We start from the raw sequence: 57671 nt of genomic DNA, 5'->3' as shown, positions 1-57671 counted from the left end.
AGGCGACAGCCGTCGTCGGCCGCACACCACCCGTTCCACGGCAGCAGGCGCGCAGCGCCCCGCACGACTGCTGGCCTCCCCCCGTCGTGTCACCGTCACGGGCCGCCCGCCACCCGAGGGGCGCACCGCACGGACGGCACCGGCCTGGCCCGCGCTCGCCGAGGTCCGCGTCATCGCCGCGTCCCCGGAGGCCGCGCGCGAGGTCGTTGACGCCCTTCGGCAACACTTCGCGGGTACGGAACAGCGCAGCTGCCCGGCAAGCCCGCAGGGCGGCACCACCCGCCTGCACCTCACGGTCGACACCACGCGGGCCCCTCGGGCCGTGCAGTCGCTCCCGTCCGGGGAGGACACGGGCCATGCGAACCCTGCCAGCGATGCGCACGCTGCGGAGATTCCGCCTCGGGTCGCGGCGAGCAGCCGTGATGCCGGCGACGCGGCGGCGGAGGCCCTCAAGCGAGCGGACACCGCCCGGGCCCGCCGGGCGGACTGGCCGCCGGCAATCGCCTGGGGGTGACGCACCGGCCCGTGGCCGATCGGGCCGGCAGGCGGAGGGGGCGGGCGAATCCAGCCTGCCCGGCGTAGCCCGGCCACGGCACCGTGCCGGGGCGGAGCGGGCGTCTGGGCGCACTGCAGGTGCGGGATACGGCTCACCCGCTCTTCGCGTCTCCGCGTCTCCGCGTCTCCGCGTCGAGAGTGCGGCAGCATTACGATAGGTACTGAACTGGTGCACTCTCACGTGCAGCAGTTCGGAAGGGCGGCCCTGGCGTGTGAATGCGCCGGGGTCGTTGCGTTCCGGTTGACGCGGACGCTCCCGCACAGGATGCGGGACCAAGGGGTACCGCCTTCGCCGCCGCGGGGAGTGGTGCGTGTCAAGGGGACGCCGACCGGTTCGCCGGGACCGGCGTCACGACCCGCTGGGAGGCATGGCCCCCAGCCACTGCTGGGCGACCGTGGCCGGCGGCCCTACCCATCGCCATCCTCGCTCTGCGAGGCCTGGCGCCCCGGTCGAGCCGGTACCGGTCGTCGATCAGTACTGGGAGCCCGTTCGGAGATACGTGCCCGTGACCTGCAGCCAAGCGCCGGGTCCGAAGAATCCCTCAATGACGTGCGGCGCGTTCTCGGAGACGCGCAAAACCCGCAAGGCCCCGCTCGGGTGCACGTCGTACTCGTACGTCGCCAGCCCTGGCTTGTCTTCGTATTGCATGTCCAGGGGCCCCTGGGAAGACTCCGCGGGCGACCGCGCTTCAAGCACAAGCTTGACATAAACCGACATATGCCCACGATATCGCTGCTAACCCGGCCGGCGCACAAGCCGACCGGTGACCACCCTCGGCCGCACCATCACGTCAGATCATCGGGTTGCCGGCCCCCGCCGGCGTCGTCCACGCGCCTCGGACGATCCGGGTTGGTGCCTGTGTCGATGAGGATTTGTTCGGCCCCGGCGACGTTGCCGGCCTGTACCGCCTTGGCCATCGCGGCGCGCGCCGCATCAGGGGTGGCCCGCGGTGGCACCACCAGCAGGGAGAAGTGGTCCCGGTCACCGCGGGTGATCAGGACCGTGTCGTCACCGACGGGGAAGGAATCGATGTGCACGACCCGGTCGTCAACGGTCAGGCGCGTGGGGAGTCCGTCCCAGGCGGTCGCGTCCAGACCGACGCGCGTGATGGGGCCCAGATAGCGGACCAACTCGGTGACCAGGCGGGGAAGCTCCGCGGCGATGTCGCGGGAACGCGGCCACCACGCACCGTCGAGGATTCCCTGTCGGTCCCGAGTCGTCTCCAGCCTCAGCAGCGCCGTCCCGGGTTTCACCGCTCGCTGGATCTCGTCCGGGAAGTGTTCGGGGAGATGGGGGTTGTCCACGTCGGCCATGGCTGTTCTCGCTTGTCAGCACGGAGCCCGGTCGGCCCTCCGGACTCCCGAAGCCGCATCGCCTCGGCACCGCTGCCGGCAGGCCAAGTTGCCTGGCCCCTTCACCGTACTCCCCACGGTGGCACGCACACCGGATGTGTCAGGCTCCTACGTATTCGGATTCGGATTCGGATTCGGAGCCGGGCCCGGCCGCACGCCTCCTCGGCGGACGCGAGCTCACCGTACAGCGTCCGGCACGCTCGCCACCGATCCCGGGGCGCTGTACCGGCAGGTGCGCCGATACCGGACGGGGCGGCGGTCGCCCTCCGGGAACGCCGCCTTCGCCTGCACTGACCGACGATCGTCCTGTTTCCGGGATCTTGTGCCAGACACGGCCCTGGTGGCACTGGCCGCCGACACGGACATCAGCGCATGGCGGCGTCTGACCGGCTCTGCCATCTTCGCCCTCACCAGCGACCACATCGACAGCGAGGATGACGCCTACCAGCCAGCACAGCGAGCACCGACCGGCGAGTCACCAACACCCCGGCAACGTTCGCGGCCAACGCATCAGGAGGCGGGTCACCAGCCGGGGTAGCGGCCCCACCAGTGCGCGTCCCTGTCCGTGCGGGCGAGCCGCGTGACGAGGTCGCGGGCCAAGGTGTCCAGGACCCAGGCCAGTTCGTGGCGGCTGACCAGGGCGACCGGCAGGGCCTCCGCGCCGTGGGACGCGCCGAGCAGCGCGCCCGCCACGCAGGCGACGGAGTCGCCGTCCGGTGCCCCGGCGGCGAAGCGCAGTGCGTCACCCGCCTGCTCCCGTGCCGGGAAGGACGCGGCGACGTACACGCCGCCCAGCAGGGCCGCCGGCGCCGTGGCGTCCGGAGCGAGCCGCGCGAGCCGCCCGGCGTCCGCGGGATGGTCGACGGCCTCGTGAAATGCCGCGTCGAGCCGGTCCAGGTCGTTGGCAGCAGGGCCGCGCTCCGCGGCACGCAGCGCCTTGAGGCCGTCCCGCAGGGCCGGTTGCAGCGGCGAGCCGGTCAGGCAGTGCCCGGCCAGCACCGCCGCATGGGCTGCCGCGGAGTGCGCGGCCGGGTCGCCGTGCGTGAGGGCGGCGACGTCGCGCGCCCACGCGGCAGCGAGCTCGGGGCCTTGCACGGCGCAGAGCACCGCGAGGGGGAGGGTACGGGTCAGCGCGTGGCAGCCGCGGCTGGTCGTCGTCGGCCGCTCCGCCGTGCCCTGCTCGATCCTGGCCAGCGCGGCCACGGTCGCCGGTGCCGAGCCGCGCCGTTCGGCCAGCACCGGCACCTGCGCGAGCCAGCCGTCGGGCCAGGCCCCTTCGCCCGCATCCCAGCGCTTCGCCTCCAGGCCCTGCAGCGCGGCCCACCGGCAGTACGCGTGCCACACCACCGACGGCGGGTGGCAGATGCCCTTCTCGGCGCCGCGTACGAGGGCGCGGACCGTGCCCTCGGCGGTGAAGCACGCCAGTTGGGTGCTGACCCCCGCCCGCAGCGGGCCCTCGGCCGGCGGCGTGCCCCCGGCGCGGCCCAGCGTCTCGCCCACCGCCAGGCCGAGCATCAGCCCGCGGGCCCGGGACGGCGCGACCTTCGCCTTCAGGGACTCCTGGACCTCGTCCGGGACCGTCCGCGCGGTCAGTTCGTGCACCGCGTCCTGGAGTTCGGGGTGTGCGTACAGGTGCCACCCGCCGGTGAGCGTGCGGCGCAGGTCCCGCAGCGCGCTCTCCGCGTCGATGCCCTTCGCCAGGTGGCTGTAGACGGCCGCGACGGCCGGGGTGCGGCTCTGCCCGGCGAAGCAGTGGAGCAGGACCCGCTTGCCCTCCTGGCGCAGGCGCAGCACCTGGCGGGCGGCCTGGTCCACGACGTAGTGGAGGTTGGCGTTCCGCCCCGGGCGGTCGACCAGCCAGACGCGGACGTGCTCGATGTCGGTGCCGGGCAGCAGCGGCGCCGTGCCGACGCGGCACAGCGAGACCACGGCGTCGACACCGACCGGCTCGGTGCCCTGGGCCAGGGCCAGGTTGCCCAGGATCACACCGGGGTCGTGGGGGTGGGGTAGCGCGAAGCCGAGGTGGCCGCCGGACGGCAGGTGCGGCGACGAGGGCCAGCCGAGCTTGTCGTCGCTCCCGCCCCTGGCGGTGAGCACCGCCAGCCGGACCAGGTCGGGCGCGGCGAGGTCCGGCCAGCCGTTGACGGCCAGTTGCCATTCCAGCGGGATGCCGGAGCAGCCCCAGCGGGCGCCGAGGAGGGCGCCCGCGATCGCCGCGACGGTGTCGGTGTCCGTCCCGGCGCGGACCGCCGCCTCCAGGGCCAGTTGCAGGTGCTGGGCGGGGAAGCGGCCTTCGGCCAGGTTCAGTTCGGGCACGGGGGTGCGGGTGACGGCCGACCAGGCGGCCTGGAGGGCGTGGACGACCCAGCCGTTGTTCTGGAAGTGGCGCGGCGGGTGGGCCTCCGCCTCGTCCAGCCGCTTCGCCCAGGTCTCCCGGCGCTCGGCGGGCAGCAGGTCCAGGCCCTCGCGCACGCCGTCGAGGGTCCCGTGCAGCACCGCGGTGCGGATGCCCGAGCACCACAGGACGCAGGCGTCGGCGCAGTCGGGGTCCGGGTGGGTGAGCGCGCTGACGGCGATCGCGGCCTCGGCCATCGCGGCGGCGTCGTCGAGGTGGGCCAGGGCGACGATCCCGGTCCGCATCAACGAGCCGTTCCCGGCGCTGCGGACGGTGCCGGCGGTGTACTCCCGGGCGGCCTCCCGCATCGCCGTGCCCGCCGAACCGGGCGCGTGGGCGGAGGCGGTCAGGATCGTGCGGGTCTGGTTGCCGACGTCGCTGGCCCCGCCGCTCAGCCAGTTCTGGACGTTGCGCGCGATCGCGTCGAGGGCCCCGGGGCTGCGCAGATCCGCGCCGGTCGCCGCCACCTGGGCGATGCACACCTGCATCTGCGTGTCGTCGGAGTACTCGCCGGGCTCGTACGGGCCCAGGCCACCGCCGATCATCCGGGGCCGCTGGTCCTCGCTCAGCGTCGCCTTGAACTCGTACGGCACACCCAGCGCGTCGCCCACCGCCGCGCCGAGCAGCACCCCGGCAGCCCGGTCGGAGGCCCGCGCGTCCAGATGGGGGTTGCGTACGGGGGCGTGCGCCATGAGGTCCTCCAGGTCATCGGGCGATCCGCGCACGGCGGGCCGCGGCCCTGATGTGGCGTCAGCCTCGCATGCGGAGCACTTATCGTCAAGAGGACGTTATGTGGCGCCTGCCGGGCCCAACGCGCTGGTGGACAAGCCGCCTTGGGCCGCCGTCCCCGCCCGCCCCGAACGGACCATTCCGCTGGTCGTTTACCTCTGCTTTAACTGCGTTCATTTACGCCACCCAGGATCCACCATGGGCATGTCGTGGTCCTTTCCCGACGTGCCCTTGACCTTGTACCGATCGGGAGGGGCAGTACGTGAAGCGGCCAACACAGTGGCGCAGACGGCCAGACGAGGGATCGGGCGGGCGGCGGCTGCTCGGTGCGGCGCTGGCCTCCCTGCTGCTCGTGAGCGGGAACCTGACCGCGGCGTACGCCGCCGAGGCCGGGCCGTCGCAGCGGAGCACGCCGGCCGGCGCCACGAGCCTGCCGACCCTCACGCCCGGCGACGGCGCGTACCTGGAGGGCACCGAGGAGGTCGTCGCCACGCCGACCGCCGCAGGCGACTCCATCCGGCGGATCACCGTCGACGGCAAGGCGATCGACGCCGAGCCGACGATCGGGGTGTCCCGGCTCAGCTTCGACGTCGGGACGAACTCGACGGAGGCCCGCTACCACAACTACGTGCTGGTCAACGGCGACTACCGGATCGACATCGGCGACCTCGTCAACGAGCGCGGCACCCTCGAGATCCCGAACCAGCACCTGCGCAAGGGCGAGAACACGATCGAGTTCTTCGCCGGCACGGTCGACAGCTCCTGCGGCACCAACTACGACGACTTCGTGCTCTCCGACATCGGCCTCGACCTGCTCGGCGAGGTCGCGGACGGCGAGGAGAACGAGTACACCTACTCCTTCGGCGACGGCAGTTGCGGCAGCAACACCACGCTGCTGACGAAGGCCGCGCTGAGCTTCTTCGTCCTGGGCGACCCGCAGGGCACCACCGGCATGCGCGCCGACCTGGACACCACCAAGCTGTCCAACGGCGAGCACGTCCTCGGCGCGCGCACGGTCTCCGGCGAGTCCGTCAAGACCACGGTGACGGTCAACAACGCCCCCGCGGGCGCCCCCAAGCTGCTGCCCGAGGACGGCACGCTGGTCAAGGGCCGCCAGCCGGTGTTCGCGAACTTCCCCGCGGGCACCGAGGGCGACACCACCACGCTGACCGTGGACGGCAAGGAGCCCGCCACCGACGCGAACCTCGGCAACGGCGCGGCCACCTTCTCCTTCGACGTCGGGTCGAACTCGATCGACGACAAGTACGACAACTACCTGCTCGTCAACGGCAAGCGCATCGACCTCGGCGGCACCTGGGTGAGCCAGCGGGTCGACATCGCGGTCCCGGCGCGCTTCCTGGTGCCCGGTGACAACACGATCACGGTCGTCACCAGCCCGTACAAGGAGACCTGCGGCAACAACCGCGACGACTTCGACATCTCGCGGCTCGCGCTCGCCCTAGACGGCGGCACCGTCACCGGCCACGGCATCGCCGACTCCTACGCCATGGGCGACGGCAGCTGCGGCAACACCACCACCCGCCTGCGCGAGGCCGAGCTGCACTGGACGATCGACGCCCCGGCCGTGCACGCCACGCCGACCCTCGGCTCCGGCAACGCCGTCCTCGGCTTCACTGTGGGCACCAACTCCATCGAGGCCCGCTACCAGAACCAGGTCCTGGTCAACGGTCAGCAGCACGTGCTCGACGGCGACTTCGTCAGCCAGCGCGTGAACCTGGCGCTGCCCAACGAGTGGCTGGTCCCGGGCTGGAACACGGTCGACTTCGTCACCGGCACCTTCCCTACCTCCTGCGGCGACAACCACGACGACTTCGCGATCTCCGACATCACCCTCACCCCGGCGATCGGCACCGCCGCCGGCCGCATGCTCAAGGGCTCGTACAGCCTCGGCGACGGCAACTGCGGCGACAACGTCAACCCGCTGACCGAGATCGACCTCGAGTTCTTCGTCGACGGCCCCGCCCAGGGCCTGCGCGCCGACCTCGACACCGCGCGGATCGCCGACGGCAGGCACACCCTGGCCGCGACGTCGAAGACCGGCAAGGCCGCGACCCGCGTCCTGGCCACCGACAACTCCGCCCCCAAGGTGGCCTCCAGCGTCCCCGCCGCCGGGCAGAAGCTGACCGCCTCGGTCGTGCTCGACGTCCGCATGGAGGACCTGTCCGCCGTCGTGACCGGACCGGTCGTCACGCTGGACGGCAAGCCGGTCCAGGTCGGCGACCTCGTGGGCCCCGGCCTGTCCGCCGGTCAGCACACGCTGGCGGTGTCCGCCACCGACGGCCTCGGCAACAGCGCGAGCCGCGAGGTGACGTTCAGCTCCGCCGGCATCCCCGACGTCCCGACCGGGCTCTCCCCGGTGTCCGGCACGACCGACGCGGGCAGCAGCGTCCAGCTCTCGGCCAAGGTCGGCGAGCCCGACGGCGGGGAGGTGAACGCGACGTTCTCCGAGACCGAGATCGTCACGCCCGACCACGTCTACCAGGGCACCGCAGCGACCGTGCCCACCACCCTCAAGGTCGAGGGCGAGCAGAAGCTGAAGGCCACCGGCATCGAGCCCGCCGACGGCCGCACGATCGACGCGCCGGCGGCGGACGCCGTCAGCTACCAGCGGTTCGACGTCAAGGTGAAGAACCTCGTCGACGCGCCGGTGCTGCGCTGGGAGGGGACCATCGACCCCGAGCGGCTCGCCGCGCTGCGCGTGTGGAACTCCGCGACGGACAAGTGGGACGTCCTGACCAGCGCCCGCGGCGCCGTCAAGGGCGACACCGTCCTGACCGCCACGGTCGACCGCCGCTACGTCGACGGCACCAAGGTCCACGCCATGGTGACCGGCGAGGACCCCTTCGCCGACGACATCGACGCCGGAGACCCGAACACGTTCGCCGACCCCGACGCGTACGACTTCTCGATCGTCCACTACACCGACACGCAGTACCTCTCCGAGGGCGCGGTGGAGCAGGAGACGCCCGAGGAGCGGGCGGTGTGGGAGAAGGCGTACGGCGACGTCTCCCGCTGGATCGTCGACAACAAGGACAAACGCAAGATCGCCTACGTCGCCCACACCGGCGACCTCATCGAGAACAACATCCGCAAGCCCGCCGACGAGGCCACCCGGCGCCAGGTCACCGGCGAGCTGGAGGTGTCCTCGAAGCAGCAGAGGATCCTGGACGACGCCGGCGTGCCCAACGGCGTCATCGCGGGCAACCACGACAACCAGTCGGGCACCGAGAACGGCCCGGACGCGATCTACAACAAGTACTACGGCCCCGACCGCTACCAGGCCCTGTCCAAGGGCTGGGAGCACGCCGAGTACGGCGGCCCGTGGCGCGCGGGCGACAACCAGAACCACTACGACCTGTTCTCCGCCGGCGGCCTCGACTTCGTCGTGGTCGGCCTGTCCTACGGAGTGACGCGCGAGGAGGCCGAATGGGCCGACTCGGTCTTCAAGCGCTTCCCCGACCGCAACGGCATCCTGCTCTCGCACGACTACCTCGCGCCGAGCGGCAACCCGAACGGACGCGGCGCCCCGTTCTCCGCGCCCGACGGATCGATGCTGTACAAGACCGTGGTCCAGGACAACCCGAACGTGTTCCTGATCCTCGCCGGTCACGAGCACGGCGTCGGCACCAACCTCAAGCCCCGGGTCGGCAAGGTCGCGCACGACGTCGTCGAGCTGCTGGCGGACTACCAGTTCTACACGGTGTCGGCGGACCGGCTCGGGCTCACCGAGATCGGCGGCTACAAGCCCGACGACCAGCTGCAGTTCGGTGCGAGCTTCTTCCGGATGCTCCAGTTCGACGTCAAGCGCTCCCAGCTGACCGTCGACACCTACTCGCCGCTGCTCGACGAGTTCGGAGCCACCGAGTACGACACCGACCACCGGTACGACGGCACTGAGGACAACATGGTGCTGCCGATCGACCTCAGCAGCCGCAAGACGACCTTCAGGACCGACTCGCTGGCGCTCTACACGCCCGTGAGCGTCATCGGCGAGACCACGGTCGCCTCCGGCCGGGTCGCCTCGGTGACCTGGCGGGACCTGGAGCCGGACACGACCCACGCGTGGCTCGTGACGGCGCGTTCCACCGGCGGCGGGGTCACCTCCTCCGAGCCGAGTGTCCTCGTGACCAAGGACGCGCGGGGCCGGGCGGGTTCCTGGGGACCCGAGGAGTCCGCGTACCCCTGGTTCGCCTCGTCCGCCGTCCGCAGGTGACCGTCTGACCTCCTGACCTCCTGACCGCGTGACGGGTCGCCTGTCGCCCGTACCCGCGCCCGCCGTCCCGGACCCCACCGGTCCGGGGCGGCGGGCACACCGCCGTCCATCCCGCTCGACCACGAGAACCGAGATCCGCATGCGTTCCGCCGCCCCGCGCCCGCCCGCCGCACTGCTCACCCTCCTCGCGGCGCTCCTGACCGTGCTCGCCGCCGGCCTGGCCAGCGCTTCCCCGGCCGCCGCGCACGACGCGACCACGACGGCGTACGTCGACGTCACCGGCACCGGAACCCGCGTCCAGGCGGAACTCGACCTCGAGTACGACCTGCTCATGAAGTCGGCCTGGCTCTATGCCGAGGCCTATGGCGCCAAGGACCGCGCCGAGCAGCTGCGCCAGCTGAAGATCAACGCCAAGGCCGTGAACGAGTACGTCACCGGGCGCTTCGCGCTCGCCCACGACGGCACCGCCTGCACCCCCCGCCCGGCCGGGGACGCCGCCGTCCACACCCGCGGCACCCGCCCGTTCGCCGTCCTCACCCTCGCCTACGACTGCCCGGCCGGAGCGGACGGCGCCCGGACGATCTCCAGCGCCCTGTTCCCGGACGCCGAGAGCTTCGTGCACAGCACGGAGACGATCGTCCACTACGACATCGACGGGCAGCGCGGCTCCCAGGTGCTGACGGCCGCCGAGCCCACTCTGAAGACCGGCGGACCCCACGAATCCCGCCACCAGATCACCGAGTTCTTCCTGCTCGGCACGGAACACCTGCTGTTCGGCCTGGACCACGTCCTCTTCCTGCTCTCGCTGCTCATCGGCGCCAGCGGCCTGCGCGACGTGCTCCTCGCGGCGACCGCCTTCACCGCCGCCCACAGCGTCACCTTCCTGCTGGCGGCCATGGGCGTGGTCAGCGTGCCCGCGGCCGTGGTCGAACCGGTCATCGCGGCCTCCATCGCCGTCATGGCCTGCGCCGGCATCCTCCTGCGCGACCGGGAGGGCACCGGGCGCTGGCGGCTGCCGGTCGTCTTCCTCTTCGGCCTGGTCCACGGCCTGGGCTTCGCGGGGGCGCTCGGCATCGACGAGAGCTGGTCGTGGGAACTGCTGCTGTCGCTGCTGAGCTTCAACGTCGGTATCGAAGCCGTGCAGTTGGGCATCATCGTGGTCGTGTTCCCGCTGCTGGTGCTGCTCCGCAGGGCCCCCGCGCACCGCTGGGTGCTGCCCGCCATGACCGCGCCCATCGTGATCGTCAGCCTCTACTGGTTCTGGGACCGGGTGACCGCCGTCCCGTCGTGAGCGCCCGACCCGCCGCCGGGCCCGCCGCGACCGTATCGACGCCTGCGCTTCATGTGGATCACGGACGGCGCATACGTGTTGATCATCCGCCGGCCGGAAGTTATTGGCATGTCCATCACTTCACTGGGCCGTCGCACGCCCATCGCGTCCGTGATCGCCCTCGCCGCGTCCCTCACCGCGTCCTTCGCCGTCCTCGCCCCCGCGACACCGGCGTTCGCCGCGTCCAACGCCGTACCGACGTACGAAGTGAAGATCAACCTCACCACCGCCGCGCTCGACGCCTCGCACAGCCCGACGGCGGCCGTGAAGGCGGCCTTCGGCATCTCCGGCTCCGCCAAGGCGCGTTCGTACGAGTACTTCGACACCGACGTGCAGGCCCTCGACGCCCAGGGTTGGAGCGTCCGGCTCCGCCACAAGTCCGGGTCCTCGTTCGAGGAGAGCTACAAGAAGCGCTACGCGGTCGCCAACGGCGACATCACCGGCGCCCTGAACCAGGCGAACGCGCAGGGCTTCGACAGCAGCGACACCAACTACGACGCCGAGGTGGACTGGGGCTACGCCAAGCAGACCCTCAGCTTCACCAACGAGAAGTCCCACAGTGCGAGCGGCTACTCCGGCACCTCCATGCCGTCGAGCACCACCGGGCGCGGGTGGCTGGTCGCCGAGATCCCCGGCAAGCTCGACGACTGGTCCGGCGACAACTGGGGCGGCGACACCCTCTCCGCCTCTCGCGCCCACGGCCCGGTGACCGCCCAGGTGTGGTCGGGCGCCTGGGAGGCGTCCGACGACGCGAGCATCGAGGTGCTGCCCGTCAAGAACGCCGCCGGGACCGGCACCGAGTACGTGATCGAGCTGTCGTTCAAGGCCGACACCTACGCCGACGCCTCCCGGCTGCACACCGACGCCATCGCGGCCGCCGACCGGAACGGCTGGCTCTACCACGGCGACATCCTCAAGACGGACCTGATCCTCGACCGCTACTGAGAGATCCGTCCGCGCGAGTGCGTTCACGGATCAGCGGCGCCCGAAGACGCCCTCACCGCTGCCGAGGCGGACGCCGCCACGGTGAGGCCTTCGAGCCTTTCCTGTCCCCAGCCGTTGGCCGCGCGCAGGTCGGGTGTCCGGTGCTTCGCCAATCCGGTTTTCCTGCGGGCCTGTTCGCGGCGCGGGGCGTCCGGTGCCCGGCGAGGCGGTGGCGCTGCCCTAGGCTCGGACGCGTGGATGAGCGCACTGCCCTGGAGAGGTGGCTCGGCGGGCTCCCCGGCGAGCGTCTGACCGCCTTGCTGGAGGAGCGTGAGTTGCCCCATGCCGCGGGCTACACGCGGATCGACACGTTCCGGCATCTGGCGGAACACCTGCTGACCGACGCCTCCGTGGAGCGCGCCGTAGCCGCCGGGACCGCGGGGGACGTGGAGTTGCTCGCATGGGTGGCGGCCAGAGCGCTGGAAACGTACGGCCCGGTCGCCGCCCCGGAGCGGGCCGCGTACTCCTGGCGGCCGGAGCCGCCCCTGGTGGACTCCTACCAGCGGCTGGTACCCGAGGCGGACGTGCGGGACCGGCTCGAACGGGGCGGGACGCCCAGCGAGCACCTGACCTCCGCGCTGGACCGGTTGCGGTACCGCGCACTGCTGCTGCCCGCTCCTCCCGGCCAGTTGGCGCTGCCCTCCCTGCTGCACACCTGGGCGGCCCGGATGGACGGCTACGGCAGGCCGCTGGACACCCTCCTGACCCGTGCCTACAACGCGCCCGAGATCAAGCGGATCGCCGCCGCGCTCGGCATCGAGCCGCGCACCCGCGCCGACGCCCAGGCGGCGATCGGCGCCCTGCTCGCGGACGCCGGCCGGGTAAGGGAGCTGGTGGCCAAGGCGCCGGCGGCGGCCCACGAGCTGCTGGACCACATGGTGCCGGGGCCTCCACTGATGCGGACGCGCCGCTTCGTCTCCCGGTACGGGGGCCACGCGGGCGGCCCGGACGACAAGTACACCTTCCGGGACGGCGGCAGCGGCGACGAGGGCACCGACTGGCTCGCGGAACGCGGCATGGTGGTGCCGGTCGGGCCGGATCTGGTGGAACTGCCCTACGAGGTGGGCCGCGCCCTGCGGCTGGACGGTCCCACTCGGGCCCTGAGCCTGGACGCGGAACCGCTCACCTGCGTCGCCGAGTTGCCCCACGACTGGGACGGGCAGGGCGCGATGGCGGCCGGGGCCGCCGCGTGGCGGGCCGAACTGGTGCTGCGGGAACTGGCCGCGCACCCCCTGGCGGTGCGCAAGGCCGGCGGGGTCGCGGTGCGCGACACCCGGCGGCTGGCGAAGGCGGCCGGAACGAGCGAGGAGCACACCCGGCTCTGGCTCGACCTGGCGGTGAACGCCGGCCTCGCCGCCCCCAAGGCCGACGAGCCGGAACCCGCGGTGCGCGGCCGGGGGAGGGGGCGTACCCGTCCCGGCGCGCCGAAGCCCTCGGCGCGGCTGCTCGCCACCGACCGGTACGACGCGTGGGCGGCGGCCACGCCCGCCGGGAAACTGCTGCCGCTGATGGCGGCCTGGGCCGTGGTGCCGGAGGTGCTCACCCACTGGCCGGAGCAGGACGAGACGCCGGTGGCACTGATCAGCCCCCAGGATCCGTACGCCGTAGCGCTGCGGCACGGCGTGCTGCGAGCGCTGGCCACCCTGCCGGACGGGTACGGGCTGGTCGCCGGCGCACCGGCGCACGCCGAACTCCTCGACCGTGCCGCCTGGTTCCAGCCGGTGCTGGGGCTCCGACGCGACGGCCACGGCGAAATCGACGAGCGCCTGGCCGGGCGGCTCGAAGCCACCCTCGCCGAGGCCGAGCTGTTCGGCCTGGTGGCGCACGGCGCACTCACCGGGGCGGGCCGCGCGATCGTCGGCCTCCTCGAGGCCGGGGCCGGGCGCCACTACCCGGCCGTCCCGGGCGCGGACGCCGACCCGGCGGCCGAGGGCACGGCCCGGCTGGGGAAGGGCCTGGCCGCACATCCGGACCTGGCCGAGGCGGTGGCGGCCCTGCGCGAGGCCCTGCGCGCGATGCTCCCGGCGCCCAGCACCACGGCCCGGTTCCAGGCCGACTCAACCGCCACGGTGACCGGCGCTCCCGCCCCCGACCTGGCCGCACTCCTGTCCGCGGTCGGCGACATCGAGTCCGAGGGGCACGCCGTCGTCTGGCGCATCACCCCCGTCTCACTGCGCCGCGCCTTCGACGCGGGATGGAGCGCCGACGACATCCTCGAACGCCTCACCGCGGTCCGCGAGCCGGGCACCGAACTGCCGCAGCCGCTGGCGTACACCGTCAAGGACATCGCCCGCGGGCACGGGCGGCTGCGCGTGGTGCGCTCCGCGTGCTGCGTCCGCTCCGACGACACGGCACTGATCGCCGAGGTCGCCCAGACCCGCGGCCTCGCCGCATTGGGCCTGCGGCGCATCGCGCCGACGGTGCTGATCTCCACCGCGCCGCCCGACGAGACCCTCGCCGCCCTGCGCAGGGCCGGCTACGCCCCGGCCCTGGAGGCCGAGACCGGCACGACCGTCCTGGAGCGCGTGTCCGAGGAACGCTCCCGGTCCATGGTCCCGGCCCTGGACCGGGTACCTGTGCGGTACGGCGGCCACCGCATGCCCGGGACGCCCTCCTCGGCCCGGGACATGGCGGACGCGCTCCGCGGGTGAGGCGACCGCCTCCTGCCCGGGGCCGCCGATCAGGACGGGGTGGGGGTCGCCTCCCGTTCCCGCGGGGTGTCGTCGAGGAAGCCGCCCGACTGGTGCTGCCACAGCTTCGCGTAGGCGCCGTCCGAGGCGAGCAGGTCCTGGTGGGTGCCCTGCTCGACGATGCGCCCGTGGTCGAGGACGACCAGCCGGTCCATGGTGGCGACCGTGCTCAGGCGGTGGGCCACCACGAGCGCGGTGCGACCCTCCATGAGCCGCCACAGCGCCTCCTGGACCAGGACCTCGCTCTCGGAGTCCAGTGCGCTGGTCGCCTCGTCGAGCAGCAGGATCGGCGCGTCCCGCAGGATCGCCCTGGCGAGGGCGACCCGCTGGCGCTGTCCGCCGGAGAGTTTGATGCCGCGCTCGCCCACCATGGTGTCGAAGCCCTCCGGCAGCGCGTCGGCGAACTCCGTGACGTGCGCCGCCTCGGCCGCGCGGCGGATCTCGGCCTCGGTGGCCTCCGGCCGGGCGAACGCGATGTTGTCCCGCAGCGTGCGGTGGAACATCGCGGGGTCCTGCGGCACGTAGGCGATCAGGCTGCGCAGATCGGCCTGGCGCAGACCGCTGATGTCCTGACCGCCGACCAGGATGCGGCCGGAGTCGATGTCCTTCATCCGCAGCAGGAGCCGGGTCATCGTGCTCTTGCCGCCGCCGGACCGGCCCACCAGGCCGATCTTCTCCCCGCCGGGCACCGCCAGGTCAAGGCCCTCGAAGAGGGGCTCCGCGCCCGCGTGGGCGAAGGTCACCTGCTCGAAGCGGACGTCGGCCGACCGGCGCGACCCGCCCCGCAACGGTTCCGGGGACTGAGGGTCGAGCACCGTCGCCGGGGTCATCAGCAGTTCGGTGAACTGCGCCGCCTCGGTCATCGAGCTTTCCAGGCGGCGGTAGATCTGGTTGAACTCGAACATGATCCGGGTGGCGTTGGTGTAGTAGGTGAAGGCGACCACGATCGCCTCCACGTTGTGCGCCCCGGAGTGCCCGCTGCTGCCGAGGGTGATCGCGAGCAGCAGACCCAGGCCGTTGGTCAGCACCGACAGCGGCGCGACCAGCGTGTCGATACGCAGATTGCCGTAGTCCCACGACTTCAGAGTGAGCCGCCGCGACTCCGCGACACGGCGCCGGTGCTCGGCCGCCTCGCGCTCCTCGGCGGCGAACGCCCGCACCGTGTCCATGTTGGCCAGGCTGTCGGCGACGTGGCCCGACACCCGGGCCAGCGCGGCCTCACGCTGGTTGACGAGCGCCTGGCGGCGGCGGATCAGCGGGGCCACGCACAGCGCCGTGAGCGCGATCATCGTCACGAGCCCGACGACGAGCAGCGGTTCGTAGCGCCACAGCACCACCGAGCCGAACAGCAGCGGCACGAGAGTGCCGATGATCTGGAACGTGACCGTGTCGATGACCTCCTCGAACCGGGAGGCGAAACTCAGCACCCGCTTGGTCAGCGATCCCGCGAAGTTGTCGTGGAAGAACGCGGCGTCCTTGGCGAACAGCTCGTCCATGCCGACGACGTACAAGTGCTCGATGCCGAGGGCGTCGAGGCGGTTCAGGCAGTGCAGACCGAGCCGCCACAGGGCTTCCGCGACCAGCAGCACACCGGCGAAGCCGAGGACGTAGGGCAGGGCGGTCGCGTAGCCGATGGCGCTGCCGCCGGCGACGCGGCCGACGAGCTTGGCGACGATCAGCGGCGCCAGATAGTTGATGCAGATGTTGCCCAGCGCCGGCAGGAGCATCGCGGGCGCCGTCCAACGCCGCAGCCGGGACAGCTCCCTTCCGTAGTGGCGAAGCGCGAGGACGACCGAGCCCTTGCCCGGTGTACCCGCGTGTTCCTCAGACAGTCCCATCACAACCCCGTGTTGTCGTACGGCGGCCCGCCACGTGCGGATTCACGGGCCGTGCGGCGCCCCGGCCCGGTTCGGGCGCGCGCCTCGACAGCGAGAGGCGCGGGGGAGGGGAGTGTCCCGCGCCGGAATCCCCGGAGTCCAAGGATTTTCCCCGAATGGCGTACTTTCGGCCGTCTTCGGAGCGGCTGCGGGAGGCCTGCCGGGAACCTCATTCCCCCTGGTGAAGGGGGTGCGGCGAATACGGCACGGGCCGGCGGGACAGCGCGGAACCCACCGCGCCGTGGACGAGCCCGCCCACCGCGGCACCGACCGCGTACCAGAACAGATCGGGTGCGTTGAAGGTCGAGCCGAGCACGAGGCGGGCGGCGGTGCTCCGCGCGGCCAGCTCCGCCGGCACATCGCTGAGTTGGAGGAACTCCACCGCCCAACTGAGAGCCAGCGCGCTTCCGGCGGCCACGAGCGGCCGGATCCGTGGCGCCACCAGGACGGCGAGCGCCACCAGCAGGAGGGTGTAGAGCGCGTCCCCGCCGTACTTGGCCACGCTCCCCGCCGCCACGGCCCGCAGCCCCAGGCCCGCGCCGACGGTCAGCACGGCGGCTCCGGCCGCCACCAGGCGGGTGCCCATCAGGCCTTCGGTGCGGGCGCTGTTCACGTCCGGGGCGTCCACTCGCTCGCGAGCAGGCCGAGGACGGCCTCGTCCGCGAACGCCCCGTACACCCAGGCGGAGCGCCGCAGGGTGCCCTCGCGCACGAACCCGGCGGCGGTCGCGGCCGCGACCATCGGGGCGTTGTCCGCGAGGGTCTCGATCTGGAGCCGCTGCAGTCCGCGGACCGCGAATCCGTACTCGCACAGCGTGCGCACGACGTCGACGGCGAAGCCGCGGCCGCGGAACGCCGGGCGCAGGGAGATCCCGATGTGCGCCGTCCTGTTGTGCGTGTCGATGCCCCAGAGCAGGGCCTCGCCCGCCAGTTCCTGCGACTCCAGCTCCACCACGGAGAACACGGCCGCCCCGTCCGCCGGATCGGTCACCGCGAAAGGCGACCGGCCCGCATCCCGCGGGACGGGCCGCCACGGGCGGGAGTCGGCGCGCGACCGTACGGCCACGTCGTCGTACAGCTCGGAATGGAGAACGTCGACGTCGCTCTCCTGCCGGGCGCGCAGCCCGATCTTCTCGCCATGCATCACGGGAGCATTGCTATACGAGGGGGAGCGGCCGATCAAGCGCATTCCCCCGTGCCCGCCCGTCCGCCGCCGGACGGCACAAGGAGACAGCGAAGGCGAGGGGGTCGTACCCTCCTCGCCACTCTCAACTTATAGCGCACCGGGGGCCTTGCGGCAAGCCCCCGGTCGTGCCGCAGAATCCGCGACGGACGGCAGAACTGCCGAATGGGCCGGTTCGTGAAGTACGTGCGCTCCTGGGGGATTTCGTGACCGACGCCAACAACGACAACGACGACAACGACGACAACGGCGTGATCGACGTGATCGTGGCCGGCGGGGGGCCGACCGGCTTGATGCTGGCGGCGGAATTGCGGCTGCACGGCGTGCACGTGGTCGTGCTGGAGAAGGAGGCGGAGCCGGCCGGCTTCGTCCGGGCTCTCGGTCTGCACGTGCGCAGCATCGAGGTGCTGGACCAGCGCGGTCTGCTGGAGCGTTTCCTCGCGGTCGGGAAGCGGTCCGCGGCCGGAGGTCTCTTCGCCGGCTTCGACATGCCCTGGCCCGACCGGCTGGACACCGCTCACCCCTACGTCCTCGGCATTCCGCAGCCCGCCACCGACCGCCTGCTCGCCGAGCGCGCGGCCGAACTCGGCGCCGAGATCCACCGCGGCCGCGAACTCGTCGGACTGAGCCAGGACGACCAGGGGGTGACCGCCGAACTGGCCGACGGCACACGCCTGCGCTCGCGTTGGCTCGTCGGCTGCGACGGCGGGCGCAGCACGGTGCGCAAGGTGCTCGGCGTCGGCTTCCCCGGCGAACCCACCCGGGTGGAGACGCTGCTGGGCGAGATGGAGGTGACCGCGGCGCCGGAGGAGGTGGCCGCCGTGGTGGCCGAAGTCCGCAGGACCCAGAAGCGGTTCGGGGTCGGGCCCTTCGGGGGCGGGGTGTACCGCGTCGTCGTGCCCGCGGCGGGGGTCGCCGGGGACCGCTCGGTCCCGCCGACCCTCGACGAGGTCAAGCGGCAGTTGCGGGTGTTCGCCGGCACCGACTTCGGCGTGCACTCGCCGCGCCGGCTGTCCCGCTTCGGCGACGCCACGCGGCAGGCCGAGCGCTACCGCACCGGCCGGGTGCTGCTGGCCGGCGACGCGGCGCACGTCCACCCGCCGACCGGCGGGCAGGGACTCAACCTCGGTATCCAGGACGCGTTCAACCTCGGCTGGAAACTGGCCGCCGAGGTCAACGGCTGGGCGCCGGACGGGCTGCTGGACAGCTACCACGCCGAGCGGCACCCGGTGGCCGCCGACGTCCTGGAGAACACCCGCGCGCAGATGGAGCTGATGAGCACCGAGCCCGGCCCGCGCTCGGTGCGCCGTCTGCTGTCCGAACTGGTGCGCTTCGAGGACGTGAACCGGCACCTGGTCGAGAGGATCACCGCGATCGGGATCCGCTACGACGTCGGCGAGGGCCACCAGCTGCTCGGGCGACGGCTGCGGGACGTGCGGTTGCGGCGGGGGCGCCTCTACGCGCTGATGCACGGCGGCCGCGGGCTCCTGCTCGACCGTACGGGCCGGCTGTCGGTGGCCGGCTGGGCGGATCGCGTCGACCACGTGGTCGACGCCGCCGAGGCCGGCGGGGAACTGGACGTGCCCGCCGTGCTGCTGCGGCCGGACGGCCATGTGGTGTGGGCGGGCGAGGACCAGGCGGATCTGCTCGGCCCGCTGTCACGGTGGTTCGGCGCCGCCGCCTGAGCAACGCCGCGGGTTCACCCGCGCCCGGCCGCGCGCCCGCGGACTCCGCGCGCGCCCGCGGGCTCTGCGCCCGGTCCGCCAAGATTCGCCGCCCCGTCAGAGAACTGCCACCGGCTATTCCTCCGGACCGCATCTCATGGCTCCGGCGGATATTCGTGCGCCATGCATGCACATATGACGGGACACACATGACCAGAATGACAGGGCGGGCCCGTACGGCGGCCGCGTCCGTTGCGGCGGCGATCACCATGAGCGTGACGGTCCTGGGCGCCGGTATCACCCAGGCGGACGCCGTCGAGCGGGTCCGGCTGGCGGAGGACGTGACCGTCGCGCCGGGCATCACGTACCAGGCCTTCTCCGTGACCGCCTCGCACGGCAAGGTCACCGGCCACGTGATCACCGCCGACCTGAGCGACAGCCGCGTCTCGGTCGGCATGCTGACCCCCGGCAAGGTCTCCGCCCGCACGAAGCTCTCCCAACTGGTCTCGGCGCAGGGCGCGGTGGCCGGCGTCAACGCCGACTTCTTCAACATCGACGAGACGCAGCACCCCGGCGTGCCGGCCACGAACTCCGCGGTGGGCCCGGCCATCGACAACGGTGTGGCGCTCAAGTCCGCCGTGCCGAACGGCCAGCGCTTCGGGCCGGGCCTCTCGCCCGGCACGTCCACCCGTGACGTGATCGGCGTCGACTACAAGAACGTGGCCCATCTGGACTCGCTGACCCTCGACGGCTCCATCAAGGGGCACCGGGACAAGGAGCTCGGCCTCGACGGGTTCAACCAGTACGCGATCCCCGTCGGCGGCATCGGCGCCTTCACCTCCCAGTGGGGCGACATCTCGCGCATGCGCGCCACCTGCGGCACCGACACCGTACGGGCCGCCGCGTGCAGCACGGACGTCTACGAGGTGACCGTGCGCAACAACCGCGTGGTGTCCGGCTCGTCCACCATCGGGGCCGGCGCCATCGACGCGGACTCCGTGGTCCTGGTCGGCCGCGAGGCCGGCGCGGCGGAGCTGCGCTCGCTGGAGATCGGCGAGCACATCCGGGTCTCCGAGGACCTGGACTCCGCCGGGGGCAACCGTCTGAAGTTCGCGGTCGGCGGCAACCCGGTGCTGCGCGACGGCGAGCCGATCTCGGGCCTGGACAACAAGGCCGTGGCGACCCGCACCGGTGCGGCCTTCGGTGACGGCGGCCGGCTGCTGTACCTGCTGGTGCTGGACGGCACCGCGGAGAGCGGCGCGGGCCTGACCGTCGCCGAACTCGCGGGCGTCTTCCAGAGCGTGGGCGCCGACAACGGTGTCAACCTGGACGGCGGCGGCTCGTCCACCCTCGTGACCCGTGACGCGGTTACCGGGCTGCCCGTGGTGCGCAACCACCCGACCGGCGGCGCCGAGCGGCCGGTCCCGGAGGGCATCGGGCTCTTCTCCCGCGCCTGACCGGTCGGCCCGGGCGGCGTCGGCCTCGACGACGCCGCCCGGGCCGGTGCCACGGCACGCCGGGTCAGTCCTCCAGGCGGACGGGCATCAGGAGCGAGAAGGTGTCCTCGGCGTCGGTCCTGCGGACCGCCAGCGGCGCGGTGGGAGCGCCGAACTCCAGGATCAGCCGGTCCTGGTCTCCGGCGGCCAGGGCGTGCAGCAGGAAGTCGCGGTTGACGGCGACATCGCCCGCGTCGTCGCCGCCCTCGCCCCCGCAGACACCCACCGTGCCGTCGTCGGTCACCTTGAGTACGACGATGTCGAAGGACACGCCGTCCTGTTCCCGCACCTCACCGGCGCGGACCGGACCGGCCTCCACCGCCGCCCGGAACGCCGGGACGTCGACGAGGGCGCGCCGCCCGGCCGGCACGCGGATGAGGCGACGGTAGTCGGGGAAGTCGTGGTCGACACGCCGGCCGGCCGCCTGCCGGTCCCCCGCCTCCAGGGCCACGCGGTCACCGTCGACGGTGAGCCGGACGGACCCGCCGTCGCTCAGCAGCGCCCGCATGGCGTCGGCCAGCGGGGACGGTACGACGACCTGCGTACGGGGCCCGTCATGTGCGGTGGCGCCCGCTCGCGCGACCGCCATCCGGTACCGGTCGGTGGCCACGACCCGCAGGATCCCGTCCTCGATGTCGAACAGGACACCGCCGAGCATGGGCAGTTCCGGGTCGGTGCCGGCGGCGAAGCGGACCGCGTCCAAGGCCGCGGCCAACTCGGCCGCGGGCAGGTCCAGCCGGGCGGCGGGGGGCGTGCTGGTCGAGGTCATGGGATTCTCCCTGCGATCGAGAAGGGCTCGGACCGTGGAGAACTCGATGCGGGCATCGGACAGCGTCCGTTCGAGACGGCGCAGATGCGACTCGAGCAACTGCCGCACCAGGCCGGTGTCCCGGCCGGACCAGCCCGCCAGCACCAGCCGGATGTCCGCGAGCGGCATCCCCGCCCTGCGCAGCCGGGCCAGCAGCCTGGCCTCCTCCAACTGCTCGGCGTCGTACCAGCGGTAGCCGCTCACGGGATCCACCCAGGCCGGCACCAGCACGCCGGCCCGGTCGTAGAACCGCAGGGCGCTCACGCCCAGCCCACTGTCCCGGGCCATCTCGCCGATACTGCGCATCTCGCTCTCCACACCCGGAACTCTGAGCCCTGCACCAGGTCGAGGGTCAAGCCCGGCCGGCTGGCGCGTGCGCGAGCGGCCGACCCCGGATTCAGCAGCGTCGCCCGCAACGCCTCCGTGAGCGGCGCCTCCACCAGCATGCACGTCCTCGGTGTCCATCGGACGTTGTGGTCCCCGGCCCGGAGGCCCGCACGCTCCTGGCGGCACGTGGACAGCCCCCCTCCTGGGGCTGCGGCTGCGGCTCCTGGTGGTGCCGGCAGCTCCCTGTGGACGGATGACCTGCAGGTTCTCCACGGGGAGTCGGGGGGCCGTTCATTTGGCGGTCACGACTCCGCCAGGGTGGAGGACGACGATCGTGATCGTTCCGCCCCCGTCCCCACCCCAGGAGGATCTTTCATGCTGCGCCGGACCCTGGCCGCGCTCGCTGTCGTCACCGCGCTCACCACTGTCACCACCTCCGGGATCGCCGAGGCGTCGGCCGCCGAGGGCAGAGGGCCGCGGGTGCTGGACGTGATGACGTTCAACATCCACCACGCCCAGGGCACCGACGGCGTGCTCGACGTCCGGCGGATCGCGGACGTCGTCCGCGAGAGCGGCGCCGACGTGGTCGGGCTCCAGGAGGTCGACAACCACTACTCCGGGCGCAGCGACTGGGCCGACCAGGCCGCCGATCTGGCCGCGCTGCTGGGCTACCACGTGGTGTTCGGCGCCAACATCGACAACGCGCCCCCGGCCGGCAGCGACCACAGGATCCAGTACGGCACCGCGATCCTGTCCCGCTACGCGATCACGGAGTCGGACAACACCTGGCTGTACAAGTCGCCCGGCCAGGAGCAGCGCGGGCTGCTGCACGCCGCGCTCGACGTCCGCGGGAGGACCGTGCACTTCTACTGCACCCACCTGGCGGCCAGTTCGCAGACCGACCGGCTGCAGCAGACCCCGCAGATCGTCGACAGGATCGGCGCCACCCAGCCGGCGATCCTCGTGGGCGACTTCAACGCCGTTCCTACCGCGCCGGAGTCCCAGCCCCTGCAGAGCGCCTACACCGACGCCTGGGCGACGTCCCCGCACCCGCGCGGCGACGGGGCGACGTACCCCGCCGAGGCTCCGGCCGAGCGGATCGACGACATCTACACCACGAAGAAGGTGAAGCCGCTCCTCACGCACGTCGTGCACGTGGACGAGACGGCGTCGGACCACCTCCCGCTGGTCAGCAAGGTCGTCGTCGCCCCCTGATCAGGCACCGGGCCCCAGCCGGTCGATGACCGAGCGGAGCTGGTCGCGGTCGAGCTCGTACACCGTCTCGCCCGCCCGCGGGTCGCGTGCGTGCAGCACGTGGAACATCGGGGCGTAAGGACCGGCGAGGTCGACGAGGGTCGCCGAGGCCCCGCGTACGGCCCGCTCGGTCCCCGGCGGGGCCGTCAGATCGATCCGGCTGAGGACCCCCGCGGTCACCCACACCGGGACGGACGCGAGGTGGCCGAAGAGCTGGAGATGGAAGTGGCCGCAGAGGACGAGCCGTACGTCCGTGCCGCGCACGACGTCCGCCAGTTCGGCCGCGTCCTGGAGGCCCAGGGTCTTCTGGACCTCGACGTCGAGGGTGACCGGCGGGTGGTGGAGGACCACCACCGACCCGTTCGGCGCGGGCGCGGCCAGCACCTGCCGGAGCCAGTCGAGCTGGCGGGCGCCGACCCTTCCGTAGACCTTGCCGGGGACGAGCGAGTCGAGCGTGATGAGGCGGTGGCCGTCGATCGTGCTGGCGGCCGCCCGCTCGCCCTCCGGGGAGTCGACCACGGTGGTGGCCGTGTCGCGCCCGTCGATGCCGATGTGGCCGCTGCCCAGCACCTTGGCGAAGGCGCCGCGCTCGTCGTGGTTGCCGGTGCAGAAGACCACCGGGGCCCCCTTGCGCGAGGCGAACTCCCGCACCATGTCGCGCGCCGCGGTGTACGCCTCCGGCGAGCCGTCGTCGGCGACGTCCCCGCTGACGACGACGGTGCCGATGCCGGGTACCGCCTCCAGGTCGGTGAGCATCCTGCGCAGGGACTCCCGGGCGTCGACGCCGCGGGCGTTCGGCGCGTCGTCGGGGCCGATGTGGATGTCGGACAGGTGAAGGATCCGCATCCCGGCCACGGTACAGAGACCCTGACGTGGCGTCATCACCCCGCGCGAGGGCGGCGCCGCCACGCCGGCGCGCGCCGTCCCGCGGTGCCCTCTTGACCTGTCAAGCAGTTAGGGTGAGGACGTGTCGCCCCGAGAGCAGTCACCCCGGTCATCGCGGTCGCCCCAGGCACCGCAACCACTGCAGCCCCTCAGCGCGCGCGAGGAGGCGTTCGTGCGCGAGCTGAGCCGGGTGATGCTGGTGCTGCCCCGCGTGGTCGACAACGACCTGGTGCGCGAGGCGGGACTGCCGCTCTCCGAGTACACCTCGCTGATGCACCTGTCCGAGGCCCCCGAGGCGCAGTTGCGGATGAGCGAGCTCGCGGACGCCTGCAACCTCTCGCTCAGCGGCGTGACCCGTGTGGTCATCCGGCTGGAGAAGCAGGGCTGGGTCCAGCGGGTCAAGTGCACCGAGGACGGGCGCGGGTGGAACGCCGTGCTGACCGATGCCGGGCTCGCCCGTCTGGAGCGGGCCTGGCCGACGTTCCTGGCCACCGTGCGGCAGAACCTCGTCGATCACTTCGAGGGCCAGGACCTCGCCTCGCTCACGGCCGCGCTCCGGAAGGTCGCCGGCGGCGACCTGGCCGACCAGGGCTGATCCCCGCCGCTCTCCCCGGCTCGCACATCACCTCCTTGACAGGTGACGTTCTCGTCGGTCATGCTCGTCACCAGTCAGACCGGTGATGTAAATCCCCCACGGAAAGATGGACGACGATGGACCTGAAGCTCGAAGTGCTCGTTCTGCCCGTATCCGACGTCGACCGCTCCAAGCGGTTCTACGAGGAGGGCATGGGCTTCCGGCTGGACGTCGACTACTCCGACGACAAGGGCTTCCGGGTCGTGCACCTGACGCCCCCCGGATCGCAGTGCTCCATCCTCTTCGGCGACGACGTGACCACCGCGGCCCCGGGCTCGGCCCAGGGCCTGCACATCGTCGTCACCGACGTCGAGCAGGCGCGGGCCGAGCTCGTCGGGCGCGGCGTCGACGTCAGCGAGGTGTTCCACGACGCGGGCGGCGTCTTCCACCACGCCGGTGACAAGGACCGGGTCGCCGGCCCGCACCCCGAGCGCGCGAGCTACGGGTCCTTCGCCTCGTTCAGCGACCCGGACGGCAACGAATGGGTCCTCCAGGAAGTGACCACCCGCCTCCCCGGCCGCTGAGCGACGCCTTCGCGTACCGAGAGAGGCACGGGAACACCCATGACACAGACCGAGACCGAGACGTCCCGCACCTACGACGTCGTCGTCATCGGCGCAGGGCCGGTCGGTGAGAACGTCGCGGACAGGACCCGTGCCGCGGGTCTGAGCACCGTGATCGTGGAGAGCGAACTGCTCGGCGGTGAGTGCTCGTTCTGGGCGTGCGAGCCCAGCAAGGCGCTGCTGCGGCCCGTGTTGGCGCGCGCCGACGCCCGCCGGGTGCCGGGACTGCGGCAGGCCGTGGAAGGGCCGCTGGACGTGTCCGCCGTCCTCGCGCACCGCGACGCCATGGTCCATCACTGGCACGACGACGACCAGGCCGAATGGCTGGCCTCGGTCTCCGTCGACCTGGTCCGCGGCCACGGCCGGATCGACGGGCCCCGCCAGGTGGTGGTGCGCACCCCCGACGGCGGGACCGTACGCCTGCACGCCCGCCACGCGGTCGCCGTGTGCACCGGCACGGGAGCGGCGCTGCCGGACCTCCCGCATCTGGCCGACGTCCGGCCGTGGACCAGCCGCGAGGCGACCGGCGCCGACCGGGCGCCCGGCCGGCTGGCCATCGTCGGCGGCGGGGTGGTAGCGGTCGAGATGGCCACCGCCTGGCAGGGCCTCGGCTCACAGGTCACCCTGCTGGTCCGGGGAAGCGAGGGGCTGCTCCCGCGGATGGAGCCGTTCGCCGGGGAGATGGTCGCCGACGCCCTGCGGGAAGCGGGTGCCGACGTACGCCTGGGGGCCTCCGTCACCTCCGTGACGCGGGACGACGACGCGGGCGGGGAACTGCGCATCACCCTGGCGGACGGCGACCGCCTGGCCGCCGACGAGATCCTGTTCGCGACCGGCCGGGCCCCGCGCACGGACGCGATCGGCCTGGAGACCGTCGGCCTCACCCCCGGCGACTGGCTCACCGTCGACGACACCTTCCAGGTCACCGCGGTCACCGACGGCTGGCTCTACGCCGTCGGCGACGTCAACCACCGCGCCCTGCTGACCCACCAGGGCAAGTACCAGGCCCGCATCGCGGGCGCCGTGATCGCGGCGCGCGCCCAGGGCGAGCCGGTGGACGAGCGCCGGTGGGGCAGACACGTCGCGACCGCCGACACCGCGGCCGTACCGCAGGTGGTCTTCACCGACCCGGAAGTCGCGGCGGTCGGCCTGACCACGCAGGAGGCGCGGCGCACCGGCCGCCGGGTCACGGTCGTGGACCACGACTTCTCGGCCGTCGCCGGCGCCCACCAGTACGCCGAGGGATACCGCGGCAAGGCGCGCATGCTGGTCGACGCCGAGCGCGGCACCGTGGCCGGGGTCACCTTCGTCGGCCCGGGCGTCGGCGAGCTGCTGCACTCGGCCACCGTCGTGGTCACCGGCGAGGTGCCGGTGGAACGGCTCTGGCACGCCGTCCCCGCCTTCCCGACGATCAGCGAGGTCTGGCTCCGCCTGCTGGAGGCTTACCGGGGATAGGCGACCCGGCGAGCGTCCGGCGGCCCGGCGGGCGGACTGCGACCGTGCTCCTCCCCGCCGAAGCCGTCGCCGCCACCGCCACCGCCCCGATCGGGATCGGGATCGTGCGGGACTCCGGCCCTCCCATGGGGCCGGGCGCCCCCCTGTCCCGGCAGGACGGCTGACCTCCGGGCCGGGGGCGAGGCCGCCGATGCCCTGGCCCTGATCGGGACCGATGCACGGGGCCCGCGGTGCCGCGTGCCCTGGCCGAGCGGTTCTTCGGCGCGGAAGCCGCGGAGGCCCGGGCACTGCCGGCCCTCTTCGGTGCGGAGGCGCAGGGCCCTCGCCGGATCCGTCGCGTCGTCCGGGGACGCGAGGCGGCCCCGGGTCAGCTCACGGGCGGTGCGTGGTCGGCCACTGCGTCCCAGCCGGGCGGGCCGGCCACGCACTTCCCGTCGCGATCCACCAGGTAGACGATGTCCCGGCCGCCCACCGTGGACCGCCCGGCCGGGGTGGGGGCCGGGGTGATGACGGGGCACGTCGACTCCACGCCGTGCACGACGACCCGGTACGCCACCGGCCAGGGCCGCTTCTCGTGCCACCCGAGGTACGAACCCCCGCCCGCGGAGATGTCGCCGTCCGGGGCGCCGACGACCACCAAACCGCGGGAACCGCAGTCGGGACAGTGCTCCACGCGCGCGTCCCAGGCCGATTCGTTGACCAGGCGCACCTCCAGGCCCTGATCGGGGTCCGCGGTGCCGCCGCACCCGGTCAGGGCGAGGGCCGCGATTCCCGTCAGCAGGAGCGGCAGGCCTCGCCGTACCGGTGCCCTGCCGGAGCCGGACGTGGCTGCTCGGCCGGTTCGTGTCGTGCGTCGCATGGCGGGGCTCTCCACGGGTTCGGATGTGTCGCGTGCGCGTGCTCCGGCCTTCCCGGGGCCCCTCATTGTGCACGGCCTGCCACCACCGGGACAGGCCGTGCCCCGGCCTAGGCGACCCCGGCCGGTTCCGGCTCCGGGTCGTCGTCCGTCCTGAACTGCGTGCGGTGGAGCTCGGCGTACCTGCCGTCGGCCGCGAGCAGTTCGGTGTGCGTGCCCCGTTCGACGATCCGCCCGTCCTCGACCACGAGGATCAGGTCGGCGGCCCGGACGGTGGACAGGCGGTGGGCGATGACCACGGCGGTCCGGTCCTCCAGGGCCTCGGCCAGGGCCTCCTGGACGGCCGCCTCCGAGGTGTTGTCGAGGTGGGCCGTGGCCTCGTCGAGGATGACGACCCGCTGCCCCGCCAGGAGCAGCCGGGCGATGGTCACGCGCTGCCGTTCGCCGCCGGAGAGCCGGTATCCGCGCTCGCCCACGACGGTGTCGAGCCCGTCCGGGAGTTCGGTCACGAGGTCCGCGAGGCGGGCCCGGCGCAGGACCTCCCACAGCTCGTCCTCACCGGCGTCGGGCCTGGCCAGCAGGAGGTTCGCGCGGATCGTGTCGTGGAAGAGATGGCCGTCCTGGGTGACCATGCCGACCGTGGCGCGCAGCGACGCCGCCGTCAGGTCGCGCACGTCCACCCCGCCGACGCGCACCGCGCCCTCGTCCACGTCGTACAGCCGGGGCAGGAGCTGGGCGATGGTCGACTTCCCGGCCCCCGACGAGCCCACGAGCGCGAGCGTGCGGCCGGCCTCGGCACGGAAGGAGACACCGCGCAGCACCTCGCCGCCCGCGCGGGTGTCCAGGCTCGCGACCTCTTCGAGGGAGGCGAGCGAGACCTTCTCGGCGGACGGGTAGCCGAAGCGCACGTTCTCGAACTCCACGGCGAGCGGCCCCTCCGGGACCTCGCGGGCGTCCGGCTTGTCGGCGATGAGCGGCGACAGGTCGAGGATCTCGAAGACCCGCTCGAAGCTGACCAGGGCGCTCATGACGTCGACACGCGCACCCGCGAGCGCCGTCAGCGGCGCGTAGAGGCGGGTGAGGAGCAGGGCGAGGGTGACCACGGAGCCTGCTTCGAGGGTGCCGGTGAGCGCGTAGTGGCCGCCGAGCCCGTAGACCAGCGCCAGCGCGAGGGCGGAGACGAGGGTGAGCGCGGTGATGAACGCCGACTGCGCCATGGCGGTGCGCACCCCGATGTCCCGCACGCGGCGGGCGCGTTCGGCGAACTGGGCGGACTCGTCGGCGGGCCGGCCGAAGAGCTTCACCAGCGTCGCACCGGGGGCGGAGAAGCGCTCGGTCATCTGCGTGCCCATGGCGGCGTTGTGCGCGGCGGCCTCCCGCTGCAGGCGGGCCATGCGGGTGCCCGTGCGCCGCGCCGGTACGACGAAGACCGGCAGGAGCACCAGGGCGAGCAGCGTGACCTGCCAGGACAGGGCGAGCATGACGCCGAGCGTGAGCAGCAGGGTGACCAGGTTCCCGACGACCCCGGACAGCGTGTTGCTGAAGGCCCGCTGGGCGCCGATCACGTCGTTGTTGAGGCGGCTGACCAGCGCGCCGGTGCGGGTGCGGGTGAAGAAGGCGACGGGCATGCGCTGGACGTGGTCGAACACGGCGGTGCGCAGATCGAGGATCAGGCCCTCGCCGAGGTTCGCCGACAGCCAGCGGTTCACCAGCCCGAGACCGGCCTCGGCGAGCGCGATGACGGCGATGAGCGCGGCCAGGACGGTCACCCGGCCGGAGCGGTCCCCGGAGACGATGGCGTCCACGACCCGCCCCGCCAGGACCGGGGTGGCCACGGCGAGCAGCGCGGTCACCACGCTGAGCAGCACGAACCATGTGATTCGGCGGCGGTGCGGCCGTGCGAACGCCGCGACACGCCGCAGGGTGTCGCGGGCCAGGGGGCGGCGGTCCTGCGTGGCGTTCATGACGCTGTGCAACTGGGTCCAGGCGGTGGTCTCCATGCTCATGTACGGACCGTAGAACCTCGACCGCCGTCGAGGTCAAGAAAGCGACCGGAAGGCCCCCCTCCGGCGTGGTCGCGCCGGTCGGCCGACGGAGCGGGCCCGCCGCCGTCCCTTCCCGGCGGTCCGGGCAGGGCCCCGGTCAGGCCGACGGCACCCGGTGCGTGCTGTCCGCGCCCCAACTGGCCAGCAGACGCAGTGAGTCGGCGGAGGGCGAACCCTGCTCGGCGTGGAAGGTCACGAGGGCCATGTCGGCGTCGTCCACGAGCCGGAACTGCTCGAAATGCAACTGGAGCTCTCCGACCAGCGGGTGGCGCAGGCGCTTGACGCCGTGACTCTTCTCCTTGACGTTGTACAGCGCCCACAGGCGGCGGAACTCCTCGCTCTTCACGGAGAGTTCACCTACCAGGGCGGACAGCCTGGGGTCGTCGGGGTAGCAGCCGGCGTCCATGCGCAGCGCGCACACGATGTCGATCGCCTTCTGCTCCCAGTCGACGAACAGATCGCGGTACTCGGGACGGAGGAACACCAGGCGCGCCCAGTTGCGCTCGGCGGCGGGCAGCTCCGACCAGTCGCCGAAGAGCGCGGCCGCCGCCCGGTTCCAGGCGAGGATGTCGGAGCGCCGCCCCACGATGTACGCCGGGACGCCCTCCATCGAGTCCAGCAGCCGCCACAGCGCCGACCGGGCCTGCGGCGGGCGCGCCGCCGGCTTCTTCTTGTGCGCCTTCGGTTTCACCAGGTGGGTCAGATGCGCGTACTCGGCGTCCGTCAGACGCAGCGCGCGGGCGATGGAGCCCAGCACTTCCGCGGAAACGTTCTGGCCGTTGCCCTGTTCCAGGCGCGTGTAGTACGCGACCGAGACCCCGGCCAGCTGGGCCAGCTCCTCGCGGCGCAGGCCGGGCACCCTGCGGTGCCGCCCGACGACGGGCAGCCCGACGTCCTCCGGCTTCAGCCGGGCGCGCCTGCTGCGCAGGAACTCGCTCAGCTCGGCCCGCCGGTTCAAAGGCCGGCCGACGGCGCCTTCGGGTTGCTCGTGCATACCACCAGTATCCGTGCCGTCCCCTGGTCGTACGCAGGGCAGCCTGACCCTGCCAGTGGTAGGCACAGCAGTCGTACGAAAAGGCGGGGGAGCGCTGATGCGCCCGGCTTGGGGCAGGCTCGGGACTGCTGGAAGTCGTGCCCGGACGTCAGGCCTCGGGCACGCAGACCACGAGGAGAAGACCCCGGCATGACCACTGTTGCTGCCTACGCCGCGCCCGCCCCCAAGGCACCGCTGGAGCGGACCACCATCGAGCGGCGCGCGGTCGGCGAACACGACGTGTCGATCGACATCAAGTTCGCCGGTATCTGCCACTCCGACATCCACCAGGCCCAGGACGGCTGGCGTCCCGGCATCTTCCCGATGGTCCCCGGCCACGAGATCGCCGGCGTCGTCTCCGAGGTCGGCCCCGGTGTGACGAGGTTCGCCGTCGGCGACCGCGTCGGGGTCGGCTGCATGGTCGAGTCCTGTCAGGAGTGCGACAACTGCAAGGCCGGCCTGGAGCAGTACTGCACCGACGGCGGACCGACCTGGACCTACAACGGCACCGGCAGGGACGGCCGGCCCACCCAGGGCGGCTACTCCGAGAAGATCGTCGTCGACCAGAACTTCGTCGTCCGTGTCCCGGACGGGCTGCCGCTGGACGTGGCCGCCCCGCTGCTGTGCGCCGGCATCACCACGTACTCGCCGCTCAGGCACTGGAACGCCGGCCCCGGCAAGAAGGTCGCCGTCGTCGGCCTGGGCGGCCTGGGTCACATGGGCGTGAAGATCGCCCACGCGCTCGGCGCCGAGGTCACGGTCCTGTCGCAGTCCCTGCGCAAGAAGGACGACGGTCTGCGCCTGGGCGCCGACCACTACTACGCCACCAGCGACCCGGAGACCTTCGAGAAGCTGGCCGGCACCTTCGACATCGTCCTGAACACCGTCTCGGCGGGTCTGGACTTCTCCGCCTACGTGTCGTTGCTGCGCACGGACGGCGCGATGGTCAACGTCGGCCTCCCCGAGGAGACCGTGCAGCTCGACCTGAAGGCCCTGTACGGCCGTCGCCGTGTGATGACCAGCTCCAACATCGGCGGCATCCCCGAGACCCAGGAGATGCTCGACTTCTGCGCCGAGCACAACCTCGGTGCCGAGATCGAGCTGATCCCCGCCGACCGGATCAACGAGGCCTACGAGCGCGTCCAGGCCAGCGACGTGCGCTACCGCTTCGTGATCGACACGGCGACCATCTGAGACACCCGCGACCCGGCCCGGGAACACACCCGTCCCGGGGTGTGCCCCCGGGCGGGTCGGTCGGCGTGCCACCGACGTCCTGGCGGCAGCGCAGATCAACGCTCCGTCGTGTCCTGGCTCTCCCCTGATGCGTCCGGCGGTGTCAGCGGGACGCGCAGCGCGACCGTCGTCCCCTCGCCCGGGGCGCTGCGCACGGTCAGGCGGGCGTCGATGAGGTCGGCGCGCTCGCGCATCGCGGACAGACCCATCCCGCGGCTGTACGGAGGCGCCTGGTCCGGGGTGCGTAACGGGACGGACCGGCCTGCCGCGGTCTGTTCCGGCATGCCGCAGCCGTTGTCGGTCACGGTCAGCTGGGCCGTGCCGGCGTCGGCCTCCACGCTCACGACGATGCGCGTCGGCTCGGCGTGCTTGACGGCGTTGGTGATCGCCTCCTGGACGATCCGGTACACCTGCGCCTGCGTCTCGGGCGCGAGCCGCCCGCCGAGCGCGTCCCCGTGGGACGTGACACGAAGGTCGGTGCGGATCCCGAAGGTCTCGGAGGTGTGCCGGCACAGCGCCTGGAGGGCCGGGTGGAGGCCGAGTTCGTCCAGCACCACCGGGCGCAGGTCCACGATGAGGTGCCGCAGGGAGACGATCTGATTGCCGACCAGGGCGCGCGCCTGCTCGATGGCGCTGCTCATCGCGTCGGGCCCGCCGTCGGCGGCGGCTGAGGAGAGGACGACCTGCACCGCGCCCAGTTCCTGGAGGGTGTCGTCGTGCAGCTCGCGCGCCCAGCGGCGGCGCTCGCGTTCCTCGCCGTCATGGCGGGCCCGTACCCGCTCCCGTCTCAGCCGCGCCTCCCGGCGCGACGAGGCGCGGCTGGCGATGATCGCGTAGCCCGCCAGCAGGAGGGGGAACACGTGCAGGATGCTCAGCAGCGGCTCCTCCGCCACCCGGACCACCCCGGCGACCGTGAGCATCAGCGCGACGGCGGTGGCGACCAGCAGCCAGATCCGCTGGTGTGCGGCGCACAGCGGGATCATGAGCAGATAGGACACAGCCGCGACGAACGACAGCACCAGCTCCCAGGACACCTCCCGGTCGGTGACCTCCATGAAGACGGCGGCGGCAAGGCAGGCGGTGCCGAAGACCTCGAAGCCCAGGCGCAGCGCCCCCCGTCCCGGCCGGGTCACGGTCACGCCACCAGACCGCGTTCCCGGGCCACGGCGATCAGCTCGGCGCGGCTGTCCCTGCCGAGCTTGTCGCGGAGCCGGGAGCGGTGCGTCTCCACCGTGCGTACCGAGACGTAGAGGCGCCGGGCGATCTCCTGGTTGGTGTGGCCGAGCGCGAGGAGGGCGAGCACCTCGGTCTCCCGCTCGGTCAGCGGCTCCTCGCCGCGGTCCTGGACGCCGATGTCCTCGACGGCCAGCCGCGCCCCCAGGGAGGGCTGTACGTAGGTGGCCCCGCTCGCGACCTGGCGCACGGCGGCCAGCAGCTCCTCGGCGGCCGCCTCCTTGAGCAGATAGCCGGCCGCTCCGGTGCGCAGCGCCTCACGGGCGTAGGCCGGGTCCTCCTGCATGGTGAGGACCAGGATCCTGGTGCCGGGGGAGGCCGACAGCAGGCCCGGGATGGTCGGCAGGCTGGACCGGCCCGACATGGTCAGGTCCAGCACCAGCACCCGGGGGTGGTGCGTGCGCACGGCGTCGAGGGTCTCCGGGACGGTCGCCGTCTCCGCGACGACGTCGAAAGCCGGATCCGCGGCCATCAGCAGGCGCATTCCTGCCCTGACCACCAGGTGGTCGTCGGCAAGCACCACCGTGGTCGCGGCGGAAGGGTGCCTGCCGTCCGGGCGGCGGAGGACTTCCATAGTTGCAACGGTAGATCCGCTCCGCTCAACGGGCAGCACGCGCCGCCGGCCGTGCGGCATACCCGCAGCCAGGACAGCGGGTAACCACTGATGACGTGTGCGGGTCGGACAGGATGCGGTCGCGCCGCCCATTGGGCAGGCTCGTGGGAAGTGGAGGAAAGCCCCCCACAGCCGACGTACAGCCGACGTACCCGTCCAACCGAGGCGACCGACATGTACTGCGTCATCGACCAGCCCCCGCCCGTCCCGCCGGAGCAGACCCAGTCGTACGAAGCGGCCCAGCAACTCGCCGACGCCGCCGTGCCGTCCGTGGCCGACTTCGCCGCCGTGGAGGTCTCCGACGCCACGGTCAGCGAACGGGCGGCGATGTCCGGGCTGCCCGCGCAGGTGCTCGACTTCCGGCGCGCGGCCTTCCGGGCGGTCCGCCCCGACGAGATACCACGGGCTTACGAGGTCGGGGAGGTCAGCCACCTGCCGGTGCGCACTCCGTACCACGCGTCCCTGGTCGACCTGCGTCCACGCATCGTCCTGAATCTGCACGCGAGGACCGCCTGGCTGCTGCGCGATCCGGTGCGCGCCCGGCTGATGCGCGGCAGCCGCACGCATTCCGTGCTCGTGGTGCCCCTCGATGTCGGTGGTGTGCTCCTCGGGCTCGCGGCCTTCTACCGTACGGCCGGGTCGCCCGCCTTCTCGCAGTCCGACCTGCGGGAGGCCGGGCGGCTCGGCCGCCGGGCCGCCCGGCTCCTGGACGGCCAGCGGCGCCGGCTCGTCCACGACGCCGCCGCGCGGATCCTGCAGGAGGCCCTGCACGAGTCGGACGCCCCGGTCGTCAGCGCGCTGGAAGCGGTGCGCGGGCACGTCCCGGAGTCGTCTGCGCCCGGCTCCTGGATCGACGTCGTCCAGCTGCCCAGCGCCCGGGTGGCCCTGGTCGCGGGCACGGCCGAGGGCTGGGGCGTCGCCGCCACGGCCGGGATGAGCCAGGTCAGGGCGGCGATCCGGGCCCTGCTGCTGCTGGACATGAATCCCGGTGAGGTCATCGCCCGGCTAGGCCGCCGCGCGGGCGCCGCCGGCGCGGCCGTGCACTGCCTGCTGGCCATCTACGACCCGGTCACCCGTCGCTGCACGGCCGCCGCCGGCGGGGACGCCGGAGTCGAACCGGCCTTCCCCGCGGACGCGCCCTCCGCCGGCGGGGCCGAGGCGGACGAGCCCTCGCCCATGGCGGAGGACTCGGTGGCGGAGTTCGACGTGCCCGCCCGGAGCGTTCTGCTGCTGAGCTGCGGCACGGAGGGCGGGGCGGGCGCGGCCCCCGGCATCCGGGTCCTGCCGCCGACCGGCGACGACCCCGAGGACGCGGTCGACACCGCCGTCTCGGACGCACTGGCCGCCACCCCGGGGGGTCGCCCCGAGCCCGTGCTCCTCGCCGCCCTCATCCGCACCCTGGACCCGGAGGACGTCGCGACGTGGGAGGTGCCGAACGACCCGGCCGCCGTCTCCGAGGCCCGGGCCTGGGCGGACGGTCAGCTCACCGAGTGGAGCCTGTCGGAGCTGTGCTTCACCACCACGCTGATCGTCAGCGAACTCGTCACCAACGCCGTCCGCTACTCCAGCGGACCGATCCGGCTGCGCCTCATCCGCGACCGGACCCTCATCTGCGAGGTGTCGGACTTCTGCCACGCGGCTCCCCATCCGCGGCGGTCCGCCCTCAGCGACCAGAACGGCCGCGGCCTGTCGATCGTCGCCCACCTGACCGAGGCCCAGGGCACGCGGTACACGACGACGGGGAAGACGGTGTGGGCGGAGCAGAGCATCACCCCCGAGGCGGCCTGATGGGCCGACGCGACCGCCGGCGGCCGCCGGGAGCGGGCGGCAGCCGCCGCCCCCGGCGGCCGGGGGACCCGGGCGAACCGCGGCGCGCGGCCGCTTCACCGCGTACGGGCAGGCGGCCGCCGGCCACGGGAACTCCCGTGGCCGGCGGCGTGCGGTGGCGGCGTGGGCCGCGCGCGGTCAGCCGCCCGCCACCGCCTCGACCTCGGCCTTCGCCTCGGCCACGGCCGGGGTGTCCGAGGCCCGGACGACGCCGCCCGCCGCGTGCCGGCGATGGTGCCCCGGGACGAGGAGGGCGGCCAGGGACGCGGCGAGCAGCAGGACCGCGAGCAGGGCGAATCCGTGGGTGTAACCGGAGGCGTAGGGCAGCCCGGAGGGCTGCAGGCGGCTGGTGACCAGGACGCTGGTGACGGCGGCGCCGATGGAGCCGCCGATGGTGCGGATGTTGGCGTTCATGCCGCTGGCGGCGCCGGTCTGCTCCGGCGGGACGCTGCGGACGATCAGGTTGGCCATCGAGGCGAAGGCCAGGCCGATGCCGAGGCCGAAGATGCCGGCCGAGGTGGCGACCTGCCACTGCTGGTCGTGCCAGGCGGCGAGGAAGCCGCAGGCCACCGCGCCGAGGGCGGCCCCAGCGACGAGCAGGCGCTTGGCGCCCACGACCGGTTCGAGGCGGCCGCTGAGCACGCCGGAGAAGAACATCGCGATCAGCATCGGCAGCATCAGCAGGCCGGCCGAGGTGACGCTCGCCCCGAAGCCGTAGCCCGCGGCGCGCGGGGTCTGGGCGAAGCCGGGGAGGAAGGACCAGATCGCGTACATGCCGGCGCCGAAGAGGAGACCGGCGGTGTTGGTCGTCCACACCGCGCGCAGGCGCATGATGCGCAGGTCGATCAGCGGGTGGCGGGAGCGTGCCTCGGCGAGCAGCCACAGGGCGAAGAGCACCACCGCGGCGACGAACAGCCCGATCACGCGGACCGAGGTCCAGCCCCAGTTGCCGGCCTGGCTCAGCGGCAGGAGCAGGGCGACGAGCCAGCCGGACAGGAGGGCGGCGCCGAGCCAGTTGACGCGGCCGTCGGCGCGGCTGGGGGACTCGGGGACGTAGCGGAAGGCTATGAGCGCGGTGACGGCGACGATGGCGACCGGGATCCAGAACAGCCAGCGGTAGTCGAGGGCGGAGACGATGGGGCCCGCCGCGACGATGCCGACGCCGCCGCCCGCGGCGATCACCGCGGACAGGTTGCTGATGCTGGGGCTGACCCGGCTGGGCGCGAACTCGTCCCGGATGATGCCGAAGGACAGCGGGAACAGGGCGCCGCCGATGCCCTGGACGACGCGGGCGATGATCAGGACGCCGATCGTCGGGGCGAGCGCGGCGAGCAGGCAGCCGAGCGTCAGGACGACCAGGACGCCGACGAGGGTGCGCTTCTTGCCGACGAGGTCGCCGAGGCGGCCGAGGATCGGCGTGAAGATCGAGGCGGACAGCAGGTACGCCGTCATCACCCAGGTCGCGGTGGACTGGGACGTGTGCAGCGCGTGCTGGACGGTCGGCAGGGCCGGTGCGATCAGCGACTGCAGCATCGAGAACACGCCCGCACCGGTCGCGAGGACCGCGAAGGTGAGGCGGGTGGAGCGTCGGGGCATGAAGGAGCCTCTCCGAATCCGGACAGGGCGCGGCCGGGCTGCCGGCCGCGGTGTGACGAGCGGGCTGGTGGAACGGGACGGACGGACGGGCGGGGCGCGGGCCGTGCCCGGGCGCGCCGGCGTCCGCCGGATGTCGGTGGAGGGCGTTGCACCGGTGCAAGGCCCTCAAGGGGGCGAATCGGGGCGCGGTCGGCGCGTGTGGTGACACGTGTCGCCGGAAGTGCGCCCCCTGCTGTTAAAGTGGAGGTACGCCTCCACTGTAGCGGAGGCAACCCTCCACTTCAAACTGTTCCGGCCGGGGAGGCAGAAGTGACGGCCCAGCCGTATCCCGTCAGCGAAATCGTCGCGGCCCAGCGTCCGCACCGCAGGGACGCCGCCCGCAACTACGACGCCCTGCTCGCGGCCGCGCGTGAGGCCTTCGCCGAGAACGGCGCCGAAGCCTCGCTGGAGGACATCGCCCGCCGCGCGGGTGTGGGCATCGCCACGCTCTACCGGAACTTCCCGACCCGCCGGCACCTCTTCGAGTCCGTCTACGCGGACGAGGTCAACGAGCTGTGCCGGGTCGCCCGGGACGTCGCCGCCCTGGAGCCCTGGGACGCGCTGACCTCCTGGCTGCGCCGCTTCGTCGACTACACCGTGACGAAGCGGGCCATCCGCGAGGCCCTCAACAACGAGTCCGACGTCTTCCTGGCCTGCCGAGACTCCATGTACCAGGCCGGCGGCCCGCTCTTCGAACGCGCCCAGAAGGCGGGCGAGGCCCGTACCGACGTCTCTTTCGACGACCTGCTCCGCATGGTCTCGGGAATCAGCTCCACCAGCTTCCCCGACGACACCCAGCGCGACCGCGTCATGGGCGTCGCACTGGACGGGGTGCGGACCTTCCGGCGCTGACGCCGCGGTTTCCGCGGTGCGGTGCGGTGCGGCAGGGCCGGTCGCCGTGGCCGCCGCGCCGTTGCCACCACCCTCGCCGTGCGCCCGGCTTCCCGGCGCGCGCGGTGTGCCGACCGCGCGGAACGCGATGTGCCTGGGGCTCAGGCGTTTCGGATCGTGCGCCTCGGACGGGGGACGGTCCCGGGCGGCCGGTGCGGAGAAGGCTGCTGTTGTTGTCGCGCCGGGTGGGCCGGGGCCGTGTGCTGTGCCCGCGTTCCCGACACGGGGCCCCGGTCGAGGCGTTCGCCGCGGCCCGGGACGGACCGCCGCGCATCCGCGGGACGGCGGTGCGGGGTGCCGGTGACCGCTGGTCGGGTCGTCGCCCGGCTTCCCGGCGCGCGCGGTGTGCCGACTGTAGGTCGGCCCGACCCGCGCTGCCGGGGACGCGGCGGCTCGCTGGTCGGATCGTTTCGGGGGCACGGAACGCGATGTGCCTGAGGCTCAGGCGTTCCGGAATGTGCGCCTCGGGCCGGCGCCGTGAGCCGCGCCCCGTTCCCGCCGCGCCGAGCGGCGAGATCAGGACAAGTACCGTTCCGCGCGCGGGCGCCGGCCTGTCCGGCCGCCGGTGTTCTGCGTCACTGACCCGCTCCGGCCTGGGCTTTTTTGGCCGCGTGACCAAGAGGAAACGGGAAACCCCTGTCCCTGGCGGCCGGTTGGGGGTCACCGTGAGGGCCGACGCGGGCGAGGCGGCACGCGGAACGTCGTCCGGAGGGGGAGGGCCGCATGGGAGTTCGGCGCCGGCGCGCGTTCCTGCCGTCGCCGCCCGCGGGGAGAGGGCCGGGCACCGGCCCCGAGGCGGCGCACCGGGTGGCGGAGGGGGTCCGCCCGGCGCGCCGGCCGCGGTCCGGAACGCACCGGCGCGGGCACCGCGTCGAGCGGGCCACCGCGCCGGGAAGCCGGCCACGGCTCTGTCCCGGAAGGCGGTGGTCCGGCCGAACCGCCCCGCTGTGAAGGGGAGTTCCGCGGGATGCGGGGCGCCGGGCCCGGGGACCGCGGGCGCCTGCGCCGCCGAGGCGCCCCGCGGGCCGGGGCACCGGGCCGCCCCGCCCCGCCGACCGGCTGAGTCCCCGCACGGGTCGCTGCCGTGCGGCCGTTCCGACCGCCACGGGCGGCGTCGTCCCACCACTCACGGGGGTGGTGGGCCGGCGCCGGCCCGTGGCCTGTTCTCGTCCGTGCGCCCCGCGCCGCGGCGACCCTGGGAACCGCGCTCCGCTCCTCGTCGCTCCTGATCCTGCGACGGGCACGCCGGCGGAGCGGCCGGGAGACAGGGAACGGCGCCCACCGCGCCGTACGCGGCGGGGAGCGGATGGACCGGACACCAGACCAGCCGACCGCGCCGACCGGGGCGTTCGGTCCGGCGCTGCGCGAACTGCGTCTCAAGCGCGGCCTGTCGCTCGCCGCGCTGGCGCGCCGCACCCACTACAGCAAGGGGTACCTGAGCAAGATCGAGACGGGCGGCAAGCCGGTCAACGCCGACCTCGCCCGGCTCTGCGACGAGGCCCTGGACGCCGGGGGCGAACTGCTCGCCCTGCTGCCGCCCGTGCCCCCAGCGGGGGACGGCGACGCGGCGGCACCCTGTCCCTATCCCGGGCTGTCCGCCTACGGAACCGAGGACGCGGCGCGGTTCTTCGGGCGTGAACGGGCCGTCGCGGAGCTCCTGCGCCGCCTCGAACTGCGCGTCGGCGAGGGGCCGCTGGCCGTGGTCGCCCCGTCCGGGGCCGGGAAGTCGTCGCTGCTGCGGGCCGGTCTGGTTCCCGCCCTGGCCGGAGGGCCGTACGGGCACTGGCCGGTCGTGGTGTGCACACCGACCGCCCGGCCGCTGGACGCCCTGGCGCACGCGCTGCGCGCCGTGCCGCTCGCCGCCGGGCTCGACGACGGTCCGCCCGAGGGGGGAACGCACGCCGCCCGCGCGACCGCCCTCGTCGCGGCGATCGGCGCCCGGGCCGGGGACACGGGACTGGTCGTCGTGGTCGACCAGTTCGAGGAAACCTTCACCCTGTGCGACGACGAGGCCGAGCGGCGCGCCTTCATCGCCGCCCTCACGGGCCTCGCGGCGTCCCGCGAGGCCGCCGTCGTCCTCGGGATCCGCGCCGACGTCACCGGCCGCTGCCTGGAGCACCCCGCGCTCGTACCGGTCGTCAGCGACGGCCTGTTCGCGCTGGGTGCCATGAGCCCCGGGGAGTTGCGCGCGTGCATCATGCGGCCCGCCGAGGAGGAGGGCACCGAGCTCGAACCCGGCCTGGTCGAGGTGCTGTTGCGGGACCTCGGCGCGCAGGCACCGGGCGGCGTGGCGGACGGGGACGACACCGCTCCCGGCGGCTCTCCGGGATCGCTCCCGCTGCTGGCCCACGCCCTGATGGCCACCTGGCGGCAGCGGTCGGGCCGCACCATGACCGTGGCGGGCTACCTTGCCGCGGGCGGCATCCACGGCTCCGTCGCGACCGCCGCCGAGGCCCTGTTCACGTCGCTGTCGCCGGCCGAACAGGAGGCCGCCCGCCGGCTGCTGCTGCGCCTCGTGCGGGTCGGCGAGGACAACGAGCAGTCCCGGCGCCCCCGCGGCACCGCGGACCTCCTCGACGGGCTGCCCGACGCAGAGGCGGCCCGTACCGCGCTGGACGCCTTCGTCGCCGCGCGGCTGCTGACCGTGGACGCCGACCATGTGGAGATCGTCCACGAGGCGCTGCTGCGCGCCTGGCCGCGGCTGCGGACCTGGGTGCACGCCGCCCGCGCCGACCTGCTGCTGCACCAGCAGCTCACGGCGGCCGCCCGCGAGTGGGAACGCGAGGGCCGCGACCCCGGGCTGCTCTACCGTGGCACCCGGCTGGCCGCCACCCGCGAGTGGGCGGCGGGACCCGGCCGCCGGCCCGGTGAACTCAGTCCGCTCGAAGCCGACTTCCTCGCCGCCTCCACCGGCGAGGAGGATCTGCGCCGACTCCTCGTACGCCGCAGGGCCCGGCAGCAGCGCATGGGCGTGGTCGTGCTGGCGGTCCTGCTCGTCCTCGCGGTACTGGCCGGCGGCGTGGCGGTGGAGCAGCGGTTCGCCGCCGACCAGCAGCGCGCCACCGCGCTCTCGCAGGCCATGGCGGCACACTCGGCCCAACTGGCCGTGGGCCGCCCGGAGGCGGCGATGCTGCTGGCCGAGGCCGCCTACCGCACCGCGCACACCACCGAGGCCCGCGGGGCGCTGCTCAGCACACAGGCCGACACCTTCGCCGGGCGGCTCACCGGGCACACCGCCGCCGTCAACTCGGTGGTGTTCTCGCCCGACCGGCGGCTGCTGGCCTCGGCTGGCTCCGACCGCACGGTGCGGCTGTGGCACGTCGCCTCCCGGACCGGCGCCGCGGTGCTGACCGGGCACCGGGGACCCGTCCGGTCGGTGGTCTTCTCGCCCGACGGGCGGCTGCTCGCCTCGGGGAGCACCGACGGCACCATCCGGCTGTGGTCGGTGCCGCGACGCCGTGCGCTCGCCGTCCTGGCGGCCCATCAGGGAGCCGTACGCGCCGTGGCGTTCGCCCCAGACGGGCGCACGCTGGCATCGGCCGGCGGTGACGGCACGGTGTGCCTGTGGGACGTCGCCACTCGCCGCAGGACCGCCGTCCTCACCGGCCACACGGACGAGGTTCTCGCGCTGGCCTTCCGGCCCCGGGGCTCGCTGCTCGCCTCGGCCGGGGCGGACCGCACCGTGCGGCTGTGGGACACCCGGACCCGCCGGAACGTGGCCGTCCTGCGCGGCCACGGCGGCGACGTGCTGGCCCTCGCGTTCAGCCCCGACGGGCGCACCCTGGCCAGCGGCGGCGCCGACCGCACCGTGCGGCTGTGGGACGTCACCGGCCCGCGCCGCACGGCGACGCTCACCGGCCACGACGACGACGTGAACGGCCTCGCCTTCGGCCCCGGCGGCCACACCGTCCTCTCGGCCGGCGGCGACGGCACCGTCATCCGCTGGGACACCCGCACCCACCTGCAGGTCGGCACCCTCACCGGCCACACCGACTACGTGCTCTCCGTCGCCGTGGCCCCCGACGGCGACATGGTCGCGAGCGCGGGCTTCGACAGGACCGTCGTGCTGTGGGACCTGCGCCGCAGCACCCTGGCCGGCACCCCCGTCACCGAGGTGTGGAAGGCCGCGTTCAGCCCCGACGGGCGGTCCCTGGCCTCGGCCGGGGGCGACGGCACCGTACGGGTCTGGGACATGGCCCGGCACGTCCCCGCGTACACGCTCACCGGCCACAGCGGGCCGGTCTACGACGTCGCGTTCAGTCCGGACGGCCGGTGGCTCGCCTCGGCGGGGGCCGACCGCACCGTGCGGCTGTGGGACACCCGGACGCGGCGGAGCGCCGCCGTCCTGCGCGGCCACGAGGGCGCCGTGTTCGCCCTCGCGTTCAGCCCCGACGGGCGGACCCTGGCGACCGGCTCCGCCGACCGCACGGTCCGCCTCTGGGACACCGCCGCCCGACGCCAGGTGGCCGTCCTCGCCGGGCACACCGACTTCGTGAACTGCGTCGCCTTCAGCCCGGACGGCCGCCGGCTGGCCAGTGGCAGCGACGACCTGACGCTGCGGCTGTGGGACACCGGGACCCGACGTGCCGATGCCGTCCTCAACGGGCACACCGGCTCCGTGCGGGGCGTCGCCTTCGCGCCGGACGGGCGGACGCTCGCCAGCAGCGGCAACGACGGCACCGTGCGGCTCTGGGACGTGCCGCACGCGCGCGCGGCGGGCGTCCTCACCAGCCACACCGGCTCCGTGCGCGGTGTCGCCTTCGCGCCGGACGGACGCACCCTCGCCAGCAGCGGCAACGACCGCACCGTCCGGCTCTGGGACCCGGCGGCACGGCGGCTCACCGCGACCCTGACCGGCCACACCCGGGCCGCGTGGAGCGTCGCCTTCAGCCCGGACGGGGCGACCGTGGCCAGCGCCGGCAACGACGGCACGATCCGGCTCTGGGACCCCGACGTCCACCACCGCACCGCCCGCCTGTGCCGCCTGGCGGGCCCCTCCGACCGCCAGCGCTGGCGGCGCCTGCTCCCCGACTACGCCTGGCCGGGGGCCTGCGGGAGTTGACGGTGCGTGGGCGCGCTCCGCGTGCCGCTGTCGGCCGCGGCAGGGGCGTCGGTGTCCGCCGTGTCCCGGGCCGGTCGTGCGGGTCGGGGGTTCTCTCCGGCCGGCGGTGGCGGGCTGTTCGTGCTGGTCTCGGCTGGGGCCGGGCGTTGGTCGGCGCCGTGTCCGGGACCGGTGGTGCCGGTGGGTGGGTTCGGTCCTGTCGGCAGTGTCCGGCGTGTGATGACGTCCGGCCGGAGGCTTGCCGGAGCACACGTCGGGGGCGAGCTCTGTGCGCCACTGTACGTCGGCCGGGGCGCCGCGTCCTGCGTCGTGCGGGTCGACTGGGCCTGTCGGCGTGGTCCTTCGACTCCCGGCGTCAGCGGCGTCTGCTGCCCGGCCGGGCCCCGGCCCCGGTGGGCCCGCCTGCGTTGGCCGTGCCCGCTGCCAGATGACGCCTGGCGAGTCGTACCTTGGCGGACTCGCCGGCAGCGGCCCTCGTTCCCGTCGGCAGGGCAGCCGGCCGCCACCGCCCGCGGCGGGACCGTCCGCATCCCCGTGCCGCGTACCCCCTCGCACCGGCCACCGCGCGGGACGGCATCCGGCGCTTCGCGCGCTCCGCGTCGCCGCGCGGAAAACCCGGTGACCCGGGCGCGTGCCGCCCGCTACGCTCGCGATCGATCACGCGCCGCCCCGAGACCGCGGCGTGTTCCGTGCCGAACGAGGGGAGCCGGGCCGTGCGTTGCCGCACCGCAGCCGTCGTTCCCCCGTCAGGCCACGAGGTGATCCTGGTGTCTTCCGCGGCCCGGTGCCGGCCGCGCGGCCCGCACCGGACGCCCGCGACGACTTTCTGATCCCCCGCACGACCGCGGCCCGAAGGCAGGGCCGCCGGCCGGGTACGCCCTGCCGCCCCCAGGTCACCGCGGAGGTCCCGACGCCCCCTTGCCGGGGCGTCCCGTCCGGGAATCGCGCCGCCCCTCCCGATCGCACCTGATCACCCGAAAGGCAACGGGCCATGCGCACCGTCCACCCCCTGCCCGCCGTCCGAACCGTCCGCACCGTCCGCAATCTGGGCATCCTCGCCCACGTCGACGCCGGCAAGACCACCGTCACCGAGCGGATCCTGTACGTCACCGGCGTCACCTACAAGCGCGGCGAGGTCCACGACGGCACGACCGTCACCGACTTCGACCCGCAGGAGCGCGACCGCGGCATCACCATCTTCGCCGCTGCGGTGAGCTGCGACTGGGACGGTCACCGGCTCAACCTCATCGACACACCGGGCCATGTCGACTTCTCCGACGAGGTGGAACGCTCCTTGCGCGTGCTCGACGGCGCGGTCGCGGTCTTCGACGCCGTCGCGGGCGTCGAGCCGCAGAGCGAGTCGGTGTGGCGGCAGGCCGACCGGCACGGCGTGCCGCGGATCGCGTTCGTGAACAAGCTGGACCGCGCCGGGGCCGACCTGGACACGGCGGTGGCGTCGATCCACGACCGGCTGCACGTCGTCCCGCTGGTGGTCCAGCTGCCGATCGGGCGCGAGGACGGCTTCACCGGGGTGGTGGACCTGCTCCGCATGCGCGCGCTCACGTGGCGGGCCGGCGGCGCGGCGTACGAGGACGGCGAGGTGCCCGGCGGCCTCCGCGAGGAGGCCGGGCGCCGGAGACGGCTGCTGGAGGAGACGGTGGCCGGGCTGCACCAGGCCGCGCTGGAGGAGTTCTGCGCGGACGGGCGGCTGACGGAGGCGACGCTGCGCACGGCGTTGCGCGACCTGACCCGTACCGGGGAGGGCGTGGTCGTGCTGTGCGGATCGGCCTACCGGGACCGCGGCATCGAGCCGCTGCTGGACGCCGTGGTGGCGTACCTGCCGTCACCGCTGGACGTCCCGCCGGTGCGTACGGCGGCCGACCCGCGGCAGCCGTTCGCCGCCCTGGTGTTCAAGGTCGCCGCGAGCGCGACGGGACGGCTGACCTATGTGCGGGTGTACGAGGGAACGCTGAGAAAGGGGGACACGGTGCTGGACGCACGGGCCGGGCGCACCGAGCGCGTCGGGCGCATCCTGCGGGTCCAGGCGGACCGGCATGTCGACGTCGACCGCGCGGTGGCCGGGGACATCGTCGCGGTCGTCGGGGTGAAGGCGGCCGGCGCCGGCGCGACGCTGTGCGATCCGGCGGCGCCCCTGGTCCTCGAACCGCCCGGAACGGCCGAGCCGGTCGTCACCGTCGCGGTCGAGGCGCGGCGGAGCGGTGACACGGAGCGGCTGGCGGCGGCACTGGCCCGGCTCGTGGAGGAGGACCCGTCGCTGACGGTCCGGACCGACCCGGAGACGGGTCAGACCGTGCTGTCCGGCATGGGTGAACTGCACCTGGAGGTCGCGGTGGAGAAGGTGCGCCGCGCCCACGGGCTGGAGGTCGGCGTCGGCCGCCCGCAGGTCGCCCATCGCGAGACCGTGGTGCGCGGCGTGGCCGGGTGGGTGCACCGGCACGTCAAACAGGACGGCGGCGCGGGCCAGTTCGCCCAGGTGGTGATCGACGTGGAGCCCCACGACGAGGACTTCGTGTTCGTCTCGGCGGTCACCGGCGGCCGGGTGCCCAGGGAGTACGTCCGGGCGGTCGAGGCCGGCTGCCGGGACGCCCTGGCCGAGGGGCCGCTCGGCGGCCACCGGGTCACCGGCCTGCGGGTCACGCTCACCGACGGGGCCACGCACGTGAAGGACTCCTCGGAGGCGGCCTTCCGCGCGGCGGGCCGGTTCGCGCTCCGTGACGCGTTGCGCGCGGGCGGGACGGTCCTGCTGGAGCCGGTGGCCGAGGTCACCGTCACCGTGCCCGGCGACGCGGTCGGCGCGGTGCTCGGCGATCTGGCGGCCCGCCGCGGCCGTGTCACCGGCCAGTCGGCCCGGGCGGGCACGGCCGTGCTGACCGCGACCGTCCCGCTGGCCGAGCTGTTCGGATACGCGACCCGGCTGCGCGGCCGCACCCAGGGCCGCGGCACGTTCACCGCCCGGGCCGGCGGCTATGCCCGGGTGCCGGACGGCGTGCGGTAGGTCGCGGGGCCGGTCCCGCCCCCACCACGTGGTGGGAGCGGGACCGGCCGCCGCGTGCGCCGTTCCGGTGCGCGGGGCGCCGCCCAAGGCGGGGCGCGATGCTTCCCGTTGTCCGGTCCGCGACATGCGCGCGGGGTGACCACTGCGGCAGGATGGTGAAGATCGCGCACGGACGAGGGATGTCCGGCGCGCTTTCTCGACGTCCCCAGAGCGATAAGGCGACAAGTGACGACACAGCACGTCCCCCGTCCCGTGGGTGGATCCGTACGCACGGCGGGAGCGGGCCGGTGAACCGTGCGCTGACGATGCACGACCTGATGGTCGCCGGCGCCTGGTTCGGCGCGGGCCTGGTGGCGGCGCTGGCGCTGCGGCTGGCGCTGCGCTGGCTCGGCGAACGGGCGACCCGGACGCGGTGGGACGGTGACGACATCGTCGTCACCGCGCTGCGCACCCTGGTGCCGTGGTCGGTCCTGGGGGCCGGGGCGTGGGCGGGCGCCGCCGCGCTCCCGCTGCAGCACGCGGTGGACCGCACGGTCAACCAGGTCCTGGTCGCCCTGCTGATCCTCGCCGCCTCGGTCGCCGCCGCGCGCATGGTGGCCGAGACGGTGCGGTCGGTCGCGCTGTCGCGGTCCGGCGTGGCGGCCTCGGCGACGATCTTCGTCAACATCACCCGCGTCGCGGTGCTGGCCATGGGCGGCCTGGTACTGCTCCAGACGCTCGGCATCTCCGTGGCGCCGCTGATAACGGCCCTGGGCGTCGGCGGTCTCGCCGTCGCCCTCGCGCTGCAGGACACCCTCGCCAACCTCTTCGCCGGCGTGCACATCCTCGCCTCCAAGACCGTGCAGCCCGGTGACTACATCCGGCTGAGCAGCGGCGAGGAGGGCTACGTCGTCGACATCAACTGGCGCAACACCGTGGTGCGCCAGCTCTCCGACAACCTGGTGATCATCCCCAACGCCAAGCTGGCCGGCGCGATCGCCACCAACTACCACCAGCCCGAGCAGCAGATGTCGCTCATCGTGCAGGCGGGCGTCGGCTACGGCAACGACCTGGAGCACGTGGAGCGGGTGACGGTCGAGGTCGCGGCCGAGGTGATGGCGGGCGTCGAGGGCGGCGTGCCCGCGCACGAACCGGCGGTGCGGTTCCACACCTTCGGCGAGTCCCGCATCGACTTCTCGGTGATCCTGCGGACCTCCGAGTACGGAGAGCAGTACCGGATCAAGCACGAGTTCCTCAAACGCCTGCACCGCCGCTACCAGGAGGAGGGCATCGAGATTTCCTACCCCACCCGCACGGTGATGCTCCGTCAGGAGGACGGCAAGGGGGGCTCGGCCGGGGTCGCCCTGCCGCGCCAGCGCGACACGGCGCAGGCCCCGGATCAGCGCATCTGAGGCTGCCGGACCGGGTGGCGCGCCCCTCCCGGGGCGAAGTCGCAGAGCCCGTCGATGAGTTCGACGGCACTGTCGGTGAGGGCGGCCGCCTCGTACGCGTTGTCGCAGGCCACCAGTTCGCGGCCGATCTCCGCGATGGTCGTGGTCAGGGCGATGAGCAGCGCGCGGTCGCCCGGCTCCTCCCGGCTGGTGCCGAGCAGGGTCGCGTTGTGGTGGATCCAGGTCCGCAGGTTCCGGCGGCCCATCACGTCGAAGCCCGGCGGGGTGTCGCCGGTATAGAAGAGCTTGGCCATCTCGCGCCGGGCCCAGGTGTGTTCCAGGTAGGCGCGGGCGCCGGTGAGGAAGAGCGCGCGGGGGTGGCTCCCGCCGGCCGCGCGGCACCGGGCCACGGCCTGCGCGGCGGCGTGGGCCTGCGCGGCGCGGAACTCTTCCCAGAGCGCCAGGAAGAGGTCGGCCTTGCCGTCGAAGTGGTGGTAGAGGCCGCCCACGCTGGCGTCCGCGCGGCGCACCACCTCGGCTATGCCGGCGGCGTTGTAGCCGGCCTCGCCGAAGACCTCCCGCGCGGCCTTGAGCAGGGCCTGGCGGGTGGTCTCGGCGCGGCTGGGCGTCCGGGCCGGCGCGGTCGCGGGGGCGGCCGCGGGCCCGGGACCCGGGTCCGCGGCCGGGGCGTCAGGGGAAGCGCCGACGAGCGGCTCGTCGCCCTGTGCGTCGCCCATACCGGGACCCCTCGTCCGTCGTCACTGCCTGGTGGGGCAGAACACTACCCTTCGGTCTCTTCGGTCCCTTCGGTCAGGATGCCGGGATGCCGTCGGCGGGCGCCTCGGGCGGCGCGGTGGTGTACTCCGTGATCGGGCCGGTCCCGCTGTCGGTGACCAGCGGTGCGCCCTCCAGGCTGATCTGCGATCCCTTCAGCGTGCCGATCTGCACCCCGGTGTAGCCGGCGTGGGAGTCGGCGCTGAAGCGGAACGGCACCAGGCCGGGGCCGGTGAAGCCGCCCTTCTCCACGGCCTTGACCAGCGACTCGCGCGTGGGGTCCTTCCCGGCGCCCTTGAGGGCCTGCACGAAGGTGTAGGCCATGGACATCCCGAACTCCACGTTGCCCTCGAAGGGCGTCTTGGGGATGTACTTGTCGTGAATCGAACGGAACAGCTTGATCCAGCTGTTGGAGGTGTCCGTGGTCGGCGGCATGTAGGTGTCGGTGATGATGCCGTCCATCAGCGCGGCGACGTCGGCGGTGCCGCCCGCCTTCTTCACGTACGCGTCCAGCAGACCGCCCAGCGTGGTCGGGTCGGAGCCGACGTTGGTCACCACCAGCTGCGGGTTGTAGCGCAGCTTGACCGAGGTGAGCTTGAACAGCGCCGTGTAGCTGGGGATGGTGAACAGCACGACGACATCGGCCTTCTTGGCGGCGATGGCCGCGACCTGCGGGCTGATGTCGGTGCCGCCGGGCTGGTAGCTCTGCCGGCTGACGACCTGGTCGGCCGGGATGAACTGGTCGAGCCCTGCCACGCCGTCCTTGCCGAAGTCGTCGCCCTGGTAGAAGTACGCGATCTTCTTGCCGGCGAAGTGCTCCTTGATGTACTGGCCGAGGATCTTGCCCTCGACGACGTAGTCGGGCTGCCAGCCGAAGGTCTGCGGGTGCTTCTTCGGCTCGTCCCAGCAGCGGCAGCCGGAGGAGACGAACAGGTCGGGCACGCGCTGGGCGTTGAGGAAGTCCACCACCTTGGTGTGCGTCGGGGTGCCGAGCCCGCCGAGCATCGCGAAGACCCGGTCCTGCAGGACGAGTTCCTTGGTGATCTTCACTGTCTCGGTCGGGTTGTACGCGTCGTCCCGGTACCGGAAGTCGATCTTGCGGCCGTTGACCCCGCCGTGGTCGTTGACGTAGTCGAAGTACGCCTTCGCCCCCTGCGAGACGTTGCTGTAGCCAGGAGCCGCCGGACCGGTGAGCGGCTGGTGGCTGCCGATGACGATGCTGTCCTTGGTGACGCCCGGCGCCGAACCGCCGCCGGAGTCGCCACCGCACGCGGTGAGGGCGAGCGCGAGGACGGCCGCCGCGGCCGTGGCGCGCAGATGCAGGCGTGAGCGGAGTGCGGTGCGGAGACTTCTTCTCATGGCCCCTCCTGGAACCGAATCGGATTCGGTGGGTGATGGACGGATGTGCGGGGTCGTGCGTCAAGGGGGAGAGCGGTCAGGACGGGGCGCGACGCCCCGCCCGCAACCGCCGGGCGAGCCGGACCAGGGCGCCCTGGATGCCCTGCGGGAAGACGAGCATCGACAGGACGAGGACGAGGCCGAACAGGGCGAGCGGCAGATTCGCGTAGAAGCCCCGTGACAGGTGCAGCGCGTCCGCGACGTCCCCGGTCCAGGTGGGGAGCAGGACGAGCGCGATCGACCCGTAGACCGCGCCCGCGAGGCTGCCCAGCCCGCCGAGCACCGCCCCGGTCAGCAGCGACAGCGACAGGGCCAGCGGGAACGCCCCGGGTGCCGCCAGCGAACTGACCACCGCGAGCAGGCCGCCGCCCAGGCCCGCGCAGGCGGCGCTGACGACGAAGGCGAGCACCCGCAGCCGGGCCACGGGGATGCCGGCGAGCGCCGCCGCGTCCTCGTCGTCCCGGATCGCCCGCCACGACCGGCCCACCCGGCTGCGGCCGAGGTCGGCGAGGAGGACCAGGACGACCACCGCGCACAGCAGGCAGATCCACGCCTGCCAGCGCTCCAGCGGGAAGTACGCGCCGAGCGCCGCGGGCGGCGGGGGAGTGGCCACCACCAGGCCGTTCTCGCCGCCGAGCAGGTCCGACAGGTGCCGGTAGTTGGCCAGGGCGGGCAGGCCCACCGCCAGGGTCAGCGTCGCGCCCGCGAGGTACGGGCCCTGCAGCCGGGCCGCCGCGGTGCCGACGAGGGCGCCGACCGCGGCCGTGACCGCCGTGCCGGCCACCAGGGCCACCGGCAGCGGCCAGGCCAGGTTGGTGAGGAACAGCCCGGTGCCGTAGGCGCCGACCGCCATCAGGGCGCCGTGGCCCAGCGAGATCTGGCCGTTGAGACCGGTCAGCACCGTCAGCCCGGCGACCGCGCACACGTAGGTCGCGATGTTGGCGACCTGGAGGTCCTGGAACGGCGGCAGGGCGGCGGTGACGGCGCACAGCACGATCAGGGCCAGAGCGCCGGGCAGCAGGTGCCGGACCAGCGTCCGGTCGAGTGCCGGGCGCAGCCACGCGGGCCGGCCCGGGGCGGAGGCCGCGGCGGCTGGGGGCTTCGTCGTGCCGGCCGAGTCGTTGGTGTCGTTGGTGTCGGTCGTCTCGGTCATGGCGCCTCAGACCCGTCGCACGGAGGTACGCGAGAACAGCCCGTTCGGCCGCACCATGAGCACCGCCATCAGCACCACCAGCGCGCCCAGCAGGGCCACTTCGGAGCCCAGGTAGCCCGAGACGTAGCTCAGCGTCAGCCCGACCACCAGCCCGCCGACCACCGCGCCCGGCGGACTGTCCAGGCCGCCGACGACGGCCGCGGCGAAGCCGAAGACCAGCACCGCGTCGAACTGGTTGGGCCCGACGAACGTCGTCGGCGCGATCAGCACGCCGGCGAGCGCGCCGACCGCCCCGGCCAGCGCCCACCCCAGGGTGAGCACCCGTCCGACGCGCACACCGAACATCCGCGCCACCTCCGGCGCGAAGGCCGCGGCACGCATCCGCAGCCCCACCGGCGTGGCACGGAACAGGACGACCAGCAGGGCCATGACCACCAGCACGGCGCCGATGGTGAACAGGTCCGACGGCGACAGCAGCAGCCGCGCGCCGCCGATGCCGAACCCCTGGATGCCCAGCAGCGGCGGGAAGGAGCGCGGCGAGCCGCCCCACACCATCCCGGCGACCGCCTGGAGGAACAGCAGCAGGCCGAGGGTGACGATGACCGCGTTCATCGGCGGGGCGTTCTCCACCGGCCGCACCAGCAGCCGTTCCACCACCGCGCCCAGCAGGAAGCCGGCGGCCAGGGCCGCCAGCAGCCCGGCCCAGTAGGAACCCGTCGCGTGGATGACGCCGAGCGCCACGAAGGTCGTGATCATCAGCATGCCGCCCTGGGCGAAGTTGACGATCCGCGTCGCCCGCCAGATCAGCACCAGGGAGAGCGCGACCGCCGCGTAGACGATGCCGCTGCTCACCCCGCCGAGTGTCAGATTGATGAAATACATTCAGAACCCCAGATAGGCGTGGCGGAGGTCGTCCGCGGTGGCGAGACGGGCGGCCGCGTCGGCGGCGACGACCCGTCCCAGGTTCAGCACGACACCGTGGTCCGCGACGGACAGCGCGCTGCGCGCGTTCTGCTCCACGAGCAGCACGGTCAGTCCCTGCCGGTCCCGCAACTCCCGCAGGACGGCGAGGATCTGGGCGGTGACGCGGGGCGCGAGCCCGAGCGACGGCTCGTCGAGCAGCAGCAGCCGCGGCCGGGTCATCAGGGCGCGCCCGATGGCGAGCATCTGCCGTTCGCCGCCGGAGAGCGTCTCGGCGGGCCGGGCCCGGCGTTCGGCCAGCGCGGGGAAGAGCGCGTACACCTCGTCGAGCCCCTCGCCGAGCCTGGCCCCGCGCTCGGCGCGGCCGCGCCAGAGGCCGCCCAGGCGCAGGTTGTCGTGGACGCTCAGTTCGGTGATCACCCCGCGGCCCTCGGGCACATGGGCGAGTCCGCGGCGGACGGCGTCCTCCACCGGAAGGCGGGTGATGTCCGCGCCGTCCAGCACGATCCGCCCGGCGCGCGGCCGGACCAGCCCGTGGACCGCGCGCAGCAGGGTGGTCTTCCCGGCGCCGTTGGCCCCGAGGACGGCGGTGATGGAGCCCTGGTCCACCGTCAGGGAGACCTCGTCCAGGGCCCGGACCATGCCGTAGTGGACGGCGAGGCCGTCGATCTCAAGCACGGGAGGACTCCTCTCGCGTCGCGTGCGGTGTCTCCTCGGTGACCTCGTCGCCGAGGTAGGCCTCGGTGACGAGCGGGTCGTCGCGCACCTCGTCGGGCGTCCCCTGGGCGATGGCACGGCCGAAGTCCAGGACCAGGACCCGGTCGCAGACGCTCATCACGAGGTCCATGTGGTGCTCGACGATGACGACCGCCATCCGCTCCCGCAGGCCGCCGATCACCTCGCCGAGCCGGCGCATCTCCGCCTCGGACAGCCCGGAGGCCGGTTCGTCGAGCAGCAGCAGGCGCGGCTCCCCGGCCAGCGCGCGGGCCAGCGCCACCTGTTTCTGCACGCCGTAGGGGAGTTCGCCGGGCAGCCGGCCGGCGACGTCCTCCGCCCCGAGTTCGCGCAGTACCGCCAGGGCGCGGTGCCGCAGCAGGCGTTCGTCACGGTCGGAACGGGGCAGCCCGAGCAGCGCCGAGGCGAAGCCCGCCCGGGCGTGCCGGGTGGCGCCCACCATCACGTTCTCCAGCACGGTCAGCCGGGGGAACAGGCCGAGCCCTTGGAGCGTGCGGGCGATGCCCAGCCGGGCCAGCTGGTGCGGGCGCGGCCAGGACACCGGGCGGTCCTGCCAGTACAGCGTGCCGGCGGCGGGGCGCACGAAGCCGCAGACGGCGTTGAACAGGGTGGTCTTGCCGGCGCCGTTGGGCCCGATCACGCCGAGCACTTCGCCGGGCCGGACCGACAAGGACACCGCGTCGAGCGCGGACAGACCACCGAAGGAGACTTTGAGGTCGTCGATCCGCAGGAGGCTTTCCACCAGTCACCCTTCCTAGGGGAGTTCGGCGGGGCGGGAGAAGAGGGACAGGGGCCGGTGCCTTCCGGAACCGGAACCGGAACCCGAACGGGGACCAGCACCAGCACCGGACGAGAACCAGAATCAGAATCGGATTCGGTCGTGCGCGGGCTGCGTCCGGGACCGCGGACCGCGACGGCCCGCGGCGCTCGGCCGGTTCAGCCGGGCACGGCAGGACGGGCATGCGCGGACGGATGGTGCCGGGTGTCGCCGAAGTACGTCGTCACGTGGTCTCCCAGCGGGCAGGGCCGGTACGCCCCCGGGGGCGCTCCGGGGTGGCCGCACGATACCGACTGGTCGGCATGTCGTGAAGAGGGGCGGCAGGTCACGGTTTTGAAGCGGTCTTGACTCAACTGCCGCGGCCACCCGGCCCATAGCGCCCGCAGCACCGCGTTTCCGGGTGGCAGTGCGCCGAGGCGCCCGTTCCCGGGGTGGCGCCCGTGACGGCCGATCCGGCCGGTGGCGGGTCCCGCTGACCAGGGGCGGTCAGACGGGTCGCGCCGGCACCGTCAGCTCGCTCCAGACCTGCTTGCCGCCGCTGAGCGGCACCGTGCCCCACGCCGTGGACACCGCCTCGACGAGGAGGATGCCGCGGCCGCCGGTGTCCTGCCAGCTGACGATGGCGGGCTTCACGGGGGTGCGGGGAGAGGCGTCACCGACCGCGATGCGCAGCCGGTCGCCGATGAGGGTGAGGTCGAGCCGGACCTGCCCGTCGGTGTGGACCAGGGCGTTGGTGACGAGTTCGGACACCACCAGGAGCGCGGTGTCCACCTCGTCGCCCGGCAGCCCCCACGACCGCAGCGTCCGGCCGGTGAAACGACGGGCGTGCGACGCGGCGTCGGGCAGCCGCCACACCGTCCAGCTCTCACGGACGGGCTTGACCGCCATGCCGTCGTAACGCATGAGCAGCAGGGCGATGTCGTCGCCGCGGGTGGCGCCGTCCAGCAGGGCGTCGGCCATCAGGCCCAGGTGGCCCGGGTCGGTGCCGGACAGCGTCGTGGAAAGGCGCCGCATGCCCTCGTCGTAGTGGAGCTCGGTGGACTCCACCAGCCCGTCGGTGGTCAGCGCCAGTACGGTGCCCGGGCGCAGGCGCAGCGGGATCAACGGGAAGTCGGCGTGCGCGATGACCCCGAGCGGCGGCCCACCGTCGCCCTCCACCGTCTCCGTCCCGCCGTCGGGCAGCCGCAGGACCGGGGGCAGGTGACCGGCGCGGACACACCAGCCGCTGCCCTCCTCCATGTCGATGGACACGTAGCAGCACGTGGCGAACAGATCGGTCTCCATGCCCATGAGCAGCCGGTTGGCGTGCGAGACGACGACGTCGGGAGGGTGCCCCTCCACCGCGTACGCGCGGATCGCCGTGCGCATCTGGCCCATGAGCGTGGCCGCGCCCGCGTTGTGCCCCTGCACGTCGCCGATGACCAGGGCGACGTGGTGGTCCTGCAGGTGGATGACGTCGTACCAGTCGCCGCCGACCTCCAGGCCGCCGGTGGTCGGCAGATAGCGGGCGACGGCGATGCCGCCGGGCAGTTCGGGCAGCCGGCGGGGGAGCAGGGTGCGCTGGAGGGTGGCGACGAGTTCGTGCTCGGCGTCGAAGGCCCGTACCCGGACCAGCGCCTGGCCCGCGAGACCGGCGGCCGCGGTCAGCACCGCCCGTTCGTCGGGGGCGAATTCGTGCGGGGTGTCCCAGCCGATCAGACAGCACCCGACCACCCGCCCCGCGGCGGGCAGCGGCAGCACGGCCAGCCCTCCGGGGCCCACCCCGGACAGCGCGGGTTCCAGCGGCGTCCCCGGCGGGCAGAAGGCGATCCTGCCCTCGCGCAGCGCGGTCGCCAGCGTCGGCATCGAGCGGGTCGGCGCGTCCGGCCACTCCGTGCGCCACTCGCTGCGCCACACCTCGGGCCAGGCCGCCTGGTCCGCGGGGTCGAGCACGGTCACCACCAGCCGGTCGGTCTCGACCTCCGCCAGCGCGATCCGGTCGGCGCCGAGCGGTCCGCGCAGGGCCGTGGCCACGACCTGGCTGACCTCCTGGACCGTCGAGGCGTTCGACAGATCGGTCGCCAGTTGCTGGATCCGGCCCACGTCGTTGACCCCGGAGCGCAGCCGTGAGGTGTCGCCGACGGTGCCCACCAGCCGCGCGGGGCGGCCGTCCGGGGCGAGTACCACGTGCCCGCGCAGCCGCAGCCAGCGCAGTTCACCGGAGGGCCGGCGGATGCGGAACTCCAACTCGCGTTCGCCGGTCGCCATATGACCGGCCTCGACGACGGACATGACGGTCGGCAGGTCCTCCGGCACGGTCAGCGCCAGCAGGGTGTCCACCCGGCCGTCGAAGTCCGCCGGGGCCAGTCCGAACAGTGCCAGGACCTCGTCGTCCACCTGGATCCGCCCGGTGTCCATGGCGAGGTCGAAGTCGCGGGCCCCGCGGTCGGGCCGCGCCCCGGGCGGCTCGGGCGGCTCGTCGGTCGCTGACTCCTGCCCGGGGCAGGCCACGGCCCCGGCGTAGAGCTCCAGGCACTGCCGGTCCTCGACGTCGAAGCCCGCCGGATCGTCGGTGACGGCGACCAGGCATCCCACGCCGTCCTCCCCGGCCCGCACCGGCAGCGCGATCAGCGGCGCGTCGAACGGGGCCGCCCCTTCCGGCGGCTCGCCCTCCGCCGGGGTGCCGGGGGCGTCCGGGACACCCGTGGTGGCGCTGACCGGCCGGTTCCGCCGGACGGCGACGGCCATGGGGGAGCCCCCGTCCGCCGGGTAACGCCCCCGCAGGCCGTACAGCGTGCGCGGTACTCCCGCCGAGGCGGCCAGGCGCAGCTGCCCGCCCTCCTCGGCGGGAAGGTAGACGGCGACCAGCGTCGCGCCGGTGAAGACCAGCGCCTGTTCCATGACGGATCTGAGGCGTCCGGAGTGCTCCGGACCGGATCGGAGCGTCTTGAGCGCGAGCTCGGCCGACAGCGTCCGAACTCTGCGTCCCTTCGCGCCGTCGCTGACCACGACGTCATTACACCGTCTCCGGGGCGCCCGCGCAGCCCGTGTGCGCAGAATTGTCACGCTCGGGAGCCGGGGGCGACCAGTCCCTCCCGGAGCCGTTGCACCGCGGCGTCGGGCAGTCGCAGGCCGTGGCGCACATAGCCGGGCACGTCGCCCCAGCCCTCCGTCACCGTGCGCAGCGCCGCCTCCAGGTAGCGCGGGCGCACCTCGACGACCGCGTCCGCGATCCCCGGGTCGCCGCCGGCCGCCTCGAAACGGCGCAGTTCCGGCCCGAAGGCCTCGCGCACCGCGGGATTGACCGACAGGAACTCCCGCTCCACCACCGCGGGATCCGCGCCCAGCAGGGTCAGCAGGACCGTGCTCGCCCACCCGGTGCGGTCCTTGCCCGCCGCGCAGTGGAAGAGCACGGGGCGCGCCGCCGGGTCCGCCGCGGTCTCCAGCAGGGCGCAGAACGCGGAGCACGCCCGCGGGGACCGCACCATCCGCTCGTACGCCCGCGTCATCAGCTCCTCGGCCCGGCCTCCGCCGAGCTCCCGGCGCGCCCCCGCCGGGTCGCCGAGCAGGGCGGGCAGCCGTGCGGCCGGCAGGTCGGGGCGGTCGCCCAGGACGTCGGCGACGAACAGCCGCGCGCCCTCGGGGAGGACGTCGGGGGCGCCGGCCCGCTCCTCGTGGGTGCGCAGGTCGACCACCGTACGGATGCCGAGCCCCGCGACGTCCGGGTCGGCGCCGGCGTCGTAGCGGTCGAGCGGGCCGGAGCGCAGCACCACCCCGGGGCGCACCACCCGTCCCGGGCCCGCGCCGGACAGCGGGATCCCGCCGAGGTCCCGCAGGTTCACCACGGTCCCGGCGTCGATGGCGCTCCCGGTAGCCATGTGCTCATGGTGCGACGGGCGGGCCGCCCGCGCGATTCAGCGGCCGGGGAAGGTGTAGGTGTAGCCGGCCGCGTCGAGGCGGTCGAGCAGGGTCCCCAGGGCCTGGACGGTCTGCGACCGGTCGCCGCCGCCGTCGTGCATGAGGATGATCCCGCCGGGCCGGAGCTCGGTGTTCACGTTCTTGAGGATGGAGTCGACACCGGGACGGCGCCAGTCCTCGGAGTCCACGGTCCAGCCGAGCGGGCGCAGGCCGTGGCCGGCGGCTATCGCGCGGATGGCGGGCGAGAAGTCGCCGCCCGGGGCGCGGTAGTACCAGACCGGGTCGCCGGGACCGGCGGCGCGCGATATCTCCTGCTGCGCGTCGACGATCTCGTGGCGGTTGTAGTCGGCGGACTTGCCGCTCTGGGCCTCGTCGTGGTGGACGGAGTGGTCGCAGAGCCGGTGACCGGCGGCGGTGATCTTCTTGACGAGGTCCGGGTGGGCCGTGGCGTTGGGGCCGATCTCGCAGAAGGTGGCCTTGGCGTGGTGCGCCGCGAGCACCTGGAGCACCTTCGGGGTCCACGTCGGGTCCGGTCCGTCGTCGAAGGTCAGCGCGACCGACTTCCCGCCGCCCTCCGCGCCGTGCTGGATGGACTGGTCGACGCGGCCGGCGGCAGGCGCGTGGGCCGGGGTGCCGGAGGTCGTGCGGTGCGGGGCCGGCGGGGTGGCGGAGCGTGCCGGGGCGGGCGCCGTGTGCGTCCGGTGCGCCGGGGCGGCGGCGCGGTGGTGCGTGGGCCGGGCGGGGGCCGGGGCCGGGGCGGTGGGGGCCGCGGGCGCCGTGCTGGCC

The 57671-nt window shown here is 73.6% G+C and carries 39 protein-coding genes (1 of these 39 running past the window's edge); 17 read left to right on the top strand and 22 right to left on the bottom strand.

The window, feature by feature from the left end; all coding sequences use genetic code 11:
- Window positions 1–514, top strand: the 3' portion of a protein-coding gene (locus PV364_RS34850; protein WP_319664765.1) for a hypothetical protein. The gene continues 215 nt to the left of window position 1, outside the view; only the last 514 of its 729 coding nucleotides appear in the window; its start codon lies beyond the left edge, outside the window; its stop codon occupies window positions 512–514.
- Between the two features lie 827 nt (window positions 515–1341).
- Here PV364_RS34850 and PV364_RS34845 read toward each other — a convergent pair.
- Together PV364_RS34845 and PV364_RS34840 are read right to left on the bottom strand one after the other, a co-directional pair.
- Window positions 1342–1869, bottom strand: coding sequence for a DUF5994 family protein (locus PV364_RS34845; protein WP_319664718.1), 528 nt, complete (start codon window positions 1867–1869; stop codon window positions 1342–1344).
- Between the two features lie 561 nt (window positions 1870–2430).
- Window positions 2431–4995, bottom strand: coding sequence for an ADP-ribosylglycohydrolase family protein (locus tag PV364_RS34840; protein ID WP_319664717.1), 2565 nt, complete (start codon window positions 4993–4995; stop codon window positions 2431–2433).
- Between the two features lie 299 nt (window positions 4996–5294).
- Between PV364_RS34840 and PV364_RS34835 the strand changes: the two genes are divergently transcribed.
- The 4 genes from PV364_RS34835 (at window position 5295) to PV364_RS34820 (ending at window position 14231) form a co-directional block, all read left to right on the top strand.
- Complete coding sequence (locus PV364_RS34835; protein WP_319664716.1) at window positions 5295–9266, top strand: metallophosphoesterase; 3972 nt, start codon at window positions 5295–5297, stop codon at window positions 9264–9266.
- Between the two features lie 139 nt (window positions 9267–9405).
- Window positions 9406–10557 carry a HupE/UreJ family protein gene (locus tag PV364_RS34830; protein ID WP_319664715.1) on the top strand — a complete coding sequence of 384 codons (1152 nt, stop codon included), beginning with the start codon at window positions 9406–9408 and terminating at the stop codon, window positions 10555–10557.
- 108 nt (window positions 10558–10665) lie between these two features.
- Window positions 10666–11541 carry a hypothetical protein gene (locus PV364_RS34825; RefSeq protein WP_319664714.1) on the top strand — a complete coding sequence of 292 codons (876 nt, stop codon included), beginning with the start codon at window positions 10666–10668 and terminating at the stop codon, window positions 11539–11541.
- 233 nt (window positions 11542–11774) lie between these two features.
- Window positions 11775–14231: a helicase-associated domain-containing protein gene (locus PV364_RS34820; RefSeq protein WP_319664713.1), complete on the top strand. Its 2457-nt coding sequence runs from the start codon at window positions 11775–11777 to the stop codon at window positions 14229–14231.
- A gap of 29 nt (window positions 14232–14260) precedes the next feature.
- Here the strand turns inward: PV364_RS34820 and PV364_RS34815 are convergent, their stop codons facing one another.
- The 3 genes from PV364_RS34815 to PV364_RS34805 form a co-directional block, all read right to left on the bottom strand.
- Window positions 14261–16108 carry an ABC transporter ATP-binding protein gene (locus tag PV364_RS34815; RefSeq protein WP_319664711.1) on the bottom strand — a complete coding sequence of 616 codons (1848 nt, stop codon included), beginning with the start codon at window positions 16106–16108 and terminating at the stop codon, window positions 14261–14263.
- Between the two features lie 208 nt (window positions 16109–16316).
- The gene (locus PV364_RS34810; RefSeq protein WP_319664759.1) at window positions 16317–16733 is read right to left on the bottom strand and encodes a DUF2809 domain-containing protein; all 417 of its coding nucleotides are present in this window, start codon (window positions 16731–16733) and stop codon (window positions 16317–16319) included.
- Window positions 16734–16756: 23 nt separating this feature from the next.
- Entirely contained in the window at window positions 16757–17290 is a 534-nt protein-coding gene (locus PV364_RS34805) for a GNAT family N-acetyltransferase (RefSeq protein WP_401979301.1), read from the bottom strand.
- Window positions 17291–17580: 290 nt separating this feature from the next.
- Here PV364_RS34805 and rox point away from each other — a divergent pair, with 290 nt between their 5' ends.
- Window positions 17581–19014, top strand: coding sequence for a rifampin monooxygenase (rox, locus tag PV364_RS34800; RefSeq protein ID WP_319664758.1), 1434 nt, complete (start codon window positions 17581–17583; stop codon window positions 19012–19014).
- 188 nt (window positions 19015–19202) lie between these two features.
- Window positions 19203–20450 carry a phosphodiester glycosidase family protein gene (locus tag PV364_RS34795; protein WP_319664708.1) on the top strand — a complete coding sequence of 416 codons (1248 nt, stop codon included), beginning with the start codon at window positions 19203–19205 and terminating at the stop codon, window positions 20448–20450.
- A gap of 64 nt (window positions 20451–20514) precedes the next feature.
- On the opposite strand, the gene PV364_RS34790 is transcribed toward PV364_RS34795, so the two are convergent.
- Window positions 20515–21603: a MerR family transcriptional regulator gene (locus PV364_RS34790; protein ID WP_319664706.1), complete on the bottom strand. Its 1089-nt coding sequence runs from the start codon at window positions 21601–21603 to the stop codon at window positions 20515–20517.
- A gap of 396 nt (window positions 21604–21999) precedes the next feature.
- On the opposite strand from PV364_RS34790, the gene PV364_RS34785 reads away from it, so the two are divergent.
- The gene (locus tag PV364_RS34785; RefSeq protein WP_319664705.1) at window positions 22000–22839 is read left to right on the top strand and encodes an endonuclease/exonuclease/phosphatase family protein; all 840 of its coding nucleotides are present in this window, start codon (window positions 22000–22002) and stop codon (window positions 22837–22839) included.
- Here the strand turns inward: PV364_RS34785 and PV364_RS34780 are convergent, their stop codons facing one another.
- Window positions 22840–23724 (bottom strand): metallophosphoesterase family protein, encoded by an 885-nt coding sequence (locus PV364_RS34780; RefSeq protein ID WP_319664704.1) that lies wholly within the window; start codon window positions 23722–23724, stop codon window positions 22840–22842.
- A 211-nt stretch (window positions 23725–23935) separates the two neighbouring features.
- Between PV364_RS34780 and PV364_RS34775 the strand changes: the two genes are divergently transcribed.
- The 3 genes from PV364_RS34775 (at window position 23936) to PV364_RS34765 (ending at window position 26415) form a co-directional block, all read left to right on the top strand.
- Window positions 23936–24358 (top strand): MarR family winged helix-turn-helix transcriptional regulator, encoded by a 423-nt coding sequence (locus PV364_RS34775; RefSeq protein WP_319664703.1) that lies wholly within the window; start codon window positions 23936–23938, stop codon window positions 24356–24358.
- A 116-nt stretch (window positions 24359–24474) separates the two neighbouring features.
- On the top strand, window positions 24475–24921 hold the full coding sequence (locus PV364_RS34770; RefSeq protein WP_319664701.1) for a VOC family protein: 447 nt from the start codon (window positions 24475–24477) through the stop codon (window positions 24919–24921).
- 39 nt (window positions 24922–24960) lie between these two features.
- The gene (locus tag PV364_RS34765) at window positions 24961–26415 is read left to right on the top strand and encodes an NAD(P)/FAD-dependent oxidoreductase (protein ID WP_319664699.1); all 1455 of its coding nucleotides are present in this window, start codon (window positions 24961–24963) and stop codon (window positions 26413–26415) included.
- Between the two features lie 367 nt (window positions 26416–26782).
- Here PV364_RS34765 and PV364_RS34760 read toward each other — a convergent pair whose 3' ends face one another.
- From PV364_RS34760 to PV364_RS34750, 3 genes are all read right to left on the bottom strand, one after another.
- Complete coding sequence (locus tag PV364_RS34760; RefSeq protein WP_319664698.1) at window positions 26783–27274, bottom strand: hypothetical protein; 492 nt, start codon at window positions 27272–27274, stop codon at window positions 26783–26785.
- Between the two features lie 107 nt (window positions 27275–27381).
- Window positions 27382–29277 carry an ABC transporter ATP-binding protein gene (locus PV364_RS34755; protein ID WP_401979312.1) on the bottom strand — a complete coding sequence of 632 codons (1896 nt, stop codon included), beginning with the start codon at window positions 29275–29277 and terminating at the stop codon, window positions 27382–27384.
- Window positions 29278–29413: 136 nt separating this feature from the next.
- A complete protein-coding gene (locus PV364_RS34750; RefSeq protein ID WP_319664696.1) occupies window positions 29414–30310 on the bottom strand; it encodes a helix-turn-helix transcriptional regulator in 897 nt (298 codons plus the stop codon).
- Between the two features lie 189 nt (window positions 30311–30499).
- Between PV364_RS34750 and PV364_RS34745 the strand changes: the two genes are divergently transcribed.
- Window positions 30500–31543 carry an NAD(P)-dependent alcohol dehydrogenase gene (locus PV364_RS34745; RefSeq protein WP_319664695.1) on the top strand — a complete coding sequence of 348 codons (1044 nt, stop codon included), beginning with the start codon at window positions 30500–30502 and terminating at the stop codon, window positions 31541–31543.
- Window positions 31544–31638: 95 nt separating this feature from the next.
- Here the strand turns inward: PV364_RS34745 and PV364_RS34740 are convergent, their stop codons facing one another.
- Together PV364_RS34740 and PV364_RS34735 are read right to left on the bottom strand one after the other, a co-directional pair.
- Window positions 31639–32715 carry a sensor histidine kinase gene (locus PV364_RS34740; protein ID WP_319664693.1) on the bottom strand — a complete coding sequence of 359 codons (1077 nt, stop codon included), beginning with the start codon at window positions 32713–32715 and terminating at the stop codon, window positions 31639–31641.
- A gap of 2 nt (window positions 32716–32717) precedes the next feature.
- Window positions 32718–33389, bottom strand: coding sequence for a response regulator transcription factor (locus tag PV364_RS34735; protein ID WP_319664692.1), 672 nt, complete (start codon window positions 33387–33389; stop codon window positions 32718–32720).
- A gap of 213 nt (window positions 33390–33602) precedes the next feature.
- Here PV364_RS34735 and PV364_RS34730 point away from each other — a divergent pair, with 213 nt between their 5' ends.
- Window positions 33603–35216 carry a SpoIIE family protein phosphatase gene (locus PV364_RS34730; RefSeq protein ID WP_319664690.1) on the top strand — a complete coding sequence of 538 codons (1614 nt, stop codon included), beginning with the start codon at window positions 33603–33605 and terminating at the stop codon, window positions 35214–35216.
- A 177-nt stretch (window positions 35217–35393) separates the two neighbouring features.
- Here PV364_RS34730 and PV364_RS34725 read toward each other — a convergent pair whose 3' ends face one another.
- Entirely contained in the window at window positions 35394–36851 is a 1458-nt protein-coding gene (locus tag PV364_RS34725) for an MFS transporter (RefSeq protein WP_319664688.1), read from the bottom strand.
- Window positions 36852–37160: 309 nt separating this feature from the next.
- Here PV364_RS34725 and PV364_RS34720 point away from each other — a divergent pair, with 309 nt between their 5' ends.
- The 4 genes from PV364_RS34720 (at window position 37161) to PV364_RS34705 (ending at window position 47250) form a co-directional block, all read left to right on the top strand.
- Window positions 37161–37742 (top strand): helix-turn-helix domain-containing protein, encoded by a 582-nt coding sequence (locus PV364_RS34720; RefSeq protein ID WP_319664686.1) that lies wholly within the window; start codon window positions 37161–37163, stop codon window positions 37740–37742.
- A gap of 1345 nt (window positions 37743–39087) precedes the next feature.
- On the top strand, window positions 39088–42843 hold the full coding sequence (locus PV364_RS34715; protein ID WP_319664684.1) for a helix-turn-helix domain-containing protein: 3756 nt from the start codon (window positions 39088–39090) through the stop codon (window positions 42841–42843).
- A 991-nt stretch (window positions 42844–43834) separates the two neighbouring features.
- Entirely contained in the window at window positions 43835–45859 is a 2025-nt protein-coding gene (gene fusA, locus PV364_RS34710; RefSeq protein ID WP_319664683.1) for an elongation factor G, read from the top strand.
- Between the two features lie 287 nt (window positions 45860–46146).
- Window positions 46147–47250, top strand: a complete 1104-nt coding sequence (locus PV364_RS34705) for a mechanosensitive ion channel family protein (RefSeq protein WP_319664681.1) — start codon at window positions 46147–46149, stop codon at window positions 47248–47250.
- Here the strand turns inward: PV364_RS34705 and PV364_RS34700 are convergent.
- The 9 genes from PV364_RS34700 to PV364_RS34660 all read right to left on the bottom strand — a co-directional run.
- Window positions 47238–47966: a helix-turn-helix domain-containing protein gene (locus tag PV364_RS34700; RefSeq protein ID WP_319664679.1), complete on the bottom strand. Its 729-nt coding sequence runs from the start codon at window positions 47964–47966 to the stop codon at window positions 47238–47240. The genes PV364_RS34705 and PV364_RS34700 overlap by 13 nt on opposite strands.
- 73 nt (window positions 47967–48039) lie before the next feature.
- Window positions 48040–49362 carry an ABC transporter substrate-binding protein gene (locus tag PV364_RS34695; protein WP_319664678.1) on the bottom strand — a complete coding sequence of 441 codons (1323 nt, stop codon included), beginning with the start codon at window positions 49360–49362 and terminating at the stop codon, window positions 48040–48042.
- Window positions 49363–49438: 76 nt separating this feature from the next.
- On the bottom strand, window positions 49439–50554 hold the full coding sequence (locus PV364_RS34690; protein ID WP_319664677.1) for a branched-chain amino acid ABC transporter permease: 1116 nt from the start codon (window positions 50552–50554) through the stop codon (window positions 49439–49441).
- Between the two features lie 6 nt (window positions 50555–50560).
- Entirely contained in the window at window positions 50561–51406 is an 846-nt protein-coding gene (locus PV364_RS34685; protein ID WP_319664676.1) for a branched-chain amino acid ABC transporter permease, read from the bottom strand.
- Between the two features lie 30 nt (window positions 51407–51436).
- Entirely contained in the window at window positions 51437–52153 is a 717-nt protein-coding gene (locus tag PV364_RS34680; RefSeq protein ID WP_319664675.1) for an ABC transporter ATP-binding protein, read from the bottom strand.
- A complete protein-coding gene (locus PV364_RS34675) occupies window positions 52146–52952 on the bottom strand; it encodes an ABC transporter ATP-binding protein (protein WP_319664674.1) in 807 nt (268 codons plus the stop codon). The genes PV364_RS34680 and PV364_RS34675 overlap by 8 nt, the downstream gene beginning before the upstream one ends.
- 522 nt (window positions 52953–53474) lie before the next feature.
- Window positions 53475–55976, bottom strand: coding sequence for a SpoIIE family protein phosphatase (locus PV364_RS34670; RefSeq protein ID WP_319664672.1), 2502 nt, complete (start codon window positions 55974–55976; stop codon window positions 53475–53477).
- Window positions 55977–56029: 53 nt separating this feature from the next.
- Entirely contained in the window at window positions 56030–56845 is an 816-nt protein-coding gene (locus PV364_RS34665; RefSeq protein ID WP_319664671.1) for a tyrosine-protein phosphatase, read from the bottom strand.
- Window positions 56846–56881: 36 nt separating this feature from the next.
- Window positions 56882–57671, bottom strand: a 790-nt coding sequence (locus PV364_RS34660; protein ID WP_319664670.1) for a polysaccharide deacetylase family protein, incomplete at its 5' end; no start/stop codon positions are given.

The sequence above is a fragment of the Streptomyces sp. MI02-7b genome, assembly GCF_033793585.1.
In the GTDB taxonomy this organism is placed as follows: domain Bacteria; phylum Actinomycetota; class Actinomycetes; order Streptomycetales; family Streptomycetaceae; genus Actinacidiphila.
Note: the sequence above shows the minus strand (reverse complement) of the source record. Positions and strands in the feature narration are given on the sequence as shown.

Excerpts from the sequence above, each read along its gene's own strand:
- PV364_RS34845 (WP_319664718.1), bottom strand. The coding sequence starts at position 1,869 with ATGGCCGACGTGGACAACCCCCATCTCCCCGAACACTTCCCGGACGAG.
- PV364_RS34840 (WP_319664717.1), bottom strand. The coding sequence starts at position 4,995 with ATGGCGCACGCCCCCGTACGCAACCCCCATCTGGACGCGCGGGCCTCC.
- PV364_RS34830 (WP_319664715.1), top strand. The coding sequence starts at position 9,406 with ATGCGTTCCGCCGCCCCGCGCCCGCCCGCCGCACTGCTCACCCTCCTC.
- PV364_RS34825 (WP_319664714.1), top strand. The coding sequence starts at position 10,666 with ATGTCCATCACTTCACTGGGCCGTCGCACGCCCATCGCGTCCGTGATC.
- PV364_RS34815 (WP_319664711.1), bottom strand. The coding sequence starts at position 16,108 with ATGGGACTGTCTGAGGAACACGCGGGTACACCGGGCAAGGGCTCGGTC.
- PV364_RS34810 (WP_319664759.1), bottom strand. The coding sequence starts at position 16,733 with ATGGGCACCCGCCTGGTGGCGGCCGGAGCCGCCGTGCTGACCGTCGGC.
- PV364_RS34805 (WP_401979301.1), bottom strand. The coding sequence starts at position 17,290 with ATGCATGGCGAGAAGATCGGGCTGCGCGCCCGGCAGGAGAGCGACGTC.
- PV364_RS34795 (WP_319664708.1), top strand. The coding sequence starts at position 19,203 with ATGACCAGAATGACAGGGCGGGCCCGTACGGCGGCCGCGTCCGTTGCG.
- PV364_RS34790 (WP_319664706.1), bottom strand. The coding sequence starts at position 21,603 with ATGCGCAGTATCGGCGAGATGGCCCGGGACAGTGGGCTGGGCGTGAGC.
- PV364_RS34785 (WP_319664705.1), top strand. The coding sequence starts at position 22,000 with ATGCTGCGCCGGACCCTGGCCGCGCTCGCTGTCGTCACCGCGCTCACC.
- PV364_RS34780 (WP_319664704.1), bottom strand. The coding sequence starts at position 23,724 with ATGCGGATCCTTCACCTGTCCGACATCCACATCGGCCCCGACGACGCG.
- PV364_RS34770 (WP_319664701.1), top strand. The coding sequence starts at position 24,475 with ATGGACCTGAAGCTCGAAGTGCTCGTTCTGCCCGTATCCGACGTCGAC.
- PV364_RS34765 (WP_319664699.1), top strand. The coding sequence starts at position 24,961 with ATGACACAGACCGAGACCGAGACGTCCCGCACCTACGACGTCGTCGTC.
- PV364_RS34760 (WP_319664698.1), bottom strand. The coding sequence starts at position 27,274 with ATGCGACGCACGACACGAACCGGCCGAGCAGCCACGTCCGGCTCCGGC.
- PV364_RS34755 (WP_401979312.1), bottom strand. The coding sequence starts at position 29,277 with ATGAGCATGGAGACCACCGCCTGGACCCAGTTGCACAGCGTCATGAAC.
- PV364_RS34750 (WP_319664696.1), bottom strand. The coding sequence starts at position 30,310 with ATGCACGAGCAACCCGAAGGCGCCGTCGGCCGGCCTTTGAACCGGCGG.
- PV364_RS34745 (WP_319664695.1), top strand. The coding sequence starts at position 30,500 with ATGACCACTGTTGCTGCCTACGCCGCGCCCGCCCCCAAGGCACCGCTG.
- PV364_RS34735 (WP_319664692.1), bottom strand. The coding sequence starts at position 33,389 with ATGGAAGTCCTCCGCCGCCCGGACGGCAGGCACCCTTCCGCCGCGACC.
- PV364_RS34730 (WP_319664690.1), top strand. The coding sequence starts at position 33,603 with ATGTACTGCGTCATCGACCAGCCCCCGCCCGTCCCGCCGGAGCAGACC.
- PV364_RS34725 (WP_319664688.1), bottom strand. The coding sequence starts at position 36,851 with ATGCCCCGACGCTCCACCCGCCTCACCTTCGCGGTCCTCGCGACCGGT.
- PV364_RS34715 (WP_319664684.1), top strand. The coding sequence starts at position 39,088 with ATGGACCGGACACCAGACCAGCCGACCGCGCCGACCGGGGCGTTCGGT.
- fusA (WP_319664683.1), top strand. The coding sequence starts at position 43,835 with ATGCGCACCGTCCACCCCCTGCCCGCCGTCCGAACCGTCCGCACCGTC.
- PV364_RS34700 (WP_319664679.1), bottom strand. The coding sequence starts at position 47,966 with ATGGGCGACGCACAGGGCGACGAGCCGCTCGTCGGCGCTTCCCCTGAC.
- PV364_RS34695 (WP_319664678.1), bottom strand. The coding sequence starts at position 49,362 with ATGAGAAGAAGTCTCCGCACCGCACTCCGCTCACGCCTGCATCTGCGC.
- PV364_RS34690 (WP_319664677.1), bottom strand. The coding sequence starts at position 50,554 with ATGACCGAGACGACCGACACCAACGACACCAACGACTCGGCCGGCACG.
- PV364_RS34665 (WP_319664671.1), bottom strand. The coding sequence starts at position 56,845 with ATGGCTACCGGGAGCGCCATCGACGCCGGGACCGTGGTGAACCTGCGG.